We start from the raw sequence: 55,782 nt of genomic DNA on the forward strand, positions 1-55,782 counted from the left end.
TGGTCAGGCATGTGCTCAGACCCTGGCGTCGGTTGGCAACAGCAGTCTTACCCGAACAGAATATGCAGAGAAGCAGAGAAGCAGAGAAGCAGAGAAGCAGAGAAGCAGAGAAGCAGAGAAGCAGAGAAGCCTGCACCATGATTTGCGTGACACCAACAAAAAAGGAGGCCTGAGCCGCCTTCCCTTCTCTAACAAAAACAACCACTTAGATTAAAATCAATGAGTTAGCTACTACTGGGGGTGACGTTTGGTCACCCCGGACGACCCTGTTTGGGGCAATTTGTGGACACTTTGTCATGGGGCAGGCAGCGGATTTTCCAGCGGGTTGAAGCGCACCGCATCGCTCAGATAGTCCGGTGCAAAGTGGGCATAGGTCATCGTCTGCTGGATGTTGTGATGCCCGAGTATCTTCTGCAATGCCAGGATATTGCCCCCGGACATCATGAAGTGGGATGCAAAGGTGTGCCGGAACACATGCACCGCCTGCCCTGCTGGCAGATCCGGCGCTACCGCCTTGATCACGTCGCGCACCAGCAGATAGTCGAGGTCACGGAACAGCGGGCCCCGGTTCACCCCGTTCGTTATCTCTTGGCACAGTTCGGCCGAGATCGGCACGGTACGGTTCTTGCCGTTCTTGGTGTTGATATAGGTCACCCGGCTGGCCAGCACATCCTCACGGCGCAGATGGGCCGCTTCACTCCAACGCGCCCCCGTGGCCAGGCAGAGTTTGACCACCTTCAGGTTATCCCCCGACAGCGCGGCCAGCACGTCGCCGATCTCGTTCTGGGTCAGGTAGCCCATCGACCGCTCGACCAGCTTGACCTTCTTCATCTCTTTGAGCGGGTGCTCATGGTGATAATGGCCAAGGTCAATGAGCACCGAGAACACCCCGCCCAGCATCTCCTGCTCGCGGTTGACCGTCTTGGGCTGACGGCCAGCGTGCAGCCGCTGCGCCCGATACTCGGAGAACAGCGCCCGGGTCACCTGCCTTGCCAACGGGTGGCGCAGCGCGGTATCGATATTGTGGAGTTTCTTGCGAACCGCCTCCCCCGCTTTCAGGGTTTGGCCATGGTAGCGCCACCAGAGTTCGATCAGCTCGGAGAGCGGCCGGTTGTCTGCCGGGCGATCCACCCACTCTTTGTTGTGCTCGGTGGCGATCACCCAACGCTCGAACTGCTGGGCCTCGGACTTGGTCTTGAAGCGCTTGCGGATCCGCTTGCCTTCTCTCCCCTGTGGGCGGATATCGACCAGGTACCCCTCGGGCGTGGACTTGATGCTCATTGCCCCTCCTTATATAGGAAGGCGCTCACCCATCCCCACGGCCCGCACATCGACACCGTACCCAACCACTGCACTCTCACTGTTCACCCTCCATCAAAACACTGTGATTTTATACAGCATTTGATAATGATTAGCAGTGTTTAACTGTGGTTACGGTATACATGGGGAAGCGGGGAATGGGGGTAGTCAGACGGTGATGTGCCGGAAGGGAGGGAGGGCCCACTATCAACCCTCTCCTCCCCTTCCAACGATTACTTACCGTTGTCTGAATTTTTACTTACAGGTTCTCATGCATCATTTCATATACAGAAGGGTGAACTTTGCTCAGTTCTCAATGATGTAAATCATATCAATTGATTTTCTTTAAAATATATTCGCCATCATCAAATATTTTCACTTTCACAGAACTATCTAGGTTACAGGCATTTAATTCATCAACTCCAATACTCGTTGCAACAAAAACCTGCCCCCCTAACTCAGCCATAGCACTAGATTTACTTAATAAAGAGCTAAAGCTCTTTTGACTTGCTTCATGTTGTCTTGGTTCATCAAATACAACAAACCCTCCATGTTTAACATTTTCAAACTCTACGCCAAGCTCCATCAAGGCTAATGTATAAGACCATATTATTCTAATGTAATCACTAGCGGAAGAATCCGCAACAATATCATATCCATCGAGCTCTGGTCGCAATGTCTGTCGTGATATTTTTATATAGTCAAGATTTGAGCGATCATAACCAAATGCATAGAGGCTACTTTTAAGAACATCTTCTAGCTTATTAATTATATCAGATGATATGCTTTTATCTGACGCTTTGATTGCAACCTCTAAAGCTTCTTTAGTCTGACTTAGTTCATTGTATATATTTCTGGCTCGCAAATTATAAGTATCAAGTTGCGACTCTATTTTAACTAAGTCTCGAAGTGAGTTTTCTAGTTCTATTTTATGTCTAATAGAAGGAGTATCAATCAGTAATGCAAGATGAGATGCTTCATCTTCTCTAAGTATTGCAATCTCCGACTCGACAGACTGCAATCTGTCCTGAATTGCCTGCATATCCTTTCTAACGACTTTGAGATCGTTAAGCTGCTTATCTTTAATGCCACTGTAAAAGTCCAATTGATTCTTTAAATAATCAATGTTCTGCTCAACTGACAATGGTGAAATCCCATTTCCAACATGACTAAACGTCTCGAGCATATCGCTATCACAAATTGGACACTTATTTGTTTTTACATTCATCTCCCGAGAGCTACCAACATCACGCAGGCGTTTGAGTTGGCGATATCGGTCAAGATCAAAGTTAATTTGATTTATTTTTTTATCCGCCTTTGAAATAGATAGCAGCAATAAATCATCTTGCTGAGAGTAAAATTCAATTTTCCTAGATACAATTCTATACTCATTTAGTTTTTCTTCAAAAATTTTAGACAGTGGCCATTCGAAAACCTCTGAATTGAGCTCAGCCAAATTACTTTTAAGCCCCCTAATTAAAGACTTTAATTCTGTATCGCTGTTGCCATTTACAATATAGAAAACAAATGGGTCTACGTATTCATCCTTACTGTTAATTTTGTACCGAATGTGTAGTTTAGCATTGGTAAATTCTGCAAGTGCCGCAACTGAAGACTGGTTATTATCCCAAGAACTTTCAAGATCCTTTATTTCAAGCTTTAATTTGTCAACCTTATTTTGTTTGTTGTAGTCTTCTAAACCCAAACAAAATTCCAAGGCAGACTTTTTAAGGTTTTTAATCCCATATTGAGTTGGTGTATTCGCCTGAATTTCGGACCAACCGCGCTTTTGCTCTATAAAAAACAATGGAAATACACACTCAAGGTATAGCCTACTTGGCTTGCCATCATAAGTGGTTAATGCTGGCATTTTCCAATTTATAAAACGTTCAAGCCAGTAGTGAAAGCCATTATCACTTTTGGCTGATCCAATAGTACTACCACCACCAAGAAAGTAGTCTTTTGACTCCCCACCTACATCTACTACAACCTTATTCGATAAGCCTTCAATATCACGACTTATCCTTGCATGCGTTCCATTGGATGATGAAACTGTCAGTTCCACATATGAATGCTTCACATAATTTTCAGGGATTAGCTCATCTGATGTCTTATCATTGTTCTTGGGTTTAAGATTCCGAAGGGCCCTAGTAACAGCCCTAGGAAAAGGCTTTTTCCTACTTGGGCCTAAAACAGCTTCAAGACCTAACGCATATGCAATAGCATTTACACATGTGGATTTTCCAGATGAGTTTTCAGCTCTTAATATATTTAATCCTGGCGCAAATGGAATATCCACACCAAACATTCCATTGTTAGTTTTAACTCTTATTTTAAGGTCTATCAGTGTCAATCCAAGCATTGTTTACCACCCCATAATTTTATTAATGTAAGAACTAGTAAACTTGCTTTTTATAGTATTCAAAAAATCATTCTCTTTAGAGAAAGTATTTAGTTCATCACACAAAGATAATAATTCATTTCCGGTTTCAAGAAGACTTACGTTATCACCAGAAAATGAGAAAAAGGATTTAGCCATCCCGAGCTCTATCGCTTTATCTGTGTTACTGTCAATGTTAATTGTTGGCAGCTTTACCTGTTCACTTGACATTGACTTATAATATTCATCCCACAATTGAGGGCGATTCAACATCCAAGTTGCAACTCGAAGTTTGTTTACATTAAGTCCATGAGCAGTTGTACCCAAAACTTTAATGCACAAACACATAATACCAAGTCTCCATAAAGGTCTAAGCTCGATTGGCAAGGGGTAACCTTTATCGCTCACTTGAATTGCCGCATTTATATTTTTAATACCATCATCTATCATACAATGAAATCCATCTGACATTCAGCGATCCACTGAGCTATCCAGCCAAATGATAGCACTTGAACATTTTCTCTCGAAATCGCAATTTTTTCAAACTGTTCTCTGTTTGATTTAAGTAGATCTTTTACAACCTCACTCGCGGGTCTAGCATCAAAATAGCTATCATCCCTTAACACCTGCAAATTATTTAAAGCGATAGATGTTAATTGCCCATGTAATTCAGGATATTGTTCGCGATAAGCATCTAACAGTTCATTTATTTGAACATACTTTGCTATCAAATCATTCCTAAAAGAGTCTGAGTTTTTAGCTGCAATTTTATCAGTCTTTCTGATTACATTTTGATAGAATTCTGAATTGCCGACTTTCCATGCTTCAACATCAACTTCATTGGGAGTTGATACACTTAAATTTATTTCTTTAGAAATCAAACTTCGTGCATATAGAGATTCTTCGGGAAATGATTCATCAGTTTCTATCTTTACAATAAAATTGCCAGCATCGATAAATGAGGGCGCATCTTTTTTTAATTCCGTTGTTTTTCTAGCGCAATATTTCAACAACTCTCTACTTTTATTAAATGGTATAACTAAAACCCAAGCCTTAATCTTAATTCCATTTAGCATCGCTGATATCTCAGCATCACACTCTTTGAGTTTGTTTAAATCTTTATTTATTTTACCTTGGATTTTTTTCTTATACTCTTCCATGGAGTATTGCTGCTTTGGGCAATAACATTGAAATATTGTTCCACATGATGTGTAAAACTCTATACCGTGGTCACCTCGGTCTTCATGAGGCACAGAGAAGAAACACTTCCAAGTGAAATATTTTCTGAGCATAACTTCGCAAAAATTTTCCCAAGAAGTCCCATCCATCTCATCTTTGAAACTAGCTGCCATGCCACACCCACATTTTCTTTATCCCAGTGAAAAAGGCGCCTTAGCGCCCTGTTTGTCTTTTTCTATATGATCTGTGTTCTACCATCACGCCGATGATCTGGATGTGCTGCCGGTCGGAGTGCATGGTGGGGTAATCGTCATTGAGGGGGACCAGCTCAAACACCTCTTGCCCGTTCTCGTCGATGCCGCGGGGCCGGTACTTCTTGAAGGTAGCCTCTTCGCTGCCATTCTTGGCCACAACGAAGTCACCTGGATGAGGCGCTTCGTCTGGGTCAACGATGATGAGATCCCCTTCCTTGAACTGCGGCAGCATAGAATCGCCCCGCAGCCAGAGGCCGAAACCACAAGGGCCAATGTCGGCGCTGGCTGATACATACTCGACGTTGCCATCGAAGGTGGTGGCCTGCTCACACATCTCACGCCAGTTGCCGGCCTGGACATAACTCAGCACCGGTACACGCGTTCCTTGCGGGATCACGGCCGGTTCGACGTTATGATATCCGGGCACCACTTCCGGTGCAGTCTGTCCCCTAACCTCCCCGTCACCAGTCAGAAGCCAGTTAACAGAGACCCCCAGCGCTGCCGCTAAATCATTGAGATAGCGACCTTTTGGCTGGTTAAGTCCCGACTCCCACTTGCTAACGGACGCATGGGAAATACCAACACGTCGGGCAAGCTCAGCCTTACTCATTTTCTGTGCCTGCCGGCTGGCAGTGATGCGGTCATTGATCGTTTCCATGAAACCTAAGTTACCACCCCAAAATAACACTTAAGTATCAAACTCTCTTGACTCCCGTTCGTTCCATAAGTTACATTCCGACCAGAAATGATCCTTAGGTTACATTTGTGAGGTCGAAAATGCAGAAACATGACGTTTTAGAACACTTCGGCAGCATCACTGCCATCGCCAAGGCCATTGGGGTCTCTCATGCCGCTGTTAGCAAGTGGGACAAAACCATCCCCATAGGCCGCGCCTACCAGATCGAGGTGCTGACAGGCGGTCAGCTTAAAGCTGACGTCACCGCTCAACCCGACCAAGGGCGAGACACACAACGCGTCGATCCAGCGGCCACTCCCGCGGATTTCCCGTGTGTGAAGCGAGCCATGGCCGCGGCAAGCGCCCTATCAGGCAGTGCCTCCTGACAACCAACCCCTTGTGTTTGAACCCCCTGAGAAGGATTCACCATGGTTACTCGAACCAAACCCATCCGTATTCCCAGCGATGTGAGCCAGTTGCCGCTCGATTACCCCTTTGGCAATCGCGTCAGCGAAAGCCTGGAGGAGTACGCCAAGCGCCAGGGCTTGACGATTGGGGCCGTTAAAAAGCGCGCCGACCGCGGCCAGTTGCCCATCTTGCAAGACGGCCCGGGCGCACCCCGCGAGGTCAACCTTTTCGCCCTGTACATGCAGGCCCGTTATCAGGGCGAGCGCTACGTCACCATGACGCTCGCGTGAACCTGCAGACACCATAACGGGTCAAGGAGACGCTCGCATGTTTACCGAATACGCCAGCAAACATCCGCACTGGATCAGCGCCTGCCAACGCTTTGCCGCCAGTCACAACATGGCCGAGATCGCCCAGCGGGCTGGCATGAATCCGCAGCTCCTGCGCAACAAGTTAAACCCCGACCAACCCCACGAGCTGACGGTGGCCGAGTTGATTGCCATCACCCAGGCAAGCGAGGGGGATGAAACCCTGTTCGATGGTGCCCTGTTTGGCTGTGGTTTGACCGCCGTGGCCATCCCGCAGGCAGAGCGGGCCCCTTCCCTGCCCCATCAGGCTATCGACCTGAACGCCAAGATCGCCAGCATTGGCCAGCGAGCACTGGAACTGACAGACCGCGGCCGGATCACCCGCTCGGAGCGCAACACCCTGGTAAGCGTGGCCACCTCGGCCATGGGGTCGCTCGCCATCTTGATCCACGACATCGAGGCCCGCTTTCAGGCGGTGCCAGCCCTGGCCTGTGCATCAGACATCCTGGTGCAGGCCGCGACCATGTGAAGGGGAAACCACCATGCAAACGCAACGCATCGACTATGAGCAAATCAATTTGGCTGGCCTGACCCCAATGCAACAGGCAGTCATGAACACCGCAGGCTTCTTAAACCTGCGTGAGATGTTCGGCAAGTATCGCTCCAGTCTGGATACCGACTGGCTGGCGCTCAGTTCAACCAAGAAAGCCGCGATTTGCGCCATCGCCCGCCAGTCACGGAATGAACTAGTGACCGCAACACTGTCATCGCTTCCATATGCACGGCGCGAGGCAATCAGACTGGCCGTGATTGCGCTGGATTATCAATCCGCATTTCGTGGTGGCTGTGACCGCAGGGAATGGCACCCGGCACCAAGGACCAGATCCATAGGAGATATCGAAAGAGAGAAAAAAGAGAGGACAGCAAAACTGCAGCAGAAGCGAGCTATTGCAGCTGGCATCGAAATGAGCAGGCAGGGCCCACGGCCAATCGGGCAATAAAAAAGCCCGCATTAGGAGCAGCAACTCCAAGCGGGCCGGTATCAACAACTCTCAAGGAAGTCGACATGACAACTTTAGCTATCCCCTGCGCACTGCGCAACCTTCGCATCCAACAACGCAAGCTGGCGGGCCGGTATGGCGCCCGCCTGACTCAACACCCTGACGGAATTGCGGTTATCGAGCGATCCACCGCGCTGGCTTGGGCCTCCCTGTTCAGCCGCATCCATCCCTGCACCCCATCACAAGGAGCCTGACCATGAACGCACAACCGACCCAAATCAACCTGCTCAATCACCATGCCGCCAAGCGTCTGCGCCAGTTGCGGGAGCAGTTGAAGCTGAGCCGCCCGATGTTTGCCGATCAGCTGGGGATCCCGCCCACCACGCTCAAGAACTACGAACTGGGATACCGCGAGATTGGCGGCGGCCTGTTTCTGCTGATCGCCAATCACCCGGAGCTGAAACATCACTGCGACTGGCTGCTGACTGGGCAAGCCCAGCCGAGCACCACCCCAGAGGAGGCATGACCATGGCCGCCGTGATCACTCGCCACACAGTGCCCAACCTCACCCAGGCCAATGCCTACCTGGTCAGCCGCGGTTACAGCAACTGCGGCACCACCTGGCTGCGGGGGCTGCGCCACTATGCCCGCCTGGAAAACCTCAGCTCCGGCCGGGTGCTGATCGTCGAGGGGGTGGCATGAGCAAGCTCTTTCATCCCATCAGCCAACAGGCCGCTACGGCGGCCATCGCCGATCTGTCCAAGGGATTGGCCACCCGGGCCCGCCGCGCACATGCCTACCGCGGCAGCGACGCCCCCGGTATACGGGCTCAAGCCCTGCTCCACCAACGCTGGCACCTGTTGTTTGTTCATCTGAATCGGAGGGTTTGCCCATGAGCGACGCCATCACCATTGCCCGCCAGGCGCCCAAGCTGGTCGAAGGGCTGCTGGCCGACATGTTCGCCGCCAACGCCGAGGATAACCGCATCGCCCTGGGCGGGGTTTACTCCGGTCAGCAGTACATCCAGATCCAACTGGTCGCCACCAGTAATCCGGCCGAGCTGCTGGATGATGGCAGCGATGAGGAAGACGCAGGGACTGACATGGCCCCCGCTCACAACCAGCTGACCACCCACTGGCTGGCGGCCCGGGGCGAGTTTATCGCCGCCGGCGGCGAGGCCCGGGGGGATAGAGACATCGCTCGGGAGCTGCTGGCGCTCGGCGCCGTGCGCTCTGTCTACTGGCTGGCGCTGGGCCAGGGTGAAACCGCCCTGGCCCGGGAGATCGGCGACTGGTGGCACGAGTGCGCCCCGCTCCATGGCCAGGGGGAACACATACGATGAGCCCCTCCCTGATCTCAGCAATGGAGCGGGACTTGGGTTGGTGGTGGGAAGACCTGCGGGGCGCCAGTGCTCGCCTGCGTGGGTACCAACGCCACTTGTTGGAATGCCGCCACCTGTCCCCCAGGCCAAGGGCCACCATAGCGTTGACCCTGCGCCAGTGCGCAGCGGCCCGCCGGATCTGCGCCCACTCCGCTCACGTGATCAAGTCCCGCCGCTGTGGCCTCAATACGCTAGCAGGTATTGCCACCCGATGAACCACCGCACTACCCGGCTGCCGCTGTCCAAAAGGACACTGCGGCAGCGCATCGATACCCTTTCCAACGCCCTGCCCGACATCGACACCAGCGCCCTCGGCCCCGTCTTCACCGGCACCCCGGGCCAGAGCGATCTGGTCTGGGCCGTGCAACTGCTCGATGGCCTCTCCCCCCAGCTCAGCCAGACCCTGTTCAAACAGTACGTGCGCCGTCGCAAGGATGGCAGCACCCGTCACGCCCGCAATGCCAATATCTGGCTGCGCGAACGGACCAAGCGGGTGAGAAGTCTTATCCAGGCGATCCCGGTAGACCCCCAGCACCTGCGCGATGAGGAGGGCCGCAAGCGGGTGGCGCACCAGTTTGCCAATCAGACGGCCGCCATCTGGCACAACATCGAGCAGGGCATCAAAGCCGGCGATGAGCCGGATCTGCTGCTGACCTGGGAGGTCATCCGCCAACCTGCCGACCAGTGGGGCTTTATTGGGGAGCTGCCTGAGTTCAAGACAGAGGAGGTGCGTGATAACTGGATCCTGAGCGTGATGGTGCGCCTGCTCTCGGCCAAGTGGTGGGAGAAACGCATCAATCGCACCTGGGACCGTCTGCAGGAGCACATCAACATCCTGCTCGGCAAGGTGCGCAAGGGAGTATCGGCGTATGTGTCGAACGCCACCATGAAGGTGGTGCGCGAGCGCAAGCGGGCCATGATGCGCTGGCTGGCCGAGTCGGAGGTGATGAACACCCAACACGACCTGGTTGTCTCGATGAAGGATTGCTGGGAGGCCAGCAACGCCAACCCGGTCAATCGCCGCAACGAGATGATGGTGCGGATGCGCGGCTTTGAGGACTACGCCGAAGAGCAGGGTCATGTGGGGGTCTTCTTCACCTGGACGGCCCCTTCCCGCTTTCATGCCTGGAAGACCGGTCGCGATGGCAAGACGGTCGAAAATGAGAAATACGAGGGCGCGACCCCGCGGGAAACCTGTGCCTATCTGGCCAAGCTGTGGAGCTTGACCCGGGCCGCCCTCAAGCGTGCCGATGCCCCCGTCTATGGCTTTCGGGTGTGCGAGCCACATCACGACGGTACCCCGCACTGGCACATGCTGCTGTTTATGCGACCTGCCAACAAATGGCGGGTGATCAGCACGCTGCAACGCTATGCCCTCACCGATGATCATCAGGAGCTGGTGCGCGATATCCAGGGGCGCCCGCCCTTCACTGACATCAAACCCCGCTTTGACTGGAAGGAGATAGATCCGGCCAAAGGCGACGCCACCGGCTACATCGCCGCCTATATCGCCAAGAACATCGATGGCGAGCATGTGGATGGTGATCAAGAGTCTGGCACCCCTGCTGATCAAGGGGCGCAGCATGCGTGTGCCTGGGCCAGTTGGTGGGGGATCCGCACCTTCCAACAAATAGGCGGCGCCCCTGTCGGGGTCTGGCGCGAGCTGCGCCGCATCAGCAACGCCAAGAAGCATGGCGACCTAGTGGGCCCACCCAAACCGGTGTTGCAAGACCCGCGCTTTGAGGCGGCCCGCTATGCCGCGGATAACGGCATCTTTCGCTGCTACCTGCACGCCATGGGCGGCGCAATGGCCACCCGGGCCGAACACCCCATCAAGCTGGCCCACCTCATCGAGGAGCAAGCCAACGCTTATGGCGAAGACATCAAGCGCCTGATGGGCCTGCACACAGCCCGCCTGGGTGTGCGCACCCGGCTGACCGGGTGGGAAGTCGTGCCAGCAGGCACCTTCGAGGCCACCAAGGCCGCCGAGGGTTCGGCTTGGGGGGTTGGGGTTCAGTCGGGCGACAGCCCGGCTCCTTGGAGCTCTGACAATAACTGTACGCTACCGGATCCTGAGGCGTTCGCGGATCAGTTGATGGCAGAGCAATGGGGTTTATCTCCCTTCTCTATCGGGCGTTTGCGCTCAGGTGCCAGCATCAGCACGGACGGCTTCACTCTCTGGCTTGAGAACGGCCAGGTGCAGTCGAGCTATGTGATCCCGAGCGAACCGGATTGGCAACCAGAAGGCCAGGAGCCAGAAGTACAGAACCAGGCGGATGAGTACGCAGTACCGGAAGGCGATGAGGACTGGCCGATGCTGGTTGAGCTGTGCGGCAAGGTCTACAAGGCGCAGGGCCACGCCGGGGCGCACCGCTGGATAGAGATGCTGCCGCAGCCCTATCAGTCCGAGATGTGGCGGGTATTGGAGGGGCTGGATGCACCGCAATGGATGCTGGAGCAGGACCACGACAGCAAAGAACTGGCATGAAGTGCAAAAAGGACGCCTGCCGCAAACAGAGGAGGCAAACGAATACACCTAGACAACTGATATGTGCAAGTAATATCATGATTTAAAAGTGATTTTTCTGCACAGTTCTCAAATGTGCCATGAAGTGATAATGCAATTTATTCACAGTTAGGAAGTCAGGAGATAAAAATTGAACAAAGTTGTTTATGTTGAAGCTTATTTCAAGCCTATTGGCAAAGAAGTCACGATCAAGGTTCCTACTGGGGAAACAAAAAAGGGCTTTTTTGGCGGTGAAAAAGACGTTACACGCAAACAAAAATCATGGGAACAAACAGGTTGGTCTGATCGTGAGATTGATGGTCATCGCTTAGCAAACGACATTGCTGCTGCGACTGAAGAGCTAAATAGCCAAGGGTATGAAGTTGTAGCAATAGAGTCGGTTACTTCTGGAGCATATGACTATAAATACGAAGTCAAATTTGGTGGCATGAATCATGGCGGTGGCGGATATGGCTACGGGTATGGTTATAGCTACACGGAAGGCGTAACGCTCATTGCCAAAAAAATTTCCTAACAAGTACCTCAAATTGTTCTTTTCTCTCTCTGGGACTGGCTAACGCCAGCCCATTAACTAAATATGATCTTGTGGAAGGCTTGGTGCCGGTGAATGTCGACCAGAGTGGCACCGGCCTGCACTGTACTAGGTAGTGACTGACCACCATCAACATGCAAAAGCAGCCACCAGATAATTCTCAGTAAACATCGCTCAGGGCTTGCTAGTCTGACCTCATCAGAATATCCCCTCTTTTTCTATCTCGTTCCTCCACCCTACTCTCAGGGCAGCTTCGTCATATAATGTGTCGCCTTGATCACAGTTCTAGCTTGTTCAAGAAGACGAGGTTTTTGGAGCTTGCCATCGCCCAATGTGGATTTTTCGAACAGCAGAAGATATGAAACCCAAAATAATCAGGGTCATACGAATATATGGACAACAGGCATAGTCTAGCTCTATCATGAACTAAATGATTTTTCAGTGTCAGTTATGAAAGTAATAGGGAGTAATAGGGAGTTATATGAAAGGCTATATTAACGGCTTAAAACCGCCTTCAACATAATCACTGTAGGTTTCTTTGGTGTATAAATCTAGCTAACATCTTGAATAGTAAAACACTAAGAGGTTGAAATGGCGGGTAACGCTTTTGGACATGACTATAAAGCTGAGTGGCTTGAGCAAGAAATGCTCCGGCAAGAACATTCAATGGTGAATTGGATTTATATTGGGACTGATATCCAGCGTCCAACCATGGCCAAAATTGGATTGACTACAGGCTTACTGAGAACCAGAGCGAGTGGAAGTCAGAATCCTTTTTACACTCTCTTTTGCTCTTTCAAAATAAAAGATGGTGTTAGTCCTAAAAAAGTGGCCTTAATAGAAAGCTCCGTAAAAATTTTCCTAAATGAGCTATATGAATGTATACCTCATGAAACATCAGGAAAATATTCCGAATGGTTTTATGTCACGCCAATGGAAATGAGAGAGCAGGTTCACGATTTTCTATATGAGAATTTTAGTTGGGATATGCATTGCTATCATTGTGATATACGAGATGCTGGTGTAATTTATTCTTGGGAAAACTCTAAATTTATTCACGGTACGTTACGTACTCCATATCAGGCTCAGGATTTGAGTTCGCCTCCTATCGATCCAGGCTGCTACATGCCAGGTGGCTGTGGTCAGGATTGTAACTGTTGGGGTTGACTCAACAAAACCTATATTGTTTTTACTGTGCCACTACTTCTAGCCAACAATCTTTTGCCACTTAACTAGAAGTAAGATCGCAACAAGATCACACGAGCAGAGTATGACGGTATTAGGTTAATTGTGAATAACAACTGAGGGCGCTATTGCGCCCCCAGTCCTTTCAGTACCATCTGTCGCCCCTCTGGTGTTAGCGAGCCCATCAGGCTCAGCACCAGCTGGTTTGTGGTCTTGGCCGAGGGGCTTAGGGTGTGGGCGAACGACAAGGTGGCCACCCAGCTGTGGCCACACTCGGCGTCTGTGCACTGGCAATAGAGATCCGAGACATCATCGCTAAGTCGGTTGGTCTTGGTAATGCGGCCCCGCTGGCCACACACTTTGCAATAAACCCGCATTACGCCCCCCTTTTCCATCTAAATCAATAGCCTATCTTGCCACAGCAAACACTGTTTGTTTATACAGTTGAACCGATATTCTCCCGAAAATCGACCCAGAGGGATCGAGGGAGTCCAGCGCTGCTGATGGCGTCCTGCACCAACTCGCACAGAGGCAACACCTCGTTCCTGGCATAGGTGGCGTCGTACTTCTCGGGATCCCCGAGCCCTCCCCCGCCATTGGTCGGGATGATGCCAGCCAGAGCCGCCGGAAAGCGGTGGCTAGTCAATACATCCTGGGCGGTGATCCCCTTGATGGCGGCGAACTCGTCCTTGGTGGCGATATCCCCCACCGGGATCAGCTTGATACCATCGGGCTTGCCGTCCGGGATGTTCACGAACATAGAGCGGAAGTTCCCCACCCCCTTGGAGTTCGCGATCATCTCCTTCATTTCCTCCTCGGTGTCGTCGTCCATATTCGGGTCGGTGGCGTAGAAGATGAATCCCATGTGGGCGCCGTTGAGGAAGTATTTGCGCCGAAACAGGGTGGCGTCCTGGTTGAGCAGGGCCGACTGCAAGCCCCCCAGGTAATCGGGCATGCCATAGACCTGCTGCTCGGGATCGTACTGGGCCAGCCAGATCACATCCTCCGGGTGGTAAATCAGGTTCGGCTTGCCCTGCTGCAGGTAGACAAAGCAACCATCCTCGCGCCGGCGCAGGTAGACGCTGGAGAGCGGGTGCAACCCCACCACCTGGCCAAAGCCGTTGCGCAGTTTGAGCAGGCCCGCATCTCCGAACTGCAAATAGTTGTGCACGAACGCCGTGATGGTGGCGCGCTGGTTGGTGAAGCGACCGGCGACCATGTTGCGGCGCGCCATCAGGATGGCCCCGTGGTGGGCGTTGGCACGGGCCACCTTGGCCAGCCCCTTGCGCTCGATGGGGGGCTGGTAATATTCCCCATAGGGGTTGTAGAACACCCCGGTGTAATCAGTCATCCAGGCCGTGGGGTCGATGGCCTCCGGCATGCTGAAGGCCACAGCGCCGCGGTTGGGTGAGGTGGCCGCCTGGGCCGGTTGCTTTCGTTTGGTCATGCTGCCTTCTTCTCCTGGCTGGTTGCCCAGGTGGATTTGCGTTTGCGGTGGGTATCGAGGGGCTCGTTCGCCACGGCGTGGGCGATGGCAAAAAAGACGTCGGCGTGTCCGGTCACGTTGTCCCGGGCGGCCCGGAACGTCATCTGACCGCCACCGGTGGTGCTGCGCTTGATGGCGAGGAAGGCGAGCGGGATATCCCGATCCGAGCTGTCCCACTCGATGCGGTTCGCTTCCACCACATCGATCATCTTGAGCACCAGCCGCGACTTGCTCTCGATGCTGTAGTTGATGGGGTGGCACACCCCTTTGAAGACCGGCTTCAAGAGGTCAAACACCCCGGCGCCGATGCCGGACACGTCGACCCCGAGATACGTGACCCGGAATTTCTTGGCGATGCGGGTGATCTCCTGGGCCTGAAACTGGAAGTTGAGCCCGCGCCAGTAGTGCTTTTCCAGCACCCGGAAGCGCTCGCCGGCGACGGTGGGCGGGGCGACCACCACCAGGGTGGCGTTGTCGCGGGTGCGACTCGGGTCGTAACCCAGCCACACCTCGCGCCGCCCGAACGGATCAGGCCGCCCGGGCTTGTAGTCCTCCCACCGGGACGGGTCTACCCCTGCCCGCTCCATATCCTGGAACTTGAACACCGACAGGGCATCGTCGATAAAGCGGCACATGTAGAGGCGGTCGAACACCTCCTCCGGGTACTCATCCTTGAGCTCCTCGATGTCGATAAGGTTGCAGCCCAGCCGTATGGCATCCTCGATGGTGATGACGTAGCGCCACTGCCTGTCAGGGCAGACACGGCCGCCGTCGCGCAGGTCATCTTCACCAGGGAAGTCGATAGCCTGCCGACTTGGGCGAGTACCCTTCCAGCGATCCCCTGTCCAGAACCGGTACGCTTCGTGCACCTTGCTCGACGGTGTGGAGAAGTAGGTCTTGCGCCAGTGGCTTTGGGTGGCCATGGCGCTGGAGACATCGGAGAGCCGCTCGAAGTTGGGGATCCAGAAATATTCATCGATGTAGACGTTGCCGGAGCGAGACTGGGCGCTGTTGGAGTTGGTGGAGCAAAAAATAAGCTCAGCCCCGTTCGACAAGACGATGGGGTTACCGGTCAGGGTGACCCCCAGGAAGGTCTGGGCAATCTTGCAGATGTAGGAGCGGAACACCTCCGCCTGGGCCCGGGTGGCGGACAGGAAGATCTGATTGCCGCCGGTCAGAATGGCATCCTCAAGCGCCTCGCCGGCGAAGTAGTAGGTCATGCCGATCTGGCGGGACTTCAAGATGTTGCGAGTACGCGGCAGCGCCGGGTCGTTCTTGGCCTCCCGCACCCGCAGCTGGTAACCGAACAGGGTGCCCAGCCATTCGGTAAAGTCGGCCTCGGTCAGGTGACCGATCTCGTTCTTGCCCTTCTTGCCGCCCTTGCGGCTGCCGCCAGCCTGGTTGCCGCGCTCACGCTTGCCACGGCTGGGCCCGGGCTCATGCCCTTGCTCACGCAGGGCCTTAAGGGCCTGCTCGCGCTCGGCCCACTTGAGCGCCTTCTCTTTGAGGCTGACATGGTGGCCGATGAGCCTGTCCAGCTCCTCCTGCTCGCCCGGGGTTTTCTTCTCCCGATGCAGCAACACCTGCACCCGGCGATTAATGGCATCCTCGACCGCTTCTTCGGTCAGTAGGTCGCGCCAGCCGAGCTTTTCGGCCCAGTAGTAGATGATGCGACAGGAGTTGAGCCCCAGTTCGTCCTTGATCTCCTGGGGTGTCCATCGTTTAAGGTAGAGTCCCTTCGCCGCATTGCGGATCTCTTCGGGGTACGCCACGGCGCCTCCATCCGGTGAATGATGGCGCCATCATAGCCAGCCCCCTCCTCCCACTTATCCCACTGATGTTCTGAGCAATTCGGATTTCCTGCTGGATCCGAATCCCGCCGAACACAACCAGATGAATAGCCCTTGCCGACCCGATAGCCTGAGCCCGCATCAATTGGGAGCAGGCATGAGCGCAACAACCTTAAGAACAGATTGGGTCTGTATCGCCACCGAAGGCAAAGCGGTGGACGGGCGGGATATTACCCGCGACTGGCTCACCGACATGGCCGAGACCTACGACCCCGATTTCTATACGGCCTTGCTGTGGCCGGAGCACGATCGCTGGTCAAACTTCGGCGTGGTGCAAGCGCTCAAAACCGTGGAGGTCGATGGCAAGCTCAAGCTGTTCGCCATCCTCTGCCCGAATCGGGATCTCATCTACTACAACCAGAACGGCCAGTATCAGTTCTGCTCCATCGAGCCCTTCGAGAACTTCGCCGACACCGGGCGCACCTATCTGCTGGGCCTTGGCGTCACAGACGAGCCAGCCAGCCTCGGGACCACGCGCCTCAAATTCAACACCAAGCACAAAGGCCACACCATCGGCGCCAGCGAACAGCTGGATCTCTCCGCGTTCAAGCTGCCCAAGCACGAGAAGGCCGACGGCCTGATCGCCAAGTTTTTCAGCTTCCTGGCCAGCCACGGCGAGCAGGAGCCCCACCCCACCCCCAGCCAACCCGAGGATGAGGAAATGAAACCAGAACAGTTCGATCAAATGCTGGGGGCCCTCACTGGCCTTGGCACCAAGATCGATGGCTTCAGCGCCAAGCTGGACGCCAAGCCCACCCCCGAGCAACCCGCTCCCACGACCACCGAGCCCGACAAGGTGGAAGAGAACCCCGGCATCACCGCCGAGCAGTTCAACAAGCTGGAGCAGACCCTGGCCAGCCTGACCGACAAGTTCGGCGAGCTGAACACCAAGATCGACCAGTTCTCCGTCGAGAAGCCGGGCCAGCGTCCGGGCGCCCTCGGCGGTGACGACACCCCCAGCGTATTTTAAGGAAGGCTCATGAGTCAGACCCTCACAGTCCAGGCCATGCAGCGCCTGGAGCAATACAGCAATGCCCTAGCCAAGGCCTACGGCATTCCCGTCAACGCCCTGGCCAAGCAGTTCAGCGTCACCGGCCCGGTAGAAACCGGCTTGCGCGCCGCCCTGCTCGCCTCCGTCGAGTTCCTCGGCCTCATCACCTGTCTGGACGTGGATCAGATCAAGGGTCAGGTGGTCCAAGTCGGCATCGGCAAGCTGTTCACCGGCCGCAAGAAAAACGGCCGCTTCAACGGCAAGATCGGCGTCGATGGCAACACCTACGAACTGACCGAGACAGACTCCTGCGCCTCTCTGGACTGGGCGACCCTGTGCGTCTGGGCCAACGCCGGCAGCGAGGGCGAGTTCCTGCGCCTGGTGGGCGATTTCATCAACAAGGCCTTTGCCCTGGACATGCTGCGGGTCGGCTGGAACGGCGTGGAAGCGGCCGCCGATACCGATCCCGCCGAGCACCCGCTGGGGGAAGACGTCAACAAGGGCTGGCACCAGATCGCCCGCGAGTGGAACGACGGCAGCCAGATCATCAAGGCCGAGGCCGGCAAGAAGATCTACTTCGACCCGGACGGCCATGGCGATTACAAGACCCTGGACGAGATGGCCTCCGACCTTATCAACACCACCATCGACCCCCTGTTCCGCCAGGACCCGCGTCTGGTGGTGCTGGTCGGTACCGATCTCATCGCCGCCGCCCAGGCCAAGCTCTACAGCGAAGCCACCAAGCCGAGCGAGCAGATCGCCGCCCAGAAGCTGGCCGAATCCATCGCCGGGCGCCGCGCCTACATCCCGCCCTTCTTCCCGGGCAAGCGGATGGTGGTCACCACCCTGGACAACCTGCACATCTACACCCAGCGCGGCACCCGCAAGCGCAAGGCGGACGATAACCAGGATCGCAAGTGCTTCGATAACCAGTATTGGCGCATGGAAGGCTATGCCCTGGGCGAGCACCTGGCCTATGGCGGCTTCGAAGAGGCTGACATCGAGATCGGCGCCGCGCCGGCGACCCCCGAGGCCTAAGCCATGAGCTCACCCGGTCAACGTCACAAGCAGCGCGTGAGCGCCGTGCAGGGGGCCCAACAGGTCGCCAGCTCAGGCGTGGCCACCGGCGCGGTGGCCGACAGCCTGCACCTGCAACTGATTGCCCTGGAGCAGGACATGATCCGGCTGCGCAAACTGGCCCGCATCGGCGACCGGGTGAACATGAAACGGGACGAGCTGATGCCCAAGTACCGCCCCTATGTGGAGCGCTATCTGGCCGCCGTCAGCGAATCGGGCCAGCCCTACCAGAACGAGCTGTTTCAGCGCCTCATCATCTGGGCCTTTGACGTTGGCGACTTCGACGCCGGCATCGCCTGGGCGGATCTCGCCATCGCCCAGGGCCAACGCACCCCGACCAACATCAAGCGCGACTGGGCTCATTTTGTGGCTGACACCGTGCTGGAGTGGGCCGAGAAGCAAGCGGCCGAGGGGCACGCCGTCGAGCCCTGGTTCTCCCGGGTGTTTGACAAGGTGCGCTGTGATTGGCGTCTCAACGAGCGGCTGACCGCCAAGTGGTTCAAGGCCGCCGGTTGCCTGCTGCTGCGCGACCACGACGGCCAGCCCCGCCCCAGCGCCGTGGGGGACAGCGACACCCTGGAGCAGGCCGACCACTGGCTGGGCCAGGCCGAACAACTGCACGGCAAGGTGGGGGTCGGCACCTTGCGCCAGAAGATTGCCATGCGCCTGCGGGCGCTCAATCCGGATCACTGACGCCGGAACACACCGACTCTCCGCGCCACCGCACCCCGGCGCGAATGCCATGGGCAGCCTTGGGCTAACTCATCGGTAATTGCGTGGCGACAGGGGTGCCCCATTCAACCAGCGAGGCAAGCCATGTTTGCAGGCAAGGACATCAACTACAGCGCCGCCACTATCCGCAATGACGGGTTCTGGCCGGATGTGGCCGTCGCCGACTTCGAGCGCCGCCGCGCCCTGCCTGCCGATCTGGACCAGCAGACCACTGGCGCCGCCTTGCTGGCCGCCGTCTCTGAAATCAACCTGCAGCTCGCCAGCCACCAGGCCGTCCTGCAGGCCAAGGGTTATGCCAGCGCCGCCGCCGTGCCGGGGCCCAGCCTTGACGATGGCGCTGACTCCGGCAGAAACGCCCTGACCGAACATTACCTGGCCGCCGTCTTTGCCCGCGCCAAGGCGGCCCTCTTGCCGGAGTTCGCCAGCGTCACCGAGCGGGCCACCGCCAACAACCAGATGGAGCGCTCCCCGGACCAGCGCGCCCAGTTGCTGGCCGAGAGTCAGCAACTGGTGCGCAGCATCAAGGGTAAGCACCGGGCGGGAGTATCGCTGATATGAGTGACATCAACGAGCAGCAGGCCCAGGGCTATTTCCTGCAGGCGCTCCACACCGAGTTGCTGCGGGTGCTGCCGCCCAAGTGCCACAAGCGCCTGGATAGCTGGATGGAGAACGGCACCATCAAGCTCGACCCCAAGAACCAGGGCCCCACCGGGGTGGATGTGGCCTGGCTCAGCTATCAGGCGGTGTTCACCCTCGAACAACTGCCGTTTCGGGAGCTGGATCCGGCCATCCTGCTGGCCACGGTGGCCGCCTGGGTGCAGGAGCATGACCCGTTTCGCGCCGACCTTGAGCTGCCCGATCCCGACTACGCGGTCACCCCGAACGATGAGCAGAGCGCCGATCTCGAGATCCAGCTCCCCTTCGCCGAGCCGCTGCGCCTTATCGAGCACCCGAGCGGCCCCATCCGCTGGCTCGGCAAGTGCTGGAACGTCGCCCCCTATGAGATCTGGGTGGCCGAGCAGATCGATCTGCAGGTGGGCAATGCGGGCCATCACCTGGTAGGGGGCCCGGCATGATCGCCATCACCCTGGACACCCGCCGCAGCAAAGACCAGCTCAACCTGCTGGCCCTGCCGCCCAAGAAACGCCAGCGCCTAGTGTGGCGCGCCGCCAACGAGATGAAGAAGCTGGCGGCCCGCAACGTGCGCGGCCAGCAAGACCCCAACGGTAATCCTTGGGCACCGCGCAAGCGCGGCAAACGCAAGATGCTGCGCGGTCTGCCCAAGCTGCTGCAGATCCGTGAACCGCGCCAGGACGTGGCCGAGCTCGGTTTTCGCAAGGGCACCATGAGCGCCCATGCAGGGGTCATCGCGGGCACCCACCAGAAGGGGCACACCTACCAGGTGACGGCGGCCAGCCGGCGCCGCATCGCCTCTACCCTGGGCGGCAAGGACAAACCGGCCAGCAAGGCCCAGGCCCGCAAACTGCGCGAACTGGGCTTCAAGCGCCCAGGCAAGCGCAAGCACTCATACCGCTCGGCCTCCTTGGGCTGGATCACCGGCAGCCTCAACTATGCCCAGGCGGGGCTGCTCATCAAGAAGCTCAAGGATGAACCGGTGAAGAGCAGCTGGGAGATCCAGCTGCCGGCCCGCCCGTTCCTCGGCGCCAACACTCGGCAGCGGGAGCAGGCCTTCGCCCGCGCTCTGCAGAGCATCGATTACGGCTGGGACATCAACCAACAAGACCTGAAGGGGAAATAGCGCCATGTGGCCTTTCGTACAGATCAACAACCTGAATCAGCAACAGGGGCCCGTGACGGAAGTCGAGCGCCATCTGCTGTTCATCGGCAGCGCCGCCAGCAACACCGGCAAGCTGCTCTCCCTCAACACCCAGAGCGACCTCGATGCCCTGCTGGGCCAGGGTGACAGCGAGCTGAAAACCAACGTGTTGGCCGCCCGGGACAACGCCGGCCAGAACTGGACCGCCGCCGCCTTCGTGCTGCCCACCGACATGGATTGGCTGGACGCCGCCCGCGCCGCCCAGCAGACCCAATCCTTCGAGGGGATGGTGATCCTGGGCCAGACGATCACGCCCGACCTTATCGCCGCCGCCCACGCCCTCAACCAGGAGCTGATCGCCAAGTGGGGACGCTGGCAGTTCATCCTGCTGGGGGTGCCGGGCATCAACCAGGACGCCGAGGATGGCGACACCTGGAGCGACTACGAAGCCAGGCTGGCCGCCCTGCAAGAGGGTATCGCGGCCGATGGGGTCGGCCTGGTGCCCATGCTGTGGCCAAACCTCCTGGGGGTCTACGCCGGCCGCCTATGCAACCGGGCGGTGAGCGTCGCCGACAGCCCCTGCCGGGTCAAGACCGGCCCTCTGGTCGGGATCGGCAGCAAGCCGCTGGACAAGGACGGGACCCCGCTGCCGCTGGCCACTTTGCAAACCCTGGAGCAAAACCGCTACTCGGTGCCCATGTGGTACCCGGACTATGACGGCCTCTACTGGGCCGACGGGCGCCAGCTCGATGCCGAGGGCGGCGACTACCAGGTGATCGAGAACTTGCGCATCGCCTACAAGGTGGCGCGCCGGATGCGCATTCGCGCCATCGCCCGCATCGGCGATCGCGCCTTCAACTCCACCCCGGGCAGCACGGCCGCCGCCATCACCTACTTCGGCAAAGACCTGCGCGTGATGGCCAAGGCCACCACCATCAACGGCCAGCCGTTCCCGGGCGACATCGCCTCCCCCCAGGATGGCGATATCGGCATCCAGTGGACGGACAAGAACCGGGTCTCCGTCTATGTGGTGGTGCGCACCGTGGACTGCCCCAAGGGGATCACCGTCAACATCATGCTCGATTTGAGCCTCAACAACGAGGAGGGCTAATCCATGACCCGCCGCATTTCCGGTGCCAGCTTCGACACCACCCTGATGGGGGCCATGGTCCACATCGACAAGGCCAGCCTGACCATCACCGACAACAGCGCCGTGGCACAAACCCGCGGGGTCCCCGACGGGTATCTGGATGGCGACGTGGCCGCCGAGCTGGAGTTCGAGCTCGACACCAAGAATTTCAACCAGCTCACCGAGGCCGCCAAGCGGGATGGCAGCTGGCGCGGGATGGCACCGGACGATGTGCTGTTCTACGCCGACACCGGCAGCGACCAGATGAAGGTGGAGGCGTTCGGCGTGAAGCTGCTGGTCTCCGATCTGCTCGACATCGATCCCAAGGGGGGCAGCAAGAGCGTGCACAAGGTGAAGGGCTTCGTCACCTCCCCCGATTTCGTTCACATCAATGGCGTGCCGTACCTCTCCAAGGACGACACCCGCCACCTGCTGGGATAAGGGGGCGCCATGGACGATATCGACCGCGCGACCCGCCACGCCGCCCGCATGCTGGCGGTTCACCTGGCCAACCAGGTGGGCAAGAGCCAGGCCCGGGGCCCGAGCCTGTCGATGTGCGAAGAGTGCGATGACCCCATCCCCGAGGGCCGTCGCCGCTATGTGCCGGGGGTGCGCCTGTGCGTCCCCTGCCAGACCCGGCTCGAACGCCTGGGCCGCTAACCAGAGCAACGGATATGAACCCTATGCCAACCAAAGACCCCACCCTGGCCACCGCCCTGCTGGCCTGGCTGATGGACAACTGGCCCGCCGTATATGGGGCACTGCTGGCGCTGGCCATCGCCTTTTTGCGCATCACCTATGCCGGGGGCAATGGCCGCCGCCGACTGATTGAATCGAGCCTGTGCGGCCTCATCACCCTGGCGGCCGCCACCGGTACCCAGCTGCTCGGCATTCCCGCCGAGGCCACCCCGTTCCTGGGCGGCATGGTGGGGCTGCTTGGCATGGACATCATCCGCGATCGGGCAACCCTGATGTTTCGCAAGAAGGAGGACAACAATGCCGCGTAGTCACTGCCACCCCCAGGTGGCCGCCTTCCTGGACATGCTGGCCTTTGCCGAGGGCACCAAAGGGCTCGGCGATGACGGATACGACAAGCTGGTCAACCCGGCCGGGTTCTTCCAGGACTACCGTGAGCACCCCGATGTGTTGGTGCGGGTCAACCCGACCCTGCACAGCACCGCCGCCGGGCGCTATCAGTTCCTATCCCGCCATTGGCGTCACTACCAGGCGGCGCTCGGCCTGCCGGACTTCGGACCCGAGTCGCAAGATGCCTGGGCCATCCAGCTTATCCGCGAGCGCAGGGCGCTGGACGATGTGATCAAGGGGCGCATCCCCCAGGCCATCGCCAAGTGCGCCAACATCTGGGCCAGCCTGCCCGGCGCCGGCTACGGCCAGCGCGAGCACCGGCTCGCCGACCTGCTGGCCAAGTTCACCGAGTTTGGCGGGGTGCTGGCATGAATCTCATCAAGGCGCAGCTCGCCAACCTGCTGTTTGCCCTGGCGCTGGTCATGGGCGCCGCCCTCTTCCTGGGCAGTCGCATGCTGGAGAGCCGTGGCAAAGCGCTGGCCAGCGCCAACGAGACCATCGCCACCCTGCAAACCACCAACGAGCAGCAGGCCAGCCAGATCGAGACGCTCAACCGCGATGAGATTGGGTTGCGCGCATTGCTCAGCACCCAGCACGCCGCCCTGACCGAGCTCGACCAACAGCACAGGAAAACTGCCGATGAACTGGAACACGCTCTGGCCACGCCGCCGGCGGGCCGCCCGGATTGCGCTCGCGAGCCTCTGCCTGGCGGCGCTCTGCGCCTGCTCCAGCCAGCCCACGCCCCTGGTGCAAACCCGGGTCATCAAGCGGCTGCCGCCGCCAGGGCTGGTGCCCCACTGCCCGGAGCCTGAATTTACGGGGACCACCTACGGCGAGGCCGTGCGGTTTATCCCCACCCTGCAGATGGCGCTGCGCCGCTGCCAAACCCAGATCACCACCCTGAACCACTGGATTGAACAAGAGGAAAACACCCCATGAGCACCCCCATCATCACCCTGGACGTCGCCGGCAAAGAGCTGAAATTCGCCCCCACCATGGTGGCCTACAACAGCTTCATCAACGACATGCTGCCCAGCGACAAGGTGGCGCCGGCCCACAACTACCTGCGCAAGATTGTCTGCCCCGAGAGTAAAGAGGCATTGGACGAGCTGCTCAAGCGCCCCAGTGCCGCCCTGCAACTGGCCGGCGCCATCAACAAGGAGTTCGCCCCCGAGCTGGAGATCACCGTAAAAAACTGACGGCGCGCGCCGAGGCCATCGAGCGCAACCAACTGGAGCAGGTACTGGCGCTGCGGCGCTACTACCTGCCCCATGAGGGTGACGACATCGACAGCCTGGCCCGCGCCTTGTGGATAGACAAACAGAAACGCGCCTCCGACGCCGCCAGCGTGGCCGAGGGCATAGCCAAAGCATTCAACGGGTAACGACTCATGGCCTGGATGGAAAAATTGATGATGCAGGTGGCCCTGGTGGATCAGGTCACCAAGCCACTGGCGGGCATCAATGCCCAGATGGATAAGGTAACCAAGGCGGCCAGCAACAGCTGGGGGAAGATGGCCGGAGGCGCTGCCGCCGTTGCCGCAGGCGGTTTAGCTATCCAGGCAACCCTGATGCCGGCGATCGAGATGGACAGAGCGTTAGGTGAGGTTGCATCGCTGGGCGTTGCCAAAGACACCCTGAAGGCGCTTGGGCAAGAGGCGCTTCAATTCAGTGTGGATTATGGCAAATCGGCCACCGAGTTTGTCCAGGCCTCCTATGACATCCAGTCCGCCATCGCCGGGCTCAGCGGCAACGACTTGCCCGCCTTTACCCGCGCCTCCGGGGTGCTGGCAGCCGCCACCAAGGCCGATACCGGCACCATCACCAGTTACATGGGCACCATGTATGGCATCTTTGAGCAGCAGGCCAATGCCATGGGCAAGGCCAACTGGGTAGAGGATGTGGCGGGCAAGACCGCGCTCGCGGTACAGATGTTCAAGACCACCGGTCAGGGCATGGCGGATGCCTTTCAGGGCGTACAGTCCACTGCCACCTCGTTAGGGGTGTCGATGGATGAACAATTTGCCGTATTGGGTACCTTGCAATCCACCATGGGTGGGGCCGTGGCGGGCACTGCATACAAGTCATTTTTGTCAGCCATTCCCAAAGCGGGGAAAGGGTTGGGCTTGGGCTTTTATGATGCCACCGGGGCCATGCTGCCCATGGTGGAGATCCTGGATCAGATCAAAAGGAAATTTGGCGAAACCCTGGAAGGGAGCGACATCGCCAAGATCCAGGCGGCCTTCGGCGAAACCGCAACCCCGGTCATTTTGAACCTGCTGGAAAAAACCGACCAGCTCAAGGGCAGTATCAACGCCCTGGGCAACACTCACGGCATGGGCAAGGCCGAGCAGATGGCCGCCTCAATGACCGACCAGTGGCAACGGTTGGAGTCGGTATGGTTCGCCATAAGATCCAGCGCGTTTAGCCAGCTCACTCCTGCTGTCGACGGGGTGATTGGCTCGATTGTTGATGCTGGCGGCGTGTTGCTTCGCTGGACAAGAATTTTCCCGAACCTGACCAGAGCCATTTCCTACACCGTTATGGCTGTAGCAGGGTTGGGGGCATTCGCTGGCCTGTGGGCAATCTTGTCCGGCGTTGGTGCCATCTTAGCCGCGTTGGCATGGCCCATACTGGCTGTCGGTGCCGCCATCGCGGTCTTGGTTATGTGGTGGGACCCCATTAAAGCATTCTTCAGCGGGCTAATCTCTGCGATGGCTCCTGCCATCTCAACCATATTCGAGCCTTGGGCCGAGATATTGCCAGTGATCTGGGATGGCGTATCTAGCCTGATCGGCATCATCGGTGAATGGCTGGGCACCACCGATGAAGCATCTGGTGCATTCACCAACATGATGGCTCTCGGGGAGGCAGCCGGCGCCATTCTCGGAACGGTGTTCAAGCTGTTGTTGTCGCCTATCTGGGCTGTGGGTAAAGCCATCCAGTGGGTATTGGAAAAGCTCAACACCTTGCCAGGGGTCAACCTGGACATCAGTTCTTCAATGCCCGATCTCAATCTGCAGAACCCCGAGAACATCAATGCGCCGCTCGATAGTTATCGCCAGGGTGGTCAGAGCAGCATCCCATCCGGTGGTCTTGGTCAGCAGCTGATCCAGGCCAACGCGGCCGCGACCACGGCGAACCAGAAGCCAGCCAAGGCTATGCACATCGGCGAGGTGCACAACCACTTCCAAAGCCCGATGACGCCGGGGGAGATGGAGCAAGAAATGTGGATAACCACCCCATGACCGCGCCCAAGTACATCGACGTGCTGGTCGAGAACGGCGCCTGGCTGCTCGATGCCGGCGGCCAGCCCCGTTACACCCAGGACAGGCACAGCATCGGCCAGGACATCAAGCACCGCATCATGGAATCCGGGCTCGCCCGCAAGCTCATCGGCGAGCGCAGCCCTACCCTGCGCAGCGATGTCATGACCGAAATCGAGCTGCTGGTCGAGCACGACGAGCGTCTGATCCCGGGCACCATCGTTATCAGCGAAGAGGCACCAGACCGGATCCTGGTCACTGCCCGCACCTATGAATTTGGCTCCCTGGAGGTAACCCTTTGACCCTGCGCCCAACCGTGGATTTTCTGGCCCTGCTCGCCGAGACCGGTGTGCCGACCACAGCGGCGGCGATGGAGGCCGAGCTGAAAAAGGAGGTGGAGGCCGCCGGCTCCCTCATCACCAACGACTCGGACGTGAGCCCGTTCTGGCGCCTGGTGCGCGGCGTGGTGATCACCCCGGCGCTGTGGCTTATTCGCACCCTGCTGGCGGGCCATGTGCTGCCGAGCACCTTCGCGGCCACCGCCACCGATGCCTATCTCGACCTCAAGGCCTGGGACGTGGATCTCACCCGCAAGGGCGCCCAGAAGACCCGGGGCCTGGTCAGCTTCGTCAAAGCCAACCCGAGCGAAACAGTCACCATCCCGGCCGACATCTGGATCACCACCGAGCGCATCAACGGCACCATCTATCGCCTGCGCCCCGTGCAGGCGGTAGTGAGCCCGGCCGGGGAAGCGGTGGCCAAGGTGGTCTGCGAAGCCGAGCACGCGGGGGCGGCCTGGAACCTGGCCCCGGGCTATTACAACTTGCTCAGTGAAGCGGTGACCGGCATCTTGTCGGCCCGCAATGACGACAAGGAGTGGATCACCACCCAGGGCAGCGACGCTGAGAGCAATGATGCCCTGGGGCTGCGTATCCAGAACCAGTTCTCGGCGGTGGGGCGCTACCACATCGACGCGATTTACCGCTCCATGCTGGCGAGCGTCGCGGGGATCCGCGCCGATCACATCTTCTTCGAGCACGACGCCCCCCGGGGCCCGGGCACCGCCAACGCCTATATCCTGCTGGAGGTGGGCATCACCCCGGCGAGCCTCGTTGCCCAGCTCAACGACTATGTGGGCCGCCAGGGCAACCATGGCCATGGGGATGACTTGTTCGTGATGGCGATGCCGGAAACCCCGCACAGCCTCACCCTGGCACTCTGGCCCCAGGCCAACCTCAGCGACGAGCAGCGCGCCGCCCTCAAGGCGGGCGCCGAGAACCTGGTCCGGGCCGCCTTTCGCCAGTCGGCGGATTTCCCGAGCGTGACCCGCACCTGGCCACAATCCCGGTTTTCCCTCTCCCAGCTCGGCCGGGAGCTGCACAGCCAATTTCCGCAGCTCAAGAGCCTGCGCTTTGCCGAGGAGGATATCTTGTCCGGCCTGGCGATCCCCCGCCTGGCCCAGCTTGTGGTGACCCTCCATGACTAAACCGACGCCCCTTGCGCACGACCTGCAGGCGCCGGCACTGCCCGATGCCAGCGCCCCCTGGTGGGAAGATGGCTACACCATCAGCCCGACCCATGCCGAGCCCCGGTTTCTGGCCAGGGGCATCAATGCCTTCTGGCAACGGCTCAAGGGCTGGCTCTTGCTGCCCCTGGCCCAGCAAGACCCGCTGACCTGCTCGGAGTCCCTGCTGGCCCTGCTGGCCTGGGAGCGGGACATAGCGCGCTTCAATGGCGAACCGATTGATCTCTTTCGCAAGCGGGTCAAGTTCGCCTTTGTCAACGCCAGGGATGCCGGCGAGGTGGCGGGCTTTAAGCGCATCTTCGAGCGCCTTGGCATCGGCTGGTGCGACATCCACGAACGCCAGGCCGGCACGCCCTGGGATGTGATCACCATCGAGGTGACCGACGGCGCCATAGCGAGCAACCAGCAACTGATGGAAACCCTGATCCAACACTACGGCCGCACCTGCCGCCGCTACCGCTTCCAGGTGGTCTATCCGATCACCGCGACCCTTCGTCAAGGCCGCATCGACATGAGCCAGCAGGTGTTCGGCGCATCACTCAAGAGGACGACATGAGCCAGATCATTACCAACGCCTTCGCCAGCTACTGGCAGGAGTGCCTCGCCAACCAAGCCCCCGTGGAGCTCGATGAGATCGTGCTGGCCAACATGCCAAACGTGGATCAGGACACCCCTATCGATCCGGTGTGGGGCCTGCCTCCCGTCGCCCGGATTGTTCACCGCCAGGCCGTCGATCAGCGCGGGCGTATCAACAACGACGCGGTGGCGTACACCATCGTCATGGACACCAGCCTCGGTGATTTCGAGTTCAATGCCATGTATCTCATCAACAAGGCCCGCAACCTGGTGGCCATGGTGGTCTACAAGGGCAGCGAGACCAAACTCAAGACGGATCCGCAAAGCGGCCAGGTGGGCAACAGCCTGGTCAAGTCGATGTTGATGGAGTACGACCGAGCCAGTGAAGCCACGGTCACGAATGTGGACGCCAGCACCTGGCAGATTGACTATGCCGCCCGCCTGCGCGGCATGGATGACGACCTGCGCGTGCAAGCGCTGCAATTCTTTGGCCCGGCCACCTTCTATGGCGACGGCTTCAAGCTGGTGAATGAGGCGGGGGTCTACAAGGTGCAGCCCGGGGTGGCCTATGTGGGCGGCCTGCGCGCCCAGCTCGATGAGGTCAAGAAGGTGACCCCGGGCGCCCAGCTCGATGAGGTCAAGAAGGTGACCCCGGGCGCCAAGCCGGTGGGGCTCTGGCTCGATATCTACCGGGCCGGTTCCCTGCTCGATGCCTGGGTGAACCACTTCACCCTGACCTTGAGCGTGGCCGACAAGAGCGATTACACCGATGGCAATGGCTACCGCCACCACCTGGCCAAGGTGGCCATCATCAACGGCGATGGCAGCGTCACCGATGTGCGCCGCAAGCGCACCATCGAGCTCTCCGGCGATGTCAGCGGCACAGGCATTCTGGAAGATGCCCAGGGCGTCAATATCGCGGTGGAGATCAAGGCGGGCAGCCATCGCCACCCCTGGAGCGAGTTGGACAATGTGCCCGCCCCGGCGACCCGCTGGCCAAGCTGGGGCGAAGTGACCGACAAACCGGCCTTGGCCGCCCAAGAGCATGCCCACAACTATCTCACCCTGCGTAACCTGGACTGGAACACGCAAACCGATGACTTCATGACGGGGTCGGCGCAAGCCCCCAAGGGTTCTGGCAGCACTCAATTTTTGAACTGGATCAGCTGGGGGCATAACGGCGGGAGCAAGTATCGACACACCTTGTTCAGTTCGACCAGTGACATACGTCAGCTGTGGTACGGATACAAGGCGAACGCCAGTGATACGACCTCCCCTTCTACCAATGCCCGCATCTATCACACCAACGATAAGCCCACACCTGCCGAAATCGGCGCGGCGCCCGCGTCCCACTATCACTCCTGGGGGCAGATAAGCGGGATCCCGACCACTGCCAGCCGCTGGCCCAGCTGGGGCGAGGTATCGGGTAAACCGAGCACCATGCCCCCTTCTGGTCACACCCACCCTGCCTCTCAGGGTAATGCCGACATCGTGGGCAGCGGCTGGGGCCAGGTGGGGACCTACTGTTTCGCCACCTGCATCGTATCAACCGGCGGGCATAAGGGGCCTGGCTACACCATCGCCGGCAGCTCCCTGCGCGCCGCCAACTCGGAAGATAGCGGACCCGGCATCGGCTCCGCCCTGTCCGGCACCTGGAAGCTGGTTGGCGCCATCAAGAACGGCGGCAACAACGACCAAAACACCTCATTGTGGATCCGCATATCATGACCGAGATTCTTCACGTGACGGCCCCGGTATGGGCCGACCAGGCGCAAACCGCCATCAATCTGACCGTCCAGTTTGCTCACCTGGCCGAACCTGTGCCCTTTACCGCCACCCAGACCGACTCGGTCGCCTATGGTACCGAGCTGTTTGTCCGGGCGCGCTTTGGCGAATATGGCGAGGTGGCCCCCTACCAGGCACCGCCCATTCCTGTCCCGACCGAGGAGGAGCAATTGAGCGAGTTGCAGCGCCGCCTGCAGCTGGCCGGTGATGCCATCGCCCCTCTGGGGGATGCCGAGGTGCTGGGGATCCTGACCCAGGCGGAGCAGGCCCGGCTGGCTGCCTTGCGCCTGTATCGGGTCACCCTGTCACGCCTGCCCACGACCCCTGGCTGGCCCACGGCGGTGGAGTGGCCGGAGCTGCCGGCATGAGCTGGCAACTGAGCGCCCTGCGCTGGCCCCCCTGCGGGGCCAGCCTGCACAACCAGGCCGGCACACTGCTGGCCCGGGTACCAGAGGAGAGCGAGGGGGCCATGGGTCGGCTTCAGGCCCTGGCGAGCCGGGCCCAGTATCGCCCCCAGCCCCTTGCCAGCGAGGCGGCGGCCCTGGCGGGGCTGTGCGCCGAGTTGGACCGCCTCACCGTCACCGGCCGCGCCCTGGCGGTGACCCCCTTTCAGCACGGGGTTGGCCAGCGCCAGGGCGAGCAAGCCAGCCTGGCCGCCCCCAATGCCATCCAGGCGCTGGCGGACAAGCTGGTTGATGGCGCCGATCCCCTGCTGCCCACCGGGCAACTGCATGCCCTCGCCTGGCTGGTGACGGGCAACAGCGCCGCCGATCTGGCCGCCAAGCTCGCCCCCCTGTGCACCCTGCTGCCATTGCCGGAGTGGTGCGCGACCCTGCGCCGGCTTGGCGCCAACAACGACCCCATGGCCAAGCCCACCGCCGCCAAGGTCCCCCGCTGGCGGGCTGACGAGCCGCTGATCTGGGCCCCGCTGCGCCCGGCCCTGGGCGCGCTGGATGCCGAGCTGGCCCAACTCGACAGCCTGGCCAGTGGCAGCACGAGCCCCATCGCCAAGTTGCAGGCCTTAAGCGAGCGCCGCCGCCAGCACCTGGCAGCCCACGCCGCCGCCCTCGATGCACTGGCCAGCCTCACCGGGCAGCTGCACTGCTGGCGGGGCCAGGGCGATGCCGCGAGCCTGGGGGCCCAGCTTGGCCAGAGCACTCCCCCGGACCATAGCCACAGCATGAGCGTCGCCGCCCTGCTGCTCTCCCCCTCTCCCATCACCTTCTGGCAGGAGTTGACCCCATGACCATCAGCGCCATGTTGACCCTGGATGGCGAGCCCATCACGATGTCATCGATGCGCATCTCACTCTCCATGCAGTTCCAGGACAAAGACCAGTCGGGCCAGACCAGCGCGACCAGCAAGGCCGAGCAGGGTGCCAAGGCCAAGGAGCTCGATGTCTCCGGCCTCATCCCGTACAAGGACGAGGACCAGCTCGCCCGCCTGTTTGAACTGGCGGATCTGAAAGGCGATGGCGGCCAGCGCCACGTCTTTCGGGTCGGCTCCTTGCTCGCCAAGGCGGTCAAGATCCGCCAGGCCAAGTTCACCGGCCGCATCACCGCCAGCGAACAGGAGGGGCTGCTGGCCTGGCAGGTGAGTTTCACCTTGAGCGACCACAACTCTGTACCGGAGAAGCGCGAGCAGCGCCTGCCCAAGGCGGCGACCCAGGTGAGCCAGGCCACCGAGCAAACCACCCAGGCCAAGGCCCCGTCGTCCAGCGAGGGCGGCAAGGCCGATGAAGACGAGCTCACCCCCTTCGAGCGCTACCTCAAAAAAGTGGATGACGCACTGGCATGAAACTCAACACCCAACTGATCCTGGCCGGCCAGCCCCGGCACCTGGTCGACCACGATATCGTGCTGGACCTCAGCGCCGGCGGGCGCGCCGCCCTGACCGTGACCGGCATCGCCGACAAGGGCCAGACCCTGATCCTGGACACCGGCTATAACGGCGCGCTGCGCCGCTGGTTCACCGGTTATGTCTATGACGTGCAGCCCGCGGCCAACGGCAGCAGCAAGCTTTTGTGTCGGGAGCTCGCGGGCGCCCTGGGCAACCGCTTCCCGGTCAGCCAGCAGCATGCCACCCTGCGCGGTCTGCTCGCCTGGTTGACCGACCAATGCGGCCTCACCTTCTTGCTGCCCGACGGGGCCGACTACACAGACCGGCCGATCCCGAACTTCACCAGCGCCGGCACCGGTTATCAGCTGCTCGACAATGCGGGGCGCGCCTTCGCCATCACCGACTTTTGCTGGTACCAGCAGCCCAATGGCGCCATCTTCGTCGGTAGCCATGGCCACAGCCGCTGGCCGGGGCGCGAGGTGGTGCTCGATCCCACCCTCTCGGCCAAGCAGGCAGGCAACATCCTGACCCTGGCCCCGATCCCCGCCGTGCGCCCCGGGGCCATCATCAATGGCCAGCGCGTCACCCGGGTGCGCCTCAAGGGCGACGAGATGAGCCTGACCCTGGTCACCCCGGGCAAGGCCACCAAGTCAGCGGAGCGGCGCAAGATCGAAGGAGAGTTCCCCGAGCTCGCCGACAAGATGCACCTGCCCAAGTTCGGCCGAGTCGAAGCCATCAGCGACCAGGCCGCCGCCGGCCAGCTCAATGATCCGTTTCGGCCTCGCTACGCCGTGGACGTGCAACTGCTCGGGGAAGATGGCCAGCCGGACAAGGCGACCCCGCTCTATCGCGCCGTGCCGCTGCCGGTGATGTTCGGCGGGCCTGAGCAAGGCCTGCTGCAGTTCCCCCTCGAGGGGAGCCTGGTCGAGCTGGGCTTTGCCTTTGGCCGCGCCGACCGCCCCTTTATTCGCACCGTGCTTGGCAGCGGCTGGCCACTGCCTGACATCGCCCCGGGCGAGCAGCTGCAGCAGCAACGGGCCGAGGTGTTCAGCCGCACCGATACCGTGGGCAACCAGCGCCGCCACACCGACCGTCGCCAGCATGACCAGGCCATGGTGATGCACCAGGAGGCGGACGCCTACCAGGGCGAGTTTGGCCAGCACCTGATGACCACCCAGGCCCACAGTGTGGAGCAGGTCGGGGCCATGAAGCGCATCGAGGCGCTGGGGGCCATCGAGCTGCTGGCGGGGGATGACCTGATCCTGGGGAGCCTGGGCAACATGAGCCAGACCACGGCGGGGGATCTGGTGGAGGTGGTGGGACAGCTGCGCCGGGCCGTCGCCGGCGAGCTGCAACACCTGGAAGCGCCACGTTCCTGGATGGGAACCGAGGGGACCAACATCTTCCGGCTGCTGCTGCAACTCATGAGCGTGGTGGAGCAGCTGGCCGCCACCACGGCCAGCCACACCCACGGCAGCGGGCCCAGCCCCAACCAGGGCAATACCCTCAGCAGCCAGAGCCAGCAAGCGGGCGAGCTGGCCAGCCAGCTCTCCCCCATCATCGAGTAACCCACCAACGCAAGAGGGCCCCACATTGTGGGGCCCTCTTTTGTCTGCCTGACATCACCTGCCCATGGCCAGGGAATGCCGCATGGAAGGATTGCATCAGACAGCGCAGCATCATACCCAACACAGCCCCACGGGCGCCACCTCGCCCGACGGAAAGCCCACGGGCGCGCCTGCGTCACGGAATCCGCGCTCATCCGCTCCCGCCTGCGGGCTTCACCAGGAAAATTTTTTGCAAAAGTGGATTACCGCAAAACCATAGGTCCAGAGCGCGCCACATCAAGGATCCGCAGGGCGTTGAGGATCTGCAAAGAAGGATCTTTTTTGCGAAGTTTTACAGTTTGGTGAGGCATTAAACGGTCTAGGGAAAACCTAACTCGTTGAATGTATTGGAGTGAGCGTACTTTCCGTGGGAATTTGAATGTGAGAGCAGGATCTGCAAGTGTGCTTTAAACTAGCTAAAAAAAACTATAATTTCAACAGGTTAGCCATACTTAATGCTGATTTGATAACTGAAATTTTGCAGGCTTAAACAACAACACCTCTAGTCGCAACTTCATCTATTTTGAGTCAGCAGGGCAGATAGCTTACGCCATTCATCGCCATACTCTCTTCTAAGATATCGTTGTCTGATATTGATAATCCCCTTCCTGACCAAACCTGCACTTTTCTCTTTGGCTATGAGATCTTGGATATCACGCCACAGAGCTTCGCTTTCAAAACCAGACCAGATAGGTGGAACCGGAGAGAGGCCATTGCTGTAGCAAACTGGTGCAACCCACTCGAATAACACGGACTCAACATGATCCAAGGGGAAATTCCTGGCAACTGAAGCGATATAGTCATAGTCAACTTCGTTATCAACGAAGATGTCTGATAAAGCTTCGCACAAGTCCTTATCTGTCAGTTGATCTGCCAACGGGTAAATTCCTCTATTTCTTCATCAAGGCTATCGGCGACAACAGAGCCCGCCACACCACCTGCAATACTACCTAATAGAACCAAGGCGATTGCACAAAAAGGAGCACCAGGACCGCACACAGAAGATACTGCCAAACCGGCCAACCATCCTCCTGCAACACCACCGCCTATCTGCATCCCCTGCTTCACCGCTTCTTTAGGCTTGTTATCTGCATTGAGCACTGCGTGAGTAGCCAAAGCTGCAGTTACAATAACTCCTACCTTACCAAGAACTTTAAGGCGGCGATTTGCGGTGGTGAACTTGGGGTTATCGCGGGCAGATGACTCAATGATCTCGTAATGAATCGCCCCTTTCTGCTGAGCAGACAAGCTTTTGAAATCCTTACCAAACTTCTTCTTGGCGTACTTATCAAACAACTGATCCAAAGACGGTGGTGCTTTTTTATGACGCTCAGCCAAGGCTAACCCTTGAGCAGAGGTATATTTTCTATGTTCAGCCATGATCTGATTGCGCATCTCATAGCAAAACTCCGCAGCCTCTTTTACCGATATTTTCTTCGCCGCAGCCAACTGCTTGACCTCTGTAACAACTCTCTTGATGTTCGAGGTATAACTGCTTCTTACATTTGCATCACTAATTGCATCAGTAGAGAACTTGATTGCAGCTCCTTCAAAAGCGGCCAATGCTTTGCTTAAAACGGGATCTTCAACTGGATGTTGCTGCTTTGCCGAAAAACTACCATCTACTTGTGCGTATGCCATACACCATTACCCGATGATTTTTCCAAGTAATACTTCCGCTAAACTTTGGCCAATTTGTTCATGCTCAAAGCTCTCAACTTCTAGCTTCACGCACGTAGCTCCCGAGATAGACGAAAACATCACCTGATTCTGCTGATTGAATTGACCCTGAACCACAGAACCATCGTCCAGGGTAGCTATGCACTTGACGCCATCGTAATCAAACGTTGCTGGCATGGTGAAGCCAATCCACTTTGCACTTGAGAGAAGGGAAGAAATTGATGAACTGCCTCCTGGTCCAGAGTCACCAACAGTGACGGTACCACTACCAATGATGACCCCTCCGCAAGAAATCCCTTTGCCAGTAAAGGCCAGTGGTTTCCCATTTACAAAAACGCTGCTTGAGCCCGCAGCTATTTCTCTAGGATGAGGCGGGTGATTTGGCTTGTCGTGAGGCTCAAGGGGATCACCGACTCTTGCAGCAGGCAAGCCATCAATAAAAACATCTGGAGAACCTGCTGTCACTTTTGTAGGCCGAAAACCATCGTGGTCTGTACCAATGTCGCCGACCTTTGCTGCGTTGCCCATCAATAAACCCAAGTGAATCCATTTAAGAGCCACAGTATGAGTAATAATGTCGCACGTCAATATCAAGATATTGAAATCCAATAGACGTCACAGACTCAAACAAGCTCTGTCAATAACTGACGAGTCAAGGCAGATACCACCAACAGTGTTGGCCTAAGAGCATTATCCAGGTAAACGGAGGAGAGACTCGGCGATGATCACAGTACTCGAGGTGAAACTGACAGAACTGCCGGAGTGACCACATAAATGAAAAGCGTGGACATAATGTGGACGATGAAAATAGAAAACCACTATAAAACAATAATTTACAGATACAAAAAAGGAGGCCTGAGCCTCCTTTTCGTTTCATAACAGAACCGGATTAAACCAGTGCTGCTTTAGCCTTTTCAACCAGGGCGGTGAAAGCCAGCTTGTCGTGAACGGCGATATCGGACAGGATCTTGCGATCGATCTCGATAGAAGCTTTCTTCAGGCCGTTGATCAGACGGCTGTAGGACAGACCGTTCTGACGGGCTGCCGCGTTGATACGGGCAATCCACAGTTGACGGAACTGACGCTTCTTCTGGCGACGGTCACGGTAGGCATACTGACCAGCTTTGGTTACCGCTTGTACCGCTACGCGGTAGACACGGGAACGGGCGCCGTAGTAACCCTTGGCGGCTTTCATTACTTTCTTGTGACGAGCGCGAGCGGTCACACCACGTTTAACTCTTGGCATTTTTCACATCCCCCTTATGCGTACGGCAGACAGGCAACAACACGTTTGTGGTCAGCAGCAGAGACCATGAACTTCGGTCCCAGCTTGCGCTTACGCTTGCTGCTCTTCTTGGTCAGGATGTGACGCAGGTGGTTATGCTTGCACTTGAAGCGGCCGGAGCCAGTCTTCTTGAAGCGCTTCGCAGCACCCCGGTTGGTTTTCATCTTCGGCATTTTATACTCCGCATTGTGAGTGACAACAAAATCGCAAGGCGAACCGACTCATGGGACTAACCCATGAGTCAATTTCTTGTGGGCCTTAAGATTTCTTCTTAGGTGCGAGAACCATCACAGCTTGACGGCCTTCGACTTTCGGGAACGACTCGACTACGGCCAGCTCTTCCAGATCGTTCTTGACGCGCTCCAGAACCTTGATACCAAGATCCTGGTGGGCCATTTCACGACCACGGAAGCGCAGGGTGACCTTCGCCTTGTCCCCGTCTTCCAGAAAGCGAACCAGGTTGCGTAGTTTTACCTGATAGTCGCCTTCGTCTGTACCAGGACGGAATTTGATTTCCTTGACCTGGACAACTTTCTGCTTCTTCTTCTGTTCTTTGGTTGTTTTGCTCTTTTCGTAGAGGAATTTGCCGTAATCCATGATTCGGCAAACGGGCGGTTCAGCGTTAGGGCTGATCTCGACCAGATCCACTCCAGCTTCAACGGCTAAGTTCAATGCATCTTGGATACCAACGACACCCAAAGGCTCGCCATCTATACCAGTCAAACGAACTTCTTTCAGACGAATCTCGGTATTGATCCGGTGAGCGCGGGCTTGCGGTTGCTTGCCCAGTTTTTTTCCGCCTTTTATAGCTTATTCCTCCACTTTCTTTTGTCCGCGGGTCTGAACTTCCTGGGTCAGCAGAGCAATCAGCTCGTCTACAGGATAAGTGCCCAGGTCAGCCCCTTTACGAGTCCGTACTGCAATCTTGCCGGCTTCAACTTCTTTGTCGCCGCAGACCAGCATGAAAGGTACTCGTTTCAAAGTATGCTCGCGGATTTTAAAGCCAATCTTCTCATTTCTCAAGTCCGCTTTTGCGCGAAGGCCCGCATCATTCAATGCTTTGGCCACTTTCACCGCATAATCGGCCTGATTATCCGTGATATTCATCACCACGGCCTGAGTCGGGGCCAACCAGGTCGGGAACAGTCCGGCGTACTCTTCGGTCAGGATGCCGATAAAGCGCTCGATGGAACCCAGGATGGCGCGATGTATCATCACGGGAACGTGACGCTCGTTGTCTTCGCCGACATAAGTGGCGCCAAGACGGCCCGGCAGGGCGAAATCGAGCTGCACTGTACCACACTGCCAGGCGCGATCCAGGCAATCGTGCAGGGTAAATTCGATCTTGGGTCCGTAGAAGGCCCCCTCACCCGGCTGCAGATCGTACTTCAGGCCGTTCACCTCGAGGGCTTCGGCCAGGGCGGCCTCGGCGCGATCCCAGGCTTCATCGGATCCGATGCGCTGCTCGGGACGGGTGGAGAGCTTGACCACGATATTCTCGAAGCCAAAGGTGCCGTAGACGTCATAGACCATGCGGATACAGGCGGACACCTCTTCCATCACCTGCGCTTCGCTACAGAAGATGTGGGCATCATCCTGGGTAAATCCGCGCACCCGCATCAGGCCGTGCAGGGAACCTGACGGCTCGTTGCGGTGGCAGGAGCCAAACTCGGCCATGCGCAGGGGCAGATCGCGGTAGGACTTCAGACCCTGGTTGAAGATCTGGACGTGGCCCGGGCAGTTCATCGGCTTGATGGCGTACTCGCGGTTCTCGGACTGGGTGGTGAACATGCCTTGCGCATATTTGTCCCAGTGGCCGGAGCGCTCCCACAAGACGCGATCCATCATGGAGGGGCCTTTCACCTCCTGATAGTCATACTCGCGCAGTTTGCTGCGCATGAAGCTTTCCAGCTCACGGAAGATGGTCCAGCCGTCGTTGTGCCAGAACACCATGCCGGGGGCCTCTTCCTGCATGTGATAGAGGTCGAGCTGCTTGCCAATCTTGCGGTGGTCGCGCTTGGCGGCCTCTTCCAGACGTTGCAGATAGGCCTTGAGTTGCTTCTTGTCGGCCCAGGCGGTGCCGTAGATGCGCTGCAGCATCTTGTTGTTGGAATCGCCACGCCAGTAGGCGCCGGACATCTTCTGCAGCTTGAAATGGTGGCAGTGACGCATGTTGGGCACGTGGGGGCCCCGGCACATGTCGATGTACTCTTCGTGATGATAAAGACCGGGCTGGTCATCACGGGCAATATTCTGATCCAGGATCTCGACCTTGTAGGTCTCGCCGCGGGCGGCGAACACGTCACGCGCCTCCTGCCAGGAGACTCTCTTCTTGATGACGTCGTAATCCTTGCCTGCCAGCTCCAGCATGCGCGCTTCGAGCGCCGCCATGTCTTCTTCTGTCAGGGTATGGTCAAGGTCCACATCATAATAGAAACCATTATCGATGACGGGGCCGATGGCCATCTTGGTCTGGGGCCAGAGCTGCTTGATGGCATGACCCAGCAGGTGAGCACAGGAGTGACGCAGGATCTCCAGACCTTCTTCGTCTTTGGCGGTGATGATGGAGAGCTGCGCATCGGCTTCGATCAGCTCGCAGGCATCCACCAGTTCACCGTTTACCCGGCCGGCAATGCACGCCTTGGCGAGACCCGGACCTATGTCCGCGGCCACGTCCATGACGGAAACGGCGTGGGCAAATTGACGTTGACTGCCGTCAGGCAGAGTAATGATTGGCATTGTGTGTTTCCTTATACAGTGGTGCCCCCTACCAAAGGGCACATGTAATAGTAAAAATTCCTTCAGATTCAAGCTCATCTCCCTGGTGTTTCACCGTAAACCAAACGGTTGGTACACAGAGAGATACCCAGGCTGTCGTGGGCCTCATGCTATCGCCTATCAGGATCCACCGGGGATTGTATCAGACGTGACAACTCAGACAAGTTACCCTGCCGATTTTGCATGGTGTCCCTGCCCTGGCGCGGCGGCACATGCACCGTCAGCCGCCGCACGGTGCCCGCATGCGATGGCAGTGCACCTGGCAGGCAATCCCTTGGCGCCCTCCCCCCCTGCCTGTGCTAGCTTTCCAGATAGGAACAGGCCCGAGAAGGAGAAAGCGATGTACACCTATGACGTATCGTTTGTGGAGCACGCGGAGAAGATCATTCACCCGGATCACCTGCTGACGACACACTGCCCGGTCCATCTCGGTGAGCTGGTGATCCTGAGTGATGGCAGCAAGCGCGAGGTCTGCAGCATAGTGCACAGTGCCGATCGCAGCACTCTCTATGTCACCGAGGTCACCCCGGGCAAGGTCAGCGCCAGTCGCTGAGCCCCTAACCGGCACTCAGGAAGGCGTGAGCGTCGAAGTCGAAGGTGCCGCGCCCCTCCTCGGCCAGCGCCAGCTCCTGCAATACCGTGAGTGCCAGCTTGTTGCCCTGCTGGGCAGCCTGATAGAGCCACTGCCTGGCCCCGGCCATGTCGACCCGACCGTTGGCCCCCATCAGATGCAGTACCCCGACCTTGAGCATGGCGGGCACATCACCGCTCTGGGCTGATTGCTCCATCCAGCGAAATGCCTCGTGCAAATCCCGCGTCACCCCGCGGCCATGCAGATAGAGCTCCGCCAGTCGATATTGGCCAAAGGCATCCCCCGCCTGCGCCGCCTGACGATAGAGATTGATGGCGCGATCCATATCCTGCTCGCTCCCCTGCCCCAGCTCGTGGCTCCAGCCCATCAGCGCCTGGGCGCGGGGAACCCCCTGCTCGGCCAGGGGTTGCCAAATGCTGACGGCCTGTTCGATCTGGCCCACCCGCCAGGCCCGCTGACCCTGTGCCAGGGCCTGCTCGGTGGAGAGCGGGAGCAGGCGCCAGGCGACCAGGGCAATGGCGCCGATAAACAGCCAGCGGTAAGTGGTGGGACTCATGATGATGTCCGTGATCCGGTTCGCATTTTGTCTATGTAAACGAAATGTAGCGACAGTTCAAGCAAGAGATCCCGTTCTTTGGCCGAGTGAAATAAGGGGAGACTGGCGGACTTGATGTTTGCCACCACCCCTTGCAAAATAACTGTACATATAAACAGTAGTTTGTGTGATGAAATGGCAGGACGAGGCAGCCCCCACAATGTCGATCACCGCTTCAGCGGCCCGCAGATCCTGGCCGTCGACGATGGCTGGCCGCAAACAGCGCAGCCCGAGTTCGAGCTCCCGGCGCCCCAGACCCAGGTGCGCGAGATCCAGGCCAGGAGCATCATCAGCCACAATCTCTCGCCGGACGTCCCCTTCAGCCGTTCCATCAACCCCTATCAGGGGTGCGAGCATGGCTGCATCTACTGTTATGCCAGACCCAGCCACGCCTATCTGGAGCTCTCTCCAGGACTGGATTTCGAGACCAGGCTGTTTGCCAAGATCAACGCCGCCGAACTGTTGCGGCGGGAATTTGCCAAGCCGGGCTATCAGCCGCAGACCATAGTACTCGGGGCCAATACCGATCCCTACCAGCCCATAGAGCACCACTACCGCCTCACCCGCGAGCTGCTGGAGGTGATGCTGGCCCACCGCCATCCGGTGGGACTCATCACCAAGAGCGCCATGATATTGCGCGACCTCGACCTGCTGCAGGCCCTGGCCGAGCGAGGACTGTGCCGCATCATGATCTCGGTGACCACCCTGGACGAGACCCTCAGGCGCCGGCTCGAGCCCAGGGCCAGCACGGGACAGGGACGTCTGGCGGTGATCGACAAGCTGGCCCGGGCCGGGATACCAGTGGGCGTGCTGGCGGCCCCCATGATCCCCCGGCTCAACGAGTCCGAGCTCGAGCAGATCATTGGCGCCGCCGCCCTGCGAGGTGCCAGCCAGGCTGGTTACATATTGCTGCGCCTGCCCCATGAACTGGCCCCCCTCTTCTGCGACTGGCTGGACAGACACTACCCGCAGAAGAAGCAGGCCATCCTGAGCCAGCTGCGCGCCAGCCGGGAGGGGGCGCTCAACAGCCCGCAGTTCGGGGATCGCATGCGGGGCAGCGGCCCGTTTGCCGATCTGCTGGCCCAGCGCTTTCGGCTGATCTGCAAGCGCCTGGGACTGGCGCAGCGGCCGCCGCCCCTGGACATCACGGCCTTTCTCCGGCCCCATCAGCAGTTCGAACTGTTTTGAGCGAAGCGCCCTCCTCCATGACCTGCACACGCCCCTCGGCTGAGCAGACGCGATCGCCCCGATAGCACCACAAAAGCGCGAGATGGATCACCGCGGCTTAGTCCGTCGTCGCCGGAAGCTTCGGGTATGGGCGATAACGAGTGCGGCCCTGGAGAGATAAAAGCCGTGCCGACGCATATCCCACCGCTGCGGGGTCAAGAGCCACACATCATGGGGAACAGGGGTTATGAGCCAACCCTGGCGGCGCCTGCCAACGCAGAGTCAATCTGCTACTGTCAGGCACGGCGTCATCACAGGAAACAAGGGGGTTCGGGGGTTCGGGGGTTCGGGGGTTCGGGGGTTCGGGGGTTCGGGGGTTCGGGGGTTCGGGGGTTCGGGGGTTCGGGGGTTCGGGGGTTCGGGGGTTCGGGGGTTCGGGGGTTCGGAGTTCAGGATTATGCCCCGGTGGCGTCGCGGGATGGATGGCCTGCGCCTTGCCAACTGTCTCCCTGGCAGGCAGCCCTACCGGCCGCCGCTGTGCCTGACTTGTCCCCTGGCAGGAACAGTCCCTGGTCATGGGCGGGAGCATGTCTCGACGCTGCCCGCAGTACACTGTCCCGAGCAGAACTGCTCAGGTGGAGGGGCCGCCCTTGAGCAGCTCGACCGGGATCCGGGATGGCTCGAATGCCACCAGATCTTCCTCCTGCTCGGGTCCCGCCTCGTTCCCGAACCACTTCGACCACCAGAGTTGTAACATCGCTGACTCCTCGACATGACACGACACCGGTTGATGTCCAGCGCAGCTTAAGGGGACGCCATGACAGCCTGATGACAGCCAGACACGCAAAAAGGGCATCTGCCGATGCCCCATAAAGAAGAGCGCCCAGAGGCGCTCTTCTTGCGAGAAATGATCAGCCCTGGATGTGGCGAGCGAGGAAATCATGATCCCGCCTCATCAGGGCCGTGCCATCCCCTTACTCGTCGCTACCACCCGGCTCGGAGGTCACGTCGCCTTCGGCGGCGGCATCGGTCTCGACCGACTCGCCATCCACCAGGACGTCGTTCTCTTCCTCGTCGCTCTCGGCGATGCGCTGCAGGCCGACCACGGTCTCGTCTTCACCGGTACGGATCAGACGCACACCGCCGGTGTTGCGGCCTATGATGCTCACTTCGCTCACGCGAGTACGCACCAGGGTGCCGCCGTTGGTGATCAGCATGATCTGGTCGGTATCCTCGACCTGGATCGCATCGATCACCTTGCCGTTGCGCTCGTCCACCTTGATGGAGCGAACGCCCTGGGTACCGCGGCTCTTGGTCGGGTACTCGTCCAGCGCGGTACGCTTGCCGTAACCGTTCTCGGTAGCGGTGAGGATGGCCCCTTCACCGCGCGGAACGATGAGGGAGACCACGTGGTCACCGGCGCCCAGCTTGATGCCGCGCACGCCGGCGGCAGTACGGCCCATGGGACGCACGCCCTTGAAGGTGCCCTTGCTCTCGGTGCCGTCGGCGCCTTCAGTGCTCTCGCTGCCATCGTCGTCGTTGCCGGCGTCGTCGTCGGTTTCGACGTCATCGCTGGCATCCGCATCGGCGCGGCCGCTGCCTTCAGCGAAGCGAACCACCTTGCCCGCGTCGGAGAAGAGCATGATCTCGTTGCTGCCGTCGGTGATGTCCACCCCGATCAGCTCATCACCCTCTTTGAGGTTGATGGCGCGAATACCGGAGGAGAGCGGACGGCTGAAGTCGGACAGGCTGGTCTTCTTCACGGTACCGTTGGCGGTGGCGAAGAAGACGTACTTGTCGGCATCATATTCCTTCACCGGCAGGATGGCGGTGATGCGCTCACCCTCGTCCAGCGGCAGCAGGTTGATGATGGGACGACCACGGGCGCCGCGGGACGCTTCCGGCAGCTGGTAGACCTTGAGCCAGTACACCTTGCCGCGGGTGGAGAAGCACAGGATGGTGTCGTGGGTGTTGGCCACCAGCAGACGCTCCACAAAGTCTTCTTCCTTGATCCGGGTGGCCGACTTGCCACGACCACCGCGGCGCTGGGCCTCGTAGTCGGAGAGCGGCTGATACTTCACATAGCCCTGGTGAGACAGGGTGACGACCACGTCTTCCGGGGTGATCAGATCCTCGATGTTGATCTCGGCGCTGGACATGCTGATCTCGGTGCGACGCTCGTCGCCGTATTGCTCGCGCACGGCCAGCAGTTCGTCACGGATCACTTCCATCAGGCGCTCGGGGCTGGCCAGGATGTGCAGCAGCTCGGCGATGAGATCCAGCAGAGACTGGTACTCTTCCAGGATCTTCTCGTGCTCGAGGCCAGTCAGCTTGTGCAGACGCAGGTCAAGAATGGCCTGGGCCTGGATCTCGGTCAGGAAGTACTGCCCTTCACGGATGCCGAACTCCGGCTCCAGCCACTCGGGACGAGCCGCGTCGTCGCCGGCTTTCTCCAGCATGGCGGCCACGTTGCCGAGCTCCCAGCCTTTGGCCACCAGCGCCGCTTTCGCATCCGCCGGGGTCGCGCTGTGGCGAATGAGCTCTATGATGGGGTCTATGTTGGCCAGCGCCACCGCCAACCCTTCCAGGATGTGGGCCCGATCCCGCGCCTTGCGCAGCTCGAACACGGTCCTGCGGGTCACCACCTCACGGCGGTGCAGCAGGAAGGCATCCAGGATTTCTTTAAGGTTCATCACCTTGGGCTGGTTGTTGTCCAGCGCCACCATGTTGATGCCGAACGTGGTCTGCATCTGGGTGTGCTTGTAGAGATTGTTCAGCACAATCTCGCCAGACTCGCCGCGCTTGATCTCGATGACGATGCGCATGCCGTCCTTGTCGGACTCATCGCGCAGGGCGCTGATGCCCTCGATCTTCTTCTCTTTGACCAGCTCGGCGATCTTCTCGATCAGGCGAGCCTTGTTCACCTGATAGGGGATCTCGTGGACGATGATGGTCTCGCGACCGCTCTTCTCGTCCACTTCCACCTCGGCCTTGGCGCGCACATAGACGGAGCCGCGACCGGTCCGGTACGCCTGGATGATGCCGGAGCGGCCGTTGATGATGCCACCGGTGGGGAAGTCGGGGCCGGTGACATAGGTCATCAGCTCGTCGACGGTGAGCTCGCCATTCTCGATCAGCGCCAGACAGCCGTTGACTATCTCGGTGAGGTTGTGAGGGGGAATGTTGGTCGCCATGCCCACCGCGATACCGGAGGAGCCGTTGATCAACAGGGTGGGCACCTTGGTGGGCATGACAGCCGGGATCATCTCGGTGCCGTCGTAGTTGGGCACCCAGTCCACGGTTTCTTTGTCCAGATCGGCCAGCAGCTCGTGGGAGATGCGCGCCATCCGCACTTCGGTGTAACGCATGGCCGCGGCGTTGTCGCCGTCAACCGAACCGAAGTTGCCCTGACCATCGACCAGCATGTAACGCATGGAAAAATCCTGCGCCATCCGGACTATGGTGTCATACACGGCACTGTCGCCGTGGGGGTGGTATTTACCAATTACGTCACCGACCACACGGGCCGATTTTTTATAGGGCTTGTTCCAGTCATTCCCCAACTCGTTCATTGCATACAGAACGCGGCGGTGAACCGGTTTCAAGCCATCACGCACATCCGGCAGAGCTCGTCCTACGATCACGCTCATGGCGTAATCAAGATAGGAACTCTTGAGCTCTTCTTCGATGTTGACCGGCGTGATCTCTCTGGCCAGATCGCTCATAGAAAGCCTTAATCCCTAATTAGTTGTTCTTTGGCTTAAACAGCGCGACATGGTAACACAGCAAGGGCGATTGCTTAAGTCGGAAATCGGGCTGGTTTGCATAAGTCGCTTCGTTATAATGCCCGCCAGGACAATAGATTGCGCGCGCCCTGCCCGCTGCGCGCCCCGCCACAGGATCTTGCCAAGATGAACACTGACGCCAACGTCGATCTGACAGAAATTGCCAAATTCGAAGCCATTGCCTCCCGCTGGTGGGACATGGAGGGAGAGTTCAAGCCACTGCATCAAATCAACCCGGTGCGCCTTGACTGGATCACCGACAAGAGCGGCGGCCTGTTTGGCAAGCGCGTGCTCGACATCGGCTGCGGCGGCGGCATCCTCTCCGAGAGCATGGCCCGCCGCGGCGCCCGGGTCACCGGCATCGACATGGGCAAGGAGCCCCTCGGGGTGGCGCGCCTGCACGCCCTGGAGCAAGGGGTGGAACTGGAATACCGCCAGATGACCGCCGAGGAGCACGCCAGCGAGGCCCCCGGCCAATACGATCTGGTCACCTGCATGGAGATGCTCGAGCACGTGCCGGATCCGGCCTCGGTGCTGCGCGCCATCGCCACCCTGGTGCGACCGGGCGGCCGAGTGGTGGTCTCCACCATCAACCGCAATCCCAAGTCGTTCCTGATGATGATCGTCGGCGCCGAGTACTTGCTGAAGATGGTGCCCAAGGGCACCCATGACCACAAAAAATTCATCACCCCCGCCGAGCTGTGTCGCATGGGGGAGGCGGCAGGCCTCTTGGTGCGGGACATGAGCGGCGTCCACTATTCGCCGCTGACCGGCCACTTCAAGCTGGGGGCGAATGTCGACGTCAACTACATGGTGGAGTTTGTCCGCCCGGAGCAGGGCTGATGAGCGCCCCCCGCCCCCAGCCCCTGCGCTGCGTGCTGTTCGATCTGGACGGTACCCTGCTCGACACGGCCCCGGATCTGGGGGCCGCCGTCAACCATGTGCTGATAAGCGAAGGCTTTGCTCCCCTGCCCGAGGCCATCATCCGCCAGACCACCTCCCACGGGGCGCTCGGGCTGCTCAGGGCGGGCCTGGGGGACGAACTGCTCGAAGAGCTCGGCGCCACTCGCCTTCGCACCGCCCTGCTCGACTACTACGCCGCCAACCTCTGCGTCGGCACCCGCCCCTATGAGGGGATGCTGGACCTCATCGCATGGCTGGATGAAAAAGCGCTGCCCTGGGGCATCGTCACCAACAAGCCGGGCTTTCTCACGAAGCCGCTGCTGGCGGCCCTGCCGGCCCTTGCCAGCTGCGGCGTGGCGGTCAGTGCCGACACCCTGCCGGTGCGCAAGCCCGACCCCGCCCCCATGTTCTTTGCCTGCGAGCGGCTCGGTGTGGAGGCAGCTCACTGCCTCTACGTGGGGGATCATGTGCGCGACATCGAGGCGGGGCGCAACGCCGGCATGCGCACCGCGGTGGCCGGCTGGGGCTATCTGAGCGATGACGAGGACACCGCCGCCTGGGGCGCGGATCTGCACTTTGATACGGTGCAGGGGCTGCATCACTGGTTGCGCTATGAACTGGGCTGAGTCGCCACGGCCCGGGCAGGGCGTCATCATCGCCTTGCTGCCCGTTATCCATCAGGACGCCTGACCGCCCGCCCCGTCGCAGCCCCCCTGAACAAGGGGCAGCTCCTCTGCCAGGGGCCGGAGCATGTGCCAGCCCATGCCACCTGTGGCGACCACTTTTGGCGCGGATCGCACAGGGATTGTGCAAGGTTCCGAGGGGCGATGGCGACTAGTAAAAAGGGGCTGGTTTCGCAAGCAAAAAAAGTTATTTTAATTTTCCATCTTTGATCCCGGAGCGCGCGTGTCAGGGATCGGACGAAGGAAAACCCGTTCGCTGTGAGTAGTCACTAACAGTTGCCATGACACCCACAATTTATCCACAGCCCTCTCCCCATCCATGCGTTGCAAAGCGGTGATGACCTCACTATCTTGTAGCTCGCATTCAAAATAACACTACATCTTGTGTCTCACCGCATCTCGCCCCACTAGAAAAGAGGGGTGGGTCTGCTTGCTTGTCAAGCCTTGCGATGAGTTTTTCGGGAATCAACAAAAGGTCATCAGCCAATGAACTTGTTTGTGACGAAGCGTAACGGCCACAAAGAACCCATCGATCTGGATAAAATTCACCGCGTGCTCGACTGGGCCGCCGAGGGACTCGACAACGTGTCTGTCTCCCAGGTGGAGCTCAAGTCCCACATCCAGTTCTATGACGGCATCCGTACCGCCGACATCCACGAAACCGTCATCAAGGCCGCTGCTGACCTGATCTCCGAACAGAGCCCTGATTACCAGTACATGGCCGCCCGCCTGGCCATCTTCCACCTGCGCAAGAAGGCCTACGGCCAGTTCGAGCCGCCCCACCTCTACCAGCACGTCGCCCGTCTGGTAGACATGGGCAAGTACGACAAGCACCTGCTTGAGGACTATACCCAGGCCGAATTCGAGGAGCTCAACGAGCACCTGGATCACTGGCGTGACATGGACTTCTCCTACGCTGCCGTCAAGCAGCTGGAAGGCAAGTACCTGGTGCAGAACCGCGTCACCGGCGAGATCTACGAGAGTCCGCAGTTCCTCTACATCCTGGTGGCGGCCTGCCTCTTCTCCAAGTACCCGAAAGATACCCGTCTGGACTACATCAAGCGCTTCTACGATGCGGTCTCGACCTTCAAGATCTCCCTGCCCACCCCCATCATGAGTGGCGTGCGCACCCCGACTCGTCAGTTCAGCTCCTGCGTGCTGATCGAGTGCGATGACAGCCTGGATTCCATCAACGCCACCGCCAGCGCCATCGTGCGCTACGTCTCCCAGCGCGCCGGCATCGGCATCAACGCCGGCCGCATCCGTGGCCTGGGCAGCCCCATCCGTGGCGGCGAAGCCTTCCACACCGGCTGCATCCCCTTCTACAAGTACTTCCAGACTGCGGTGAAGTGCTGCTCCCAGGGCGGCGTGCGCGGCGGTGCCGCCACCCTCTTCTACCCCCTGTGGCACACAGAGGTGGAGAGCCTGCTGGTCCTCAAGAACAACCGCGGCGTGGAAGAGAACCGGGTCCGTCACATGGACTACGGCGTGCAGATCAACAAGCTGATGTACCAGCGCCTCATCAAGGGCGGCGACATCACATTGTTCTCCCCCTCCGATGCGCCGGGTCTGTACGACGCCTTCTTCGCGGATCAGGACAAGTTCGAGCAGCTCTACGTCAAGTACGAGCAGGATCCGTCCATTCGCAAGAAGACCCTCAAGGCGGTGGATCTCTTCTCCCTGATGATGCAGGAGCGCGCCGGTACCGGTCGCATCTACATCCAGAACGTGGATCACTGCAACACCCACAGCCCCTTCGATCCGAGCGTGGCCCCGGTGCGCCAGTCCAACCTCTGTCTCGAGATTGCGCTGCCCACCAAGCCGCTCAACAACGTGGATGACGAAGAGGGCGAGATCGCCCTGTGCACCCTGTCTGCCTTCAACCTCGGCGCCATCGAGAAGCTGGAAGACCTGGAAGAGATGGCCGATCTGGCGGTGCGCGCCCTGGATGCCCTGCTCGACTATCAGGACTACCCGCTCAAGGCCGCGATGAAGGGCAGCATGAACCGCCGCACCCTGGGGATAGGCGTCATCAACTACGCCTACTACCTGGCCAAGAACGGCGCCCGCTACTCCGACGGCTCAGGTCTGGCCCTGACCCACCGCACCTTCGAGGCGATCCAGTACTATCTGCTCAAGGCCTCAGTGCAGCTGGCCCGCGAGTTCGGCCCCTGCCCGGCCTTTGGCGAGACCACCTACGCCCAGGGTATCCTGCCCATCGATACCTACAAGAAGGATCTGGACGCCCTGTGCAACGAGCCGCTGCACCTGGACTGGGAAGCACTGCGCAACGACATCAAGACGGTGGGGCTGCGCAACTCCACCCTGACCGCCCTGATGCCGAGCGAGACCTCCAGCCAGATCTCCAATGCCACCAACGGCATAGAGCCGCCCCGTGGCCTGGTGTCGGTCAAGGCCTCCAAGGACGGCATCCTCAAGCAGGTGGTGCCCGAGTACGAGCGCCTCAAGGATCAGTACGAACTGCTGTGGAAGCAGCCGAGCGTCGACGGTTACCTGCAGCTGGTCGGCATCATGCAGAAGTTTGTGGATCAGGCGATCTCCGCCAACACCAACTACGACCCGGCCCGCTTCGAAGGCAACAAGGTGCCGATGAAGCAGCTGCTCAAAGACTTGCTGACCGCCTACAAATACGGCCTCAAGACCCTCTACTATCACAACACCCGTGATGGGGCGGACGACACCCAGACCGATCTGCAAGATGACGGTTGTGCGGGTGGGGCTTGCAAGATATAACCGCCAGCAAACATTGATTGACACCGAGCGGGAGCCAAGCCTCCCGCTTCCCCGTTTCTGCTAGTTAAGACATTGGACATCATGGCCTATTCAACTTTCTGCCAAACCCAAAACGACCAGCTCAAGGAGCCGATGTTCTTCGGTCAATCGGTCAACGTGGCCCGTTACGATCAGCAAAAATATGACGTGTTCGAGCGGCTGATCGAGAAGCAGCTCTCCTTCTTCTGGCGCCCGGAAGAGGTGGACGTCTCCCACGACCGCATCGACTACCAGGCGCTGCCGCCCCACGAGCAGCACATCTTCATCTCCAACCTGAAGTACCAGACTCTGCTGGACTCCATCCAGGGCCGCAGCCCGAACGTGGCCCTGCTGCCCCTGGTCTCCATCCCGGAGCTGGAGACCTGGATCGAGACCTGGGCCTTCTCCGAGACCATCCACTCTCGCTCCTACACCCACATCATTCGCAACATCGTCAACTCCCCTTCCCAGGTGTTTGACGACATCGTCACCAACGAGCAGATCCTGAAGCGCGCCGGCTCCATCAGCCACTTCTACGACGATCTGATCGAGGCGACCGCCCTCTACAACCTGCACGGTGAAGGGACCCACACAGTCGCAGGCCGCGCGCTGACCATCAGCCTGCATGAGCTCAAGAAGAAGCTCTATCTGTGCCTGATGAGCGTCAACGCCCTGGAGGCGATCCGCTTCTACGTCAGCTTCGCCTGTTCGTTTGCCTTCGCCGAGCGCGAGCTGATGGAGGGCAACGCCAAGATCATCAAGATGATCGCCCGTGACGAGGCGCTGCACCTGACCGGGACCCAGCATATGCTGAACCTGATGCGCAGCGGCCAGGACGATCCCGAGATGGCCGAGATAGCGCGAGAGTGCGAACAGGCCTGCTTCGACATCTTCAAGGAAGCGGCGGAGCAGGAGAAGGAGTGGGCCGAATACCTGTTCCAGGACGGCTCCATGATCGGCCTGAACAAGGACATCCTCTGCCAGTACGTGGAATACATCACCAACCTGCGCATGGCGGCCGTCGGCCTGCAACCAGCCTTTGTCGGCGCCAAGCAAAACCCCATCCCCTGGATCAACACCTGGCTCTCCTCCGACAACGTCCAGGTGGCGCCCCAGGAGGTGGAAGTGAGCTCCTACCTGGTGGGTCAGATAGACAGCGAAGTGAGCCACGAAGATCTGGGTGACTTCGAGCTGTGAGGGAGTGCCTGCTGGCGCCGGCGCAACCCGGACAACGGCGCGAGGACGAGGCCAGGCGCCCCGCCCTCGTCCATAGCCGGTACGGCGCCCTGGCGACCCGGCCGGGAGAGACCCTGCTCGACACCCTGGAGCGCCACGGCCATCGCGTGGAGTTCCAGTGTCGCAGCGGCTATTGCGGCGCCTGCCGCACTCCCCTGCTGGCGGGCCGGGTGCACTATCCCGAACAGCCCCTGGCCTTCGTCCCGCCGGGCCAGTGCCTGCCCTGCTGCTGTCGCCCCCTGGGCAACGTCAGCCTGGATCTGGCTCACGGCGACTGAGCCATCCCCAGGATACCAGGAGCCCTCAGTCGAGGGCTTTCTCTTTTCTCTCCTCCCTCCCCGACCCCTGATGGCCCTTGCCATCGCCCAGCGGCCATCGAGTGCGCTTGATATCGGCACGCACGCCAGCCATAAAAAATGCCCTCCGAAGAGGGCATGTTCTTGTTGCAGCCAAGGCTGCCGAGTGTGGACTCAGACGTTGCGGCTGGCCGCAGGCTGGCCCTGCAGGCTCTCATCCTCGGCCATGCAGGCCGCGGCGGTGAACAGCACGTCGGTGGAGCTGTTGAGGGCCGTCTCGGCGGAGTCTTGCAGCACGCCGATGATGAAGCCGACCGCGACCACCTGCATGGCGACATCGTTGCTGATGCCAAACAGGCTGCAGGCGAGCGGGATCAGCAGCAGGGAGCCGCCGGCTACCCCGGAGGCGCCGCAGGCACTGATGGTCGCTACCACGGAGAGCAGCACCGCGGTCGCGATATCCACCTGCAGACCCAGGGTGTGCACGGCCGCCAGGCTCAGTACCGTGATGGTGATGGCGGCGCCGGCCATGTTGATGGTGGCCCCGAGCGGGATGGAGACCGCATAGGTGTCTTTGGGCAGCTTGAGCTTCTCACACAGCGCCATGTTGACCGGGATGTTGGCGGCGGAGCTGCGGGTGAAGAAGGCGGTCACGCCGCTCTCTTTCAGGCAGGTCAGCACCAGGGGATAGGGATTGCGCTTTATCTTCCAGAACACGATGAGCGGGTTCACCACGAAGGCGATGAACAGCATGCAGCCGATCAGCACCGCCAGCAGGTGCGCATAGCCGAGCAGGGCATCGAATCCGGTTTCCGCCAGGGTGGAGGCGACCAGGCCCAGGATGCCGAGCGGGGCGAAGCGGATCACCAGCTTGACGATGGTGGAGATGCCACCAGACAGATCGGAGACCAGGGCCTTGGTGCTGTCACTGGCATGACGCAGCACGACGCCAAGGGCGATGGCCCAACCCAGGATGCCGATGTAGTTGGCGTCCATCAGCGCCTTCACCGGATTGCTCACCAGGTTGAACAGCAGGGTCTGGAGCACTTCGGTGATGCCACCCGGGGGGGTGATGTCGGCCGTGTTGGCGACCAGGTGCAGGCTGGAGGGGAACAGAAAACTGGCCAGCACCGCCACCAGGGCTGCCGCGAAGGTGCCAAACAGGTAGAGGCCCAGCAGCGGGCGGATATTGGTCTTCTGACCCTGCTTGTGGCCCGTGATGGCGGCGATCACCAGCACGAAGACCAGGATGGGGGCCACGGCCTTGAGGGCACCGACAAACAGACTGCCGAGCAGGCCGGCGGATTTGGCCCACTCAGGCGCAAACAGTGCCAGCAGGATACCGGCGATCAGGCCGACCAGGATCTGGCTGACCAGGCTGGTACTATTTACCAAACGAAGGAGGGGGTGTTGTTGTGTCATCTATATAGTCCCTGTACACACGCGGTGTTTGAATCATTGAGTCCTGTGGCGACCATCTTCATTCGGAACTAACCGAACGAACCCCCCTGCTGCGGGCAGACCTTCTCTTGATGGGGTCCGTATTCCAGGGGGGAGTCGCACCATGGGAATATCCCATCTACAACAGGTTTTTTCCACACATACACCACGAAAATCCCATTTTACATCACAAAAAACCACAACAATTGGATAACGCAATATCAACACCCGGGTAAAGAAGGCTAAATCTTGCCCACTCGGCACCGGGAAGCCCCCGGGCCATGGGTCAGGTGGTATCATGGCCCCTTTACTCAGGATGACGCCCCATGATCTCCTCTTTGCTGCAACAGCACTTCGGTTTCACCCAGCTCAGGCCAGGCCAGGAGGCGGTGATGGCGCAGATCCTGGCCGGTCGCAGCGCCGCCGCCATCTTCCCGACCGGCTCCGGCAAGTCCCTCTGTTACCAGCTGCCGGCCCTTGCCCTGCCCCACCTCACCCTGGTGATCTCCCCCCTCATCGCCCTGATGCAGGATCAGCTGGCCTTCCTCAAGGGCAAGGGCATAGCGGCGGCGGCACTGGACTCGAGCCTGAGCCCGGAGCAGAGCCGGGAGGTGATGGGTCAGATAGAGGCGGGCCAACTCAAGATCCTGATGATCTCGGTCGAGCGGCTCAAGAACGAGCGCTTTCGCCGCTTCATCGCCACCGTGCCCATCTCCCTGATGGTGGTGGATGAAGCCCACTGCATCTCGGAGTGGGGCCACAACTTTCGCCCCGACTACCTCAAGCTGCCCGAACACAGGCGTGCCCTCAAGATCCCCCAGGTGCTGCTGCTGACCGCCACCGCCACCCGCGCCGTGATGCAGGACATGCAGCGCAAGTTCGACATCGACGATGACGGCCTGGTGGTGACCGGCTTCTACCGCCCCAACCTGGACTTGAATGTCGTGCCCATGGCGCCAGGGGCGCGAGACGCCTGGCTGATAGGGGAGATGGCGCGCGCGCCCTCGGCCCCGACCATCGTCTATGTCACCCTGCAGCACACCGCAGAGGCGTGCGCCGCCCGGCTGGCCCAGGCCGGCATCCGCGCCCGCGCCTATCATGCCGGGCTCGGCGCCGATCTGCGCCAGACTATCCAGCGCGACTTCATGAGCGGCCGGCTCGACTGCATCGTCGCCACCATCGCCTTTGGCATGGGCATCGACAAGGCCGATATCCGCCGGGTCATTCACTACGACTTGCCCAAATCCATCGAGAACTACAGCCAGGAGATAGGTCGCGCCGGACGGGATGGTCAGCTATCCCACTGCACCGTGCTGGCCAACCGCACCCAGTTGCCCGTGCTGGAGAACTTCGTCTACGGGGATACGCCGGACAAGGCCGCCATCGCCCAGCTGCTGACCCAGCTCCCCCCGGCCGGCGAGGCCTGGGAGTTCGTGCTGCTGCGCCTCTCAAACGAAACCAACATCCGCCAGCTTCCCTTGAAGACCCTGCTGGTCTACCTGGAGCTCAATGGCATCTTGAGCCCGGCCTACAGCTACTTTGCCGACTACAGGTTCAAGTTCATCGCCGACAGGGAGGCCATACTCGCCCGCTTCGATCAGGGGCGCCGTCACTTCCTCGAGGCCCTGTTTGCCAGCGCCCCCCAGGCCCGCAGCTGGTGCACCATGGATTTCGAGGCACTCTGGCAGGGTTATCAGGGGGAGCGTGGCCGCGCGGTGGCCGCCCTCGACTATCTGCAGCAGCAGGGCCTCATCGAACTCGAGAGCAAGCAGATGACCGAGGTCTATCAGGTGCAGCGCACGCCCGCCTCCCTGGATGCCCTCGTCGAGGAGCTTCATGGACTCTTCGTGCAAAAAGAGCAGAGCGAGCTGGCCAGGTTGCAGGCCCTGCTCGCCTTCTTTACCTCATCGGCTTGCCTGAGCCAGGCCCTGGCTCGCCATTTTGCCGATGAGCAGGCCCCCGCCCGCTGCGGCCACTGCTCCGTCTGCCGCGGCCAGGTGGCCCACTTGCCCCTCGAGCCGATGGCGCCACTGCCTAATGAGGCGGGGATCCGCGCCTGGTGCGATCCCCTGGCGAGCCAGTTGCCGAGCCCCGATCCCAGGATCCTGGCCCGTTTCCTGTGCGGGATCAGTACCCCCCTCACCACCCGCCTCAAGGCGGGCAAACTGGCCGGCTTTGGCCGGCTGGGCGACATCCCCTTCGCCCAGGTGCTCACCCTGGTAACGCAGGCCTATGGGCATCAGATCGCCCACTAGGCGGCTGCGGCCACAGCAGGCAGGCGGCGCGGCCTCACGTGCCACCAGTTTGCCTCAGCACAGGGAGAGCACGCCTGTGCCATGGGGCCGATCGTCATGATCACCCCCAGCATGAGGGCCATGGGAAGGGGAGAACGGCGTCTGCGGCGCCCCATCCATCGCCATCGACACGCTGAAAAAATAAGACCCTCGCGGATGCGAGGGTCAAGCCAACGGAAACGTGCTTAAACAGAGCTTTGTTTTCGATACGCAGACGCTCTCTTGCTAAAGCGGCGCAGCACCGAACACAGGTGCCAATCTAGAGCAGTGAAAATGTAGCGTCAATGTAAAAATTAGAGCTTAAACACCAATCTTCCGACATTACGTTTACGCGCACGTAAAGTAGATCCCACTGCCTGGCCATGCCGAGCCAGCTCCCGCCTGCCCTGGCGTCCTGCGATCCATCAGGGGTTGTCCCTCG

The 55,782-nt window shown here is 59.4% G+C and carries 61 protein-coding genes; 42 read left to right on the forward strand and 19 right to left on the reverse strand.

The window, feature by feature from the left end; translation table 11 throughout:
- Window positions 1–294: 294 nt before the first annotated feature.
- The 5 genes from ACLHZ1_RS08800 to ACLHZ1_RS08820 form a co-directional block, all read right to left on the reverse strand.
- A complete protein-coding gene (locus ACLHZ1_RS08800) occupies window positions 295–1,281 on the reverse strand; it encodes a phage integrase (protein ID WP_427261767.1) in 987 nt (328 codons plus the stop codon).
- A gap of 349 nt (window positions 1,282–1,630) precedes the next feature.
- On the reverse strand, window positions 1,631–3,661 hold the full coding sequence (locus ACLHZ1_RS08805; RefSeq protein ID WP_427261768.1) for a hypothetical protein: 2,031 nt from the start codon (window positions 3,659–3,661) through the stop codon (window positions 1,631–1,633).
- A 3-nt stretch (window positions 3,662–3,664) separates the two neighbouring features.
- Window positions 3,665–4,129 carry a hypothetical protein gene (locus ACLHZ1_RS08810; RefSeq protein WP_427261769.1) on the reverse strand — a complete coding sequence of 155 codons (465 nt, stop codon included), beginning with the start codon at window positions 4,127–4,129 and terminating at the stop codon, window positions 3,665–3,667.
- The gene (locus ACLHZ1_RS08815; protein ID WP_427261770.1) at window positions 4,126–5,031 is read right to left on the reverse strand and encodes a hypothetical protein; all 906 of its coding nucleotides are present in this window, start codon (window positions 5,029–5,031) and stop codon (window positions 4,126–4,128) included. The genes ACLHZ1_RS08810 and ACLHZ1_RS08815 overlap by 4 nt, the downstream gene beginning before the upstream one ends.
- 40 nt (window positions 5,032–5,071) lie before the next feature.
- A complete protein-coding gene (locus ACLHZ1_RS08820) occupies window positions 5,072–5,770 on the reverse strand; it encodes a LexA family protein (protein WP_427261771.1) in 699 nt (232 codons plus the stop codon).
- A gap of 119 nt (window positions 5,771–5,889) precedes the next feature.
- Here ACLHZ1_RS08820 and ACLHZ1_RS08825 point away from each other — a divergent pair, with 119 nt between their 5' ends.
- From ACLHZ1_RS08825 to ACLHZ1_RS08870, 10 genes are all read left to right on the forward strand, one after another.
- Window positions 5,890–6,174 (forward strand): Cro/CI family transcriptional regulator, encoded by a 285-nt coding sequence (locus tag ACLHZ1_RS08825; protein ID WP_427261772.1) that lies wholly within the window; start codon window positions 5,890–5,892, stop codon window positions 6,172–6,174.
- Between the two features lie 42 nt (window positions 6,175–6,216).
- Complete coding sequence (locus ACLHZ1_RS08830) at window positions 6,217–6,486, forward strand: DNA-binding protein (RefSeq protein WP_427261773.1); 270 nt, start codon at window positions 6,217–6,219, stop codon at window positions 6,484–6,486.
- A 37-nt stretch (window positions 6,487–6,523) separates the two neighbouring features.
- The gene (locus tag ACLHZ1_RS08835; RefSeq protein WP_427261774.1) at window positions 6,524–7,033 is read left to right on the forward strand and encodes a phage regulatory CII family protein; all 510 of its coding nucleotides are present in this window, start codon (window positions 6,524–6,526) and stop codon (window positions 7,031–7,033) included.
- A gap of 13 nt (window positions 7,034–7,046) precedes the next feature.
- Window positions 7,047–7,505, forward strand: a complete 459-nt coding sequence (locus ACLHZ1_RS08840) for a hypothetical protein (RefSeq protein WP_427261775.1) — start codon at window positions 7,047–7,049, stop codon at window positions 7,503–7,505.
- A 256-nt stretch (window positions 7,506–7,761) separates the two neighbouring features.
- Window positions 7,762–8,031 (forward strand): helix-turn-helix domain-containing protein, encoded by a 270-nt coding sequence (locus ACLHZ1_RS08845; protein WP_427261776.1) that lies wholly within the window; start codon window positions 7,762–7,764, stop codon window positions 8,029–8,031.
- Between the two features lie 2 nt (window positions 8,032–8,033).
- The gene (locus ACLHZ1_RS08850; RefSeq protein WP_427261777.1) at window positions 8,034–8,207 is read left to right on the forward strand and encodes a hypothetical protein; all 174 of its coding nucleotides are present in this window, start codon (window positions 8,034–8,036) and stop codon (window positions 8,205–8,207) included.
- A gap of 190 nt (window positions 8,208–8,397) precedes the next feature.
- On the forward strand, window positions 8,398–8,847 hold the full coding sequence (locus ACLHZ1_RS08855) for a hypothetical protein (RefSeq protein WP_427261778.1): 450 nt from the start codon (window positions 8,398–8,400) through the stop codon (window positions 8,845–8,847).
- A gap of 250 nt (window positions 8,848–9,097) precedes the next feature.
- On the forward strand, window positions 9,098–11,374 hold the full coding sequence (locus tag ACLHZ1_RS08860; protein WP_427261779.1) for a replication endonuclease: 2,277 nt from the start codon (window positions 9,098–9,100) through the stop codon (window positions 11,372–11,374).
- Window positions 11,375–11,543: 169 nt separating this feature from the next.
- A complete protein-coding gene (locus ACLHZ1_RS08865; RefSeq protein ID WP_427261780.1) occupies window positions 11,544–11,927 on the forward strand; it encodes a hypothetical protein in 384 nt (127 codons plus the stop codon).
- 609 nt (window positions 11,928–12,536) lie between these two features.
- The gene (locus ACLHZ1_RS08870; protein ID WP_427261781.1) at window positions 12,537–13,112 is read left to right on the forward strand and encodes a GIY-YIG nuclease family protein; all 576 of its coding nucleotides are present in this window, start codon (window positions 12,537–12,539) and stop codon (window positions 13,110–13,112) included.
- A gap of 143 nt (window positions 13,113–13,255) precedes the next feature.
- Here the strand turns inward: ACLHZ1_RS08870 and ACLHZ1_RS08875 are convergent, their stop codons facing one another.
- From ACLHZ1_RS08875 to ACLHZ1_RS08885, 3 genes are read right to left on the reverse strand one after another with little or no spacing between them, the layout of a single operon-like run.
- Entirely contained in the window at window positions 13,256–13,507 is a 252-nt protein-coding gene (locus ACLHZ1_RS08875) for an ogr/Delta-like zinc finger family protein (protein WP_017786922.1), read from the reverse strand.
- Window positions 13,508–13,566: 59 nt separating this feature from the next.
- Entirely contained in the window at window positions 13,567–14,577 is a 1,011-nt protein-coding gene (locus ACLHZ1_RS08880; RefSeq protein ID WP_427261782.1) for a phage portal protein, read from the reverse strand.
- A complete protein-coding gene (locus ACLHZ1_RS08885) occupies window positions 14,574–16,388 on the reverse strand; it encodes a terminase large subunit domain-containing protein (RefSeq protein ID WP_427261783.1) in 1,815 nt (604 codons plus the stop codon). The genes ACLHZ1_RS08880 and ACLHZ1_RS08885 overlap by 4 nt, the downstream gene beginning before the upstream one ends.
- A 175-nt stretch (window positions 16,389–16,563) precedes the next feature.
- On the opposite strand from ACLHZ1_RS08885, the gene ACLHZ1_RS08890 reads away from it, so the two are divergent.
- The 24 genes from ACLHZ1_RS08890 to ACLHZ1_RS09005 all read left to right on the forward strand — a co-directional run bounded on the left by ACLHZ1_RS08890 (window position 16,564) and on the right by ACLHZ1_RS09005 (window position 33,816).
- Entirely contained in the window at window positions 16,564–17,436 is an 873-nt protein-coding gene (locus ACLHZ1_RS08890; RefSeq protein WP_427261784.1) for a GPO family capsid scaffolding protein, read from the forward strand.
- A gap of 9 nt (window positions 17,437–17,445) precedes the next feature.
- Complete coding sequence (locus ACLHZ1_RS08895; protein WP_427261785.1) at window positions 17,446–18,495, forward strand: phage major capsid protein, P2 family; 1,050 nt, start codon at window positions 17,446–17,448, stop codon at window positions 18,493–18,495.
- A 3-nt stretch (window positions 18,496–18,498) separates the two neighbouring features.
- Window positions 18,499–19,227, forward strand: coding sequence for a terminase endonuclease subunit (locus ACLHZ1_RS08900; RefSeq protein ID WP_427261786.1), 729 nt, complete (start codon window positions 18,499–18,501; stop codon window positions 19,225–19,227).
- Window positions 19,228–19,350: 123 nt separating this feature from the next.
- Entirely contained in the window at window positions 19,351–19,824 is a 474-nt protein-coding gene (locus ACLHZ1_RS08905) for a head completion/stabilization protein (protein WP_427261787.1), read from the forward strand.
- Window positions 19,821–20,342 carry a phage tail protein gene (locus ACLHZ1_RS08910; protein ID WP_427261788.1) on the forward strand — a complete coding sequence of 174 codons (522 nt, stop codon included), beginning with the start codon at window positions 19,821–19,823 and terminating at the stop codon, window positions 20,340–20,342. Before ACLHZ1_RS08905 ends, ACLHZ1_RS08910 begins: the two co-directional genes overlap by 4 nt.
- On the forward strand, window positions 20,339–21,025 hold the full coding sequence (locus tag ACLHZ1_RS08915; RefSeq protein WP_427261789.1) for a phage virion morphogenesis protein: 687 nt from the start codon (window positions 20,339–20,341) through the stop codon (window positions 21,023–21,025). Before ACLHZ1_RS08910 ends, ACLHZ1_RS08915 begins: the two co-directional genes overlap by 4 nt.
- A 4-nt stretch (window positions 21,026–21,029) precedes the next feature.
- The gene (locus ACLHZ1_RS08920) at window positions 21,030–22,154 is read left to right on the forward strand and encodes a DUF2586 domain-containing protein (RefSeq protein ID WP_427261790.1); all 1,125 of its coding nucleotides are present in this window, start codon (window positions 21,030–21,032) and stop codon (window positions 22,152–22,154) included.
- A gap of 3 nt (window positions 22,155–22,157) precedes the next feature.
- Window positions 22,158–22,613: a phage protein gene (locus ACLHZ1_RS08925; protein WP_408798834.1), complete on the forward strand. Its 456-nt coding sequence runs from the start codon at window positions 22,158–22,160 to the stop codon at window positions 22,611–22,613.
- Between the two features lie 9 nt (window positions 22,614–22,622).
- Complete coding sequence (locus tag ACLHZ1_RS08930) at window positions 22,623–22,832, forward strand: TraR/DksA family transcriptional regulator (protein ID WP_427261791.1); 210 nt, start codon at window positions 22,623–22,625, stop codon at window positions 22,830–22,832.
- Between the two features lie 23 nt (window positions 22,833–22,855).
- The gene (locus ACLHZ1_RS08935; protein WP_408798838.1) at window positions 22,856–23,179 is read left to right on the forward strand and encodes a phage holin, lambda family; all 324 of its coding nucleotides are present in this window, start codon (window positions 22,856–22,858) and stop codon (window positions 23,177–23,179) included.
- Window positions 23,169–23,630 carry a glycoside hydrolase family 24 protein gene (locus ACLHZ1_RS08940; protein WP_427261792.1) on the forward strand — a complete coding sequence of 154 codons (462 nt, stop codon included), beginning with the start codon at window positions 23,169–23,171 and terminating at the stop codon, window positions 23,628–23,630. Before ACLHZ1_RS08935 ends, ACLHZ1_RS08940 begins: the two co-directional genes overlap by 11 nt.
- On the forward strand, window positions 23,627–24,070 hold the full coding sequence (locus tag ACLHZ1_RS08945) for a hypothetical protein (RefSeq protein ID WP_427261793.1): 444 nt from the start codon (window positions 23,627–23,629) through the stop codon (window positions 24,068–24,070). The genes ACLHZ1_RS08940 and ACLHZ1_RS08945 overlap by 4 nt, the downstream gene beginning before the upstream one ends.
- Entirely contained in the window at window positions 23,964–24,197 is a 234-nt protein-coding gene (gene lysC / locus ACLHZ1_RS08950) for an Rz1-like lysis system protein LysC (protein ID WP_427261820.1), read from the forward strand. Before ACLHZ1_RS08945 ends, lysC begins: the two co-directional genes overlap by 107 nt.
- Window positions 24,194–24,457, forward strand: a complete 264-nt coding sequence (locus ACLHZ1_RS08955) for a putative phage tail assembly chaperone (RefSeq protein WP_427261794.1) — start codon at window positions 24,194–24,196, stop codon at window positions 24,455–24,457. The genes lysC and ACLHZ1_RS08955 overlap by 4 nt, the downstream gene beginning before the upstream one ends.
- A gap of 50 nt (window positions 24,458–24,507) precedes the next feature.
- Window positions 24,508–24,642, forward strand: coding sequence for a DUF6890 family protein (locus ACLHZ1_RS08960; RefSeq protein ID WP_427261821.1), 135 nt, complete (start codon window positions 24,508–24,510; stop codon window positions 24,640–24,642).
- 6 nt (window positions 24,643–24,648) lie between these two features.
- Window positions 24,649–26,505: a phage tail tape measure protein gene (locus ACLHZ1_RS08965; protein WP_427261795.1), complete on the forward strand. Its 1,857-nt coding sequence runs from the start codon at window positions 24,649–24,651 to the stop codon at window positions 26,503–26,505.
- Window positions 26,502–26,825 (forward strand): DUF2590 family protein, encoded by a 324-nt coding sequence (locus ACLHZ1_RS08970; protein ID WP_427261822.1) that lies wholly within the window; start codon window positions 26,502–26,504, stop codon window positions 26,823–26,825. Before ACLHZ1_RS08965 ends, ACLHZ1_RS08970 begins: the two co-directional genes overlap by 4 nt.
- Window positions 26,822–28,009, forward strand: a complete 1,188-nt coding sequence (locus ACLHZ1_RS08975; protein WP_427261796.1) for a baseplate J/gp47 family protein — start codon at window positions 26,822–26,824, stop codon at window positions 28,007–28,009. The genes ACLHZ1_RS08970 and ACLHZ1_RS08975 overlap by 4 nt, the downstream gene beginning before the upstream one ends.
- The gene (locus tag ACLHZ1_RS08980; protein ID WP_427261797.1) at window positions 28,002–28,604 is read left to right on the forward strand and encodes a phage tail protein; all 603 of its coding nucleotides are present in this window, start codon (window positions 28,002–28,004) and stop codon (window positions 28,602–28,604) included. The genes ACLHZ1_RS08975 and ACLHZ1_RS08980 overlap by 8 nt, the downstream gene beginning before the upstream one ends.
- Entirely contained in the window at window positions 28,601–30,352 is a 1,752-nt protein-coding gene (locus tag ACLHZ1_RS08985) for a phage tail protein (protein ID WP_427261798.1), read from the forward strand. The genes ACLHZ1_RS08980 and ACLHZ1_RS08985 overlap by 4 nt, the downstream gene beginning before the upstream one ends.
- Window positions 30,349–30,777, forward strand: coding sequence for a tail fiber assembly protein (locus ACLHZ1_RS08990; RefSeq protein WP_427261799.1), 429 nt, complete (start codon window positions 30,349–30,351; stop codon window positions 30,775–30,777). The genes ACLHZ1_RS08985 and ACLHZ1_RS08990 overlap by 4 nt, the downstream gene beginning before the upstream one ends.
- On the forward strand, window positions 30,774–31,655 hold the full coding sequence (locus tag ACLHZ1_RS08995) for a hypothetical protein (RefSeq protein WP_427261800.1): 882 nt from the start codon (window positions 30,774–30,776) through the stop codon (window positions 31,653–31,655). The genes ACLHZ1_RS08990 and ACLHZ1_RS08995 overlap by 4 nt, the downstream gene beginning before the upstream one ends.
- Window positions 31,652–32,206, forward strand: coding sequence for a hypothetical protein (locus ACLHZ1_RS09000; RefSeq protein ID WP_427261801.1), 555 nt, complete (start codon window positions 31,652–31,654; stop codon window positions 32,204–32,206). Before ACLHZ1_RS08995 ends, ACLHZ1_RS09000 begins: the two co-directional genes overlap by 4 nt.
- Window positions 32,203–33,816 carry a hypothetical protein gene (locus ACLHZ1_RS09005; protein WP_427261802.1) on the forward strand — a complete coding sequence of 538 codons (1,614 nt, stop codon included), beginning with the start codon at window positions 32,203–32,205 and terminating at the stop codon, window positions 33,814–33,816. The genes ACLHZ1_RS09000 and ACLHZ1_RS09005 overlap by 4 nt, the downstream gene beginning before the upstream one ends.
- 553 nt (window positions 33,817–34,369) lie before the next feature.
- On the opposite strand, the gene ACLHZ1_RS09010 is transcribed toward ACLHZ1_RS09005, so the two are convergent.
- From ACLHZ1_RS09010 to thrS, 7 genes are all read right to left on the reverse strand, one after another.
- Window positions 34,370–34,732 (reverse strand): DUF7079 family protein, encoded by a 363-nt coding sequence (locus ACLHZ1_RS09010; protein ID WP_427261803.1) that lies wholly within the window; start codon window positions 34,730–34,732, stop codon window positions 34,370–34,372.
- Window positions 34,717–35,496, reverse strand: coding sequence for a hypothetical protein (locus ACLHZ1_RS09015; RefSeq protein WP_323975890.1), 780 nt, complete (start codon window positions 35,494–35,496; stop codon window positions 34,717–34,719). The genes ACLHZ1_RS09010 and ACLHZ1_RS09015 overlap by 16 nt, the downstream gene beginning before the upstream one ends.
- 6 nt (window positions 35,497–35,502) lie before the next feature.
- On the reverse strand, window positions 35,503–36,144 hold the full coding sequence (locus ACLHZ1_RS09020) for a type VI secretion system PAAR protein (protein WP_427261804.1): 642 nt from the start codon (window positions 36,142–36,144) through the stop codon (window positions 35,503–35,505).
- Window positions 36,145–36,424: 280 nt separating this feature from the next.
- Complete coding sequence (rplT, locus tag ACLHZ1_RS09025; protein WP_005300683.1) at window positions 36,425–36,781, reverse strand: 50S ribosomal protein L20; 357 nt, start codon at window positions 36,779–36,781, stop codon at window positions 36,425–36,427.
- 14 nt (window positions 36,782–36,795) lie between these two features.
- Entirely contained in the window at window positions 36,796–36,993 is a 198-nt protein-coding gene (rpmI, locus tag ACLHZ1_RS09030; RefSeq protein ID WP_005315535.1) for a 50S ribosomal protein L35, read from the reverse strand.
- Between the two features lie 85 nt (window positions 36,994–37,078).
- Window positions 37,079–37,627, reverse strand: coding sequence for a translation initiation factor IF-3 (gene infC / locus ACLHZ1_RS09035; RefSeq protein WP_041992478.1), 549 nt, complete (start codon window positions 37,625–37,627; stop codon window positions 37,079–37,081).
- 3 nt (window positions 37,628–37,630) lie between these two features.
- A complete protein-coding gene (gene thrS / locus ACLHZ1_RS09040) occupies window positions 37,631–39,559 on the reverse strand; it encodes a threonine--tRNA ligase (protein WP_427261805.1) in 1,929 nt (642 codons plus the stop codon).
- Window positions 39,560–39,938: 379 nt separating this feature from the next.
- On the opposite strand from thrS, the gene ACLHZ1_RS09045 reads away from it, so the two are divergent.
- On the forward strand, window positions 39,939–40,151 hold the full coding sequence (locus ACLHZ1_RS09045) for a hypothetical protein (protein WP_408793388.1): 213 nt from the start codon (window positions 39,939–39,941) through the stop codon (window positions 40,149–40,151).
- Window positions 40,152–40,155: 4 nt separating this feature from the next.
- Here ACLHZ1_RS09045 and ACLHZ1_RS09050 read toward each other — a convergent pair whose 3' ends face one another.
- Window positions 40,156–40,746 (reverse strand): tetratricopeptide repeat protein, encoded by a 591-nt coding sequence (locus ACLHZ1_RS09050; RefSeq protein ID WP_427261806.1) that lies wholly within the window; start codon window positions 40,744–40,746, stop codon window positions 40,156–40,158.
- A gap of 174 nt (window positions 40,747–40,920) precedes the next feature.
- Between ACLHZ1_RS09050 and ACLHZ1_RS09055 the strand changes: the two genes are divergently transcribed.
- Window positions 40,921–41,973, forward strand: a complete 1,053-nt coding sequence (locus ACLHZ1_RS09055; RefSeq protein WP_427261807.1) for a PA0069 family radical SAM protein — start codon at window positions 40,921–40,923, stop codon at window positions 41,971–41,973.
- Window positions 41,974–42,583: 610 nt separating this feature from the next.
- On the opposite strand, the gene ACLHZ1_RS09060 is transcribed toward ACLHZ1_RS09055, so the two are convergent.
- Entirely contained in the window at window positions 42,584–42,709 is a 126-nt protein-coding gene (locus ACLHZ1_RS09060; RefSeq protein WP_408793391.1) for a hypothetical protein, read from the reverse strand.
- A gap of 217 nt (window positions 42,710–42,926) precedes the next feature.
- Window positions 42,927–45,677, reverse strand: a complete 2,751-nt coding sequence (gyrA, locus tag ACLHZ1_RS09065; RefSeq protein ID WP_427261808.1) for a DNA topoisomerase (ATP-hydrolyzing) subunit A — start codon at window positions 45,675–45,677, stop codon at window positions 42,927–42,929.
- 186 nt (window positions 45,678–45,863) lie between these two features.
- On the opposite strand from gyrA, the gene ubiG reads away from it, so the two are divergent.
- The 5 genes from ubiG (at window position 45,864) to yfaE (ending at window position 51,609) form a co-directional block, all read left to right on the forward strand.
- Entirely contained in the window at window positions 45,864–46,580 is a 717-nt protein-coding gene (ubiG, locus tag ACLHZ1_RS09070) for a bifunctional 2-polyprenyl-6-hydroxyphenol methylase/3-demethylubiquinol 3-O-methyltransferase UbiG (RefSeq protein WP_408793394.1), read from the forward strand.
- Window positions 46,580–47,266, forward strand: a complete 687-nt coding sequence (locus ACLHZ1_RS09075) for an HAD family hydrolase (protein ID WP_427261809.1) — start codon at window positions 46,580–46,582, stop codon at window positions 47,264–47,266. Before ubiG ends, ACLHZ1_RS09075 begins: the two co-directional genes overlap by 1 nt.
- A 543-nt stretch (window positions 47,267–47,809) precedes the next feature.
- A complete protein-coding gene (gene nrdA, locus ACLHZ1_RS09080) occupies window positions 47,810–50,077 on the forward strand; it encodes a class 1a ribonucleoside-diphosphate reductase subunit alpha (RefSeq protein WP_427261810.1) in 2,268 nt (755 codons plus the stop codon).
- Window positions 50,078–50,158: 81 nt separating this feature from the next.
- Complete coding sequence (gene nrdB, locus ACLHZ1_RS09085) at window positions 50,159–51,292, forward strand: class Ia ribonucleoside-diphosphate reductase subunit beta (RefSeq protein ID WP_427261811.1); 1,134 nt, start codon at window positions 50,159–50,161, stop codon at window positions 51,290–51,292.
- A gap of 8 nt (window positions 51,293–51,300) precedes the next feature.
- Entirely contained in the window at window positions 51,301–51,609 is a 309-nt protein-coding gene (gene yfaE, locus ACLHZ1_RS09090) for a class I ribonucleotide reductase maintenance protein YfaE (RefSeq protein WP_427261823.1), read from the forward strand.
- 192 nt (window positions 51,610–51,801) lie between these two features.
- Here the strand turns inward: yfaE and sstT are convergent, their stop codons facing one another.
- Window positions 51,802–53,049, reverse strand: coding sequence for a serine/threonine transporter SstT (sstT, locus tag ACLHZ1_RS09095; protein ID WP_427261812.1), 1,248 nt, complete (start codon window positions 53,047–53,049; stop codon window positions 51,802–51,804).
- A 344-nt stretch (window positions 53,050–53,393) separates the two neighbouring features.
- Between sstT and ACLHZ1_RS09100 the strand changes: the two genes are divergently transcribed.
- Window positions 53,394–55,322 (forward strand): RecQ family ATP-dependent DNA helicase, encoded by a 1,929-nt coding sequence (locus ACLHZ1_RS09100; RefSeq protein ID WP_427261813.1) that lies wholly within the window; start codon window positions 53,394–53,396, stop codon window positions 55,320–55,322.
- The last annotated feature ends 460 nt before the right edge of the window (window positions 55,323–55,782 follow it).

It is taken from the genome of Aeromonas sobria (assembly GCF_050266975.1).
In the GTDB taxonomy this organism is placed as follows: domain Bacteria; phylum Pseudomonadota; class Gammaproteobacteria; order Enterobacterales; family Aeromonadaceae; genus Aeromonas; species Aeromonas sobria_B.

Coding starts and splice junctions, on each gene's coding strand:
- ACLHZ1_RS08800 (WP_427261767.1), bottom strand. CDS start 1,281: ATGAGCATCAAGTCCACGCCCGAGGGGTACCTGGTCGATATCCGCCCA.
- ACLHZ1_RS08805 (WP_427261768.1), bottom strand. CDS start 3,661: ATGCTTGGATTGACACTGATAGACCTTAAAATAAGAGTTAAAACTAAC.
- ACLHZ1_RS08810 (WP_427261769.1), bottom strand. CDS start 4,129: ATGATAGATGATGGTATTAAAAATATAAATGCGGCAATTCAAGTGAGC.
- ACLHZ1_RS08815 (WP_427261770.1), bottom strand. CDS start 5,031: ATGGCAGCTAGTTTCAAAGATGAGATGGATGGGACTTCTTGGGAAAAT.
- ACLHZ1_RS08820 (WP_427261771.1), bottom strand. CDS start 5,770: ATGGAAACGATCAATGACCGCATCACTGCCAGCCGGCAGGCACAGAAA.
- ACLHZ1_RS08825 (WP_427261772.1), top strand. CDS start 5,890: ATGCAGAAACATGACGTTTTAGAACACTTCGGCAGCATCACTGCCATC.
- ACLHZ1_RS08830 (WP_427261773.1), top strand. CDS start 6,217: ATGGTTACTCGAACCAAACCCATCCGTATTCCCAGCGATGTGAGCCAG.
- ACLHZ1_RS08835 (WP_427261774.1), top strand. CDS start 6,524: ATGTTTACCGAATACGCCAGCAAACATCCGCACTGGATCAGCGCCTGC.
- ACLHZ1_RS08840 (WP_427261775.1), top strand. CDS start 7,047: ATGCAAACGCAACGCATCGACTATGAGCAAATCAATTTGGCTGGCCTG.
- ACLHZ1_RS08845 (WP_427261776.1), top strand. CDS start 7,762: ATGAACGCACAACCGACCCAAATCAACCTGCTCAATCACCATGCCGCC.
- ACLHZ1_RS08850 (WP_427261777.1), top strand. CDS start 8,034: ATGGCCGCCGTGATCACTCGCCACACAGTGCCCAACCTCACCCAGGCC.
- ACLHZ1_RS08855 (WP_427261778.1), top strand. CDS start 8,398: ATGAGCGACGCCATCACCATTGCCCGCCAGGCGCCCAAGCTGGTCGAA.
- ACLHZ1_RS08860 (WP_427261779.1), top strand. CDS start 9,098: ATGAACCACCGCACTACCCGGCTGCCGCTGTCCAAAAGGACACTGCGG.
- ACLHZ1_RS08870 (WP_427261781.1), top strand. CDS start 12,537: ATGGCGGGTAACGCTTTTGGACATGACTATAAAGCTGAGTGGCTTGAG.
- ACLHZ1_RS08875 (WP_017786922.1), bottom strand. CDS start 13,507: ATGCGGGTTTATTGCAAAGTGTGTGGCCAGCGGGGCCGCATTACCAAG.
- ACLHZ1_RS08880 (WP_427261782.1), bottom strand. CDS start 14,577: ATGACCAAACGAAAGCAACCGGCCCAGGCGGCCACCTCACCCAACCGC.
- ACLHZ1_RS08890 (WP_427261784.1), top strand. CDS start 16,564: ATGAGCGCAACAACCTTAAGAACAGATTGGGTCTGTATCGCCACCGAA.
- ACLHZ1_RS08895 (WP_427261785.1), top strand. CDS start 17,446: ATGAGTCAGACCCTCACAGTCCAGGCCATGCAGCGCCTGGAGCAATAC.
- ACLHZ1_RS08900 (WP_427261786.1), top strand. CDS start 18,499: ATGAGCTCACCCGGTCAACGTCACAAGCAGCGCGTGAGCGCCGTGCAG.
- ACLHZ1_RS08905 (WP_427261787.1), top strand. CDS start 19,351: ATGTTTGCAGGCAAGGACATCAACTACAGCGCCGCCACTATCCGCAAT.
- ACLHZ1_RS08910 (WP_427261788.1), top strand. CDS start 19,821: ATGAGTGACATCAACGAGCAGCAGGCCCAGGGCTATTTCCTGCAGGCG.
- ACLHZ1_RS08915 (WP_427261789.1), top strand. CDS start 20,339: ATGATCGCCATCACCCTGGACACCCGCCGCAGCAAAGACCAGCTCAAC.
- ACLHZ1_RS08920 (WP_427261790.1), top strand. CDS start 21,030: ATGTGGCCTTTCGTACAGATCAACAACCTGAATCAGCAACAGGGGCCC.
- ACLHZ1_RS08925 (WP_408798834.1), top strand. CDS start 22,158: ATGACCCGCCGCATTTCCGGTGCCAGCTTCGACACCACCCTGATGGGG.
- ACLHZ1_RS08930 (WP_427261791.1), top strand. CDS start 22,623: ATGGACGATATCGACCGCGCGACCCGCCACGCCGCCCGCATGCTGGCG.
- ACLHZ1_RS08935 (WP_408798838.1), top strand. CDS start 22,856: ATGCCAACCAAAGACCCCACCCTGGCCACCGCCCTGCTGGCCTGGCTG.
- ACLHZ1_RS08940 (WP_427261792.1), top strand. CDS start 23,169: ATGCCGCGTAGTCACTGCCACCCCCAGGTGGCCGCCTTCCTGGACATG.
- ACLHZ1_RS08945 (WP_427261793.1), top strand. CDS start 23,627: ATGAATCTCATCAAGGCGCAGCTCGCCAACCTGCTGTTTGCCCTGGCG.
- ACLHZ1_RS08955 (WP_427261794.1), top strand. CDS start 24,194: ATGAGCACCCCCATCATCACCCTGGACGTCGCCGGCAAAGAGCTGAAA.
- ACLHZ1_RS08965 (WP_427261795.1), top strand. CDS start 24,649: ATGGCCTGGATGGAAAAATTGATGATGCAGGTGGCCCTGGTGGATCAG.
- ACLHZ1_RS08970 (WP_427261822.1), top strand. CDS start 26,502: ATGACCGCGCCCAAGTACATCGACGTGCTGGTCGAGAACGGCGCCTGG.
- ACLHZ1_RS08980 (WP_427261797.1), top strand. CDS start 28,002: ATGACTAAACCGACGCCCCTTGCGCACGACCTGCAGGCGCCGGCACTG.
- ACLHZ1_RS08985 (WP_427261798.1), top strand. CDS start 28,601: ATGAGCCAGATCATTACCAACGCCTTCGCCAGCTACTGGCAGGAGTGC.
- ACLHZ1_RS08990 (WP_427261799.1), top strand. CDS start 30,349: ATGACCGAGATTCTTCACGTGACGGCCCCGGTATGGGCCGACCAGGCG.
- ACLHZ1_RS08995 (WP_427261800.1), top strand. CDS start 30,774: ATGAGCTGGCAACTGAGCGCCCTGCGCTGGCCCCCCTGCGGGGCCAGC.
- ACLHZ1_RS09000 (WP_427261801.1), top strand. CDS start 31,652: ATGACCATCAGCGCCATGTTGACCCTGGATGGCGAGCCCATCACGATG.
- ACLHZ1_RS09005 (WP_427261802.1), top strand. CDS start 32,203: ATGAAACTCAACACCCAACTGATCCTGGCCGGCCAGCCCCGGCACCTG.
- ACLHZ1_RS09015 (WP_323975890.1), bottom strand. CDS start 35,496: ATGGCATACGCACAAGTAGATGGTAGTTTTTCGGCAAAGCAGCAACAT.
- rplT (WP_005300683.1), bottom strand. CDS start 36,781: ATGCCAAGAGTTAAACGTGGTGTGACCGCTCGCGCTCGTCACAAGAAA.
- rpmI (WP_005315535.1), bottom strand. CDS start 36,993: ATGCCGAAGATGAAAACCAACCGGGGTGCTGCGAAGCGCTTCAAGAAG.
- thrS (WP_427261805.1), bottom strand. CDS start 39,559: ATGCCAATCATTACTCTGCCTGACGGCAGTCAACGTCAATTTGCCCAC.
- ACLHZ1_RS09045 (WP_408793388.1), top strand. CDS start 39,939: ATGTACACCTATGACGTATCGTTTGTGGAGCACGCGGAGAAGATCATT.
- ACLHZ1_RS09050 (WP_427261806.1), bottom strand. CDS start 40,746: ATGAGTCCCACCACTTACCGCTGGCTGTTTATCGGCGCCATTGCCCTG.
- ACLHZ1_RS09055 (WP_427261807.1), top strand. CDS start 40,921: ATGGCAGGACGAGGCAGCCCCCACAATGTCGATCACCGCTTCAGCGGC.
- ACLHZ1_RS09060 (WP_408793391.1), bottom strand. CDS start 42,709: ATGTTACAACTCTGGTGGTCGAAGTGGTTCGGGAACGAGGCGGGACCC.
- gyrA (WP_427261808.1), bottom strand. CDS start 45,677: ATGAGCGATCTGGCCAGAGAGATCACGCCGGTCAACATCGAAGAAGAG.
- ubiG (WP_408793394.1), top strand. CDS start 45,864: ATGAACACTGACGCCAACGTCGATCTGACAGAAATTGCCAAATTCGAA.
- ACLHZ1_RS09075 (WP_427261809.1), top strand. CDS start 46,580: ATGAGCGCCCCCCGCCCCCAGCCCCTGCGCTGCGTGCTGTTCGATCTG.
- nrdA (WP_427261810.1), top strand. CDS start 47,810: ATGAACTTGTTTGTGACGAAGCGTAACGGCCACAAAGAACCCATCGAT.
- nrdB (WP_427261811.1), top strand. CDS start 50,159: ATGGCCTATTCAACTTTCTGCCAAACCCAAAACGACCAGCTCAAGGAG.
- sstT (WP_427261812.1), bottom strand. CDS start 53,049: ATGACACAACAACACCCCCTCCTTCGTTTGGTAAATAGTACCAGCCTG.
- ACLHZ1_RS09100 (WP_427261813.1), top strand. CDS start 53,394: ATGATCTCCTCTTTGCTGCAACAGCACTTCGGTTTCACCCAGCTCAGG.